Genomic DNA, 57,671 nt, shown 5'->3' with positions numbered 1-57,671 from the left:
GCCACATCGAAACCTCTGAATCGCTTTTGCTGGGCGGGCTGGGTGGCAACATGCGGGTGGGCAACTTCGGGGTGCTCAACGCGGCCTTGGCGCAGAGCCAGTTCGAGGGCGAGAAGGGCCATCAGGTCGCCCTCGGCTACCAGTACAACAGCCAGCGCATCGGCTTCAGCTACCAACGCCTGCAGCGCTATGGCGACTATGCCGACCTGTCACGGGTCGACAGCCCGGACATGCAGCTGAGCCAACGCAGCGAGCAGGTCACCGTCAGCCTCAACCTCAACGAATACGGCAGCCTCGGCGCCGGCTATTTCGATGTCCGGGCCGGGGACGGTTCGCGCACCCGGCTGATCAACCTCAGCTGGAGCAAGTCGCTATGGGGCAACACCAGCATCTACCTGTCGGGCAACCGCGAGGTTGGTGACAGCCAGTGGGCCGTGCAGGCGCAACTGGTGATTCCGTTCGACTTCAATGGCACCTTGGCCATGAGTGTGGAGCGCAGCAAGGAAGGCGAAGATCTGCAGCGGGTCAATTACAGCCGTGCGGTGCCGGTGGGCGGTGGTGTCGGCTACAACCTGGGTTACGCCACCGGTGGCAACCGCGATGCCTACCGCCAGGCCGATGCCACCTGGCGCCTGCAGTCGGTGCAGTTGCAGGCCGGTGTGTATGGCAGCAGTGGCGAGATGACCCGTTGGGCTGATGCCAGCGGCTCACTGGTATGGATGGACGCCGGGGTGTTCGCCGCCAACCGCATCGACGACGCCTTCGTAGTAGTCAGCACCAATGGCTATGCCGATGTGCCGGTGCGCTACGAAAACCAGCAGATCGGCCGCACCGACAGCAATGGCCATCTGCTGGTGCCGTACAGCAGCGGCTACTACCGAGGCAAGTATGAAATCGACCCGATGGACCTGCCGCCCGACATCCTGGCGCCGGAAGTGGAGCAACGCGTGGCGGTCCGTCGGGGCAGTGGTTACTTGCTGGAGTTCCCGATCAAACGTGTGCTGGCGGCGAGCATTGAACTGGTGGATAGCAACCAGCAGGTGATCAAACTCGGCAGCCGCGTGACCCATGGGGAAAGTGGCAGCCAGGCCGTGGTTGGCTGGGATGGGTTGGTCTACCTGGAGAACCTGTCGCCGCACAACCGCCTGCAAGTTGTGCTGGAGGGGGGCGGGCATTGCCAGGTTGAATTCGACCTGCCTGAAAGTGCAGGGTCGATCCCCTTGATTGGCCCATTGGTGTGCCGATGAAGGCCTGGCAACGAAGGTTATGGGCCAGCGCGCTGCTGCTGCCGGCAGGCGTGGCATGGGGCAAATGCACGTCAGTGCCAACCGTGCCCGCGACATTTGGCACCATCAGTTCGACCCTGGTGCGCAGCACGGTACAGACCGCCTTCAGCAGCAATTCGGGGTTGCAGTGCAACGGCTCGGTGCTCAGCGTGCTCGGCAGCGGCGATACCTTCAAAGCGACCATTCTTCCGGCCACAGGTGGCTTGGTCGGCCCCACAGGCGACGTCATTCCCTACACGTTGTATGCCGACAGCAGCACCAACTACCCGATCACCCGGGGCGTGGCCTTCGATTTCGCCCGCAACGGCATTCTCGACCTGCTCGGGTTGCTCAATGGTACGCCCAAGGCGGTACCGATCTACATGCGGACTCAGATCGGCAGTAACGTTGCGGCGGGGCTTTATCAGGAAACGCTGAGCGTCGGCTGGGCCTGGAACTATTGCGACGGCATCGGCATTGGCGGCTTGTGCATTGGGCGCGACAACAGTTCCGGCACCCAGCCGCTCACGGTCAGCCTGACGGTGAGCAACGACTGCCAGATCACCACGCCCGCCATCAGTTTCGGCAGTGCACCCGTGGTATCGGGGTTTGCCACGGTGAACCAGGGCGTAAGCCTGACATGCACCAAGGGTACCAGCTACACGGTGGGGCTGGATGACGGGCAGAACGTGTCTGGCGGGCGGCGCAGGATGAAATCTGCAGCCAACAACTACCTGGCCTACGATATTTTCAAGAGCGCCAGCGCGGTGCGCTGGGGCTCGGTCACCGGTGCCCGGCGTTCGAGCAGTGACGCCGACATCAACCCGGGGGCTGGCACCGGCACGGGCAGCCAGGTGTTCAACTACAACGCCAAGGTGTACACCGACCAGGCCACACCGCCGGCGGCCACCTATACCGACAATGTGACGCTGGATGTGCAGTTTTAGCGGTCGGCCCTTGCGATCAACGCAGGTCGTCAACCATTTTCAGCAACGTCTCCAGCACAGCCCCGGCCAATGCCTTCGACCGCGCCCCCGACCACCCGGCAACCGGATCGGGCGCATCGTCATGGTCCTTGAACGGCATCTCCAGCGTCAGTGACAGGCAGTCATGGGCCATCCCTACGGCATTGCACGCCAGCGTGGTATTGGCCTGCCCAGGCTCATCGCGCGTGTAGCCATGCACGGTCTGGAAGTCCGGCGTCACGCTGCACAGCGTGCTACGGAACTGTTCCTCCAGCTTCGCCAGGCGTGGCGTGTAACCGGGGTTGCCTTCACACGCTGCGGTGAACACGTGGGGGATTTCTTCATCCCCATGCACATCGATGAATGCATCCACGCCGTACTGCTTCATCTGCGCCTGGGCAAAGAATACCTCGGGGCTGAGTTCGACGCTGGCGTCCTGCCAGGCGCGGTTGAGGTCCTTGCCTTTGAAATTGGTGCGCAGATGCCCGAGGAAGGCACCGTCCGGGTTCATGTTGGGGATCAGGTACAGGTCGGCTTTTTCCAGGAGTTGCCGCACCTTGTCATCGTTTGCTTGCAGGCGGTCGATCACGCCCTCCATGAACCACTCGGCCATGTGTTCGCCCGGGTGCTGTTGGGCGATCAGCCACAGCTTGCGTTTGCCGGGTGCGCCGTTGCCGGCACGCAGCAAGGGGATGTCACGGCCCTGCACGCTGCGGCCGCTGGCCAGCAGCTCGACCCCCGGAATTTGCCGTGCGCGTTCGATCAGTTGGTTGTGGCGGGCGCGAGGGTAAGGTTGGAAGTAGGCGAACCAGACCTGTTCGTGCTCAGCGTTCAGCTCGAACGACAAGGCCTTGCCATCGAACTGGCTGGGTACGCGGAACCAGGCCTGCTGGTCGTAGGAGGCCACCGCGTTGTAGCCGGCCCAGGCCTGCTTGTACGAGGATTCGGAGGCGTTATCCAGGCTGAAGCGATGGACCTGCCCCGGTGTCAGCCCGCTGACCTTGAAGTGAAACCACTGGAAGTGGCCGCTGTGGGTGTCCGGGCGGATGGCCAGGTGCACCTGGGCAGGGTTGCTGGCATCCAGTACCTGGATGTTGCCGGAATCAAAATCGCAGTCGATCTGCAGGGGGGACAGCGTCACGGTCATCGCCGGGCTCCTTGACGGGCTTTGTTGTGGGGTTACTGTACACCGGTTGCGTGCTGGAGTGATGCACATAGCCTGTTGCTGCGGGTGCCAAGCCAACGCTGGCCCGCCGCGATGGCGGCGGCGCCGACGATGGGAACCAGAACCCTGGGGCTGCTCGGCGGGCGTAGTGGGTCAGGCCAAGGTGGCGTTGTCGATCACGAAGCGGTACTTCACATCGCCTTTGAGCATCCGCTCATAACTTTCATTGATCTGATCGGCCCGGATCAGCTCGATGTCGGCAACGATCCCATGCTCGGCGCAGAAGTCGAGCATCTCCTGGGTTTCGGCGATACCGCCGATCATCGACCCGGCAATCGCTCGGCGCTTCATGATCAGGTTGAATACGTTCGGTGATGGATGCGCCGTAGCAGGCGCCCCCACCAGGCCCAGCGTGCCATCGCGCTTGAGCAGCACCAGGAATGCATCCAACTCATGCGGCGCCGCGACAGTGTTGAGGATGAAGTCGAATGACAGGCGGTGCGCTGCCATTGCGTTGGCGTCGCGCGACACCACCACTTCATCGGCGCCCAACGCCAGCGCCGCTTCACGCTTGGACTCGGACGTGGTGAAGGCCACCACATGCGCGCCCATGGCATGGGCCAGCTTGATGCCCATGTGCCCCAAGCCACCGATGCCAACCACGCCGACCTTCTTGCCCGGCCCAGCGCCCCAGTGGCGCAGCGGGGAATACGTGGTGATACCGGCGCACAGCAGTGGCGCCACGGCCGCCAGTTGCGCTTGCGGATGGCGTACGCGCAGCACATAGCGCGCATGCACGACAATCTGTTGCGAGTAGCCGCCCAGGGTCCAGCCGGGTTCGTCGGGCGTGGCGAAGTTGTAGGTACCGATCATGCCGTTGCAGTAGTTTTCCAGGCCCGCGTCACAGTCGGCGCAGTGTTTGCAACTGTCGACGATGCAGCCGACACCGACCAGGTCGCCGGCCTTGAAGCCTTTGACATGCTCACCCACGGCAGTCACCCGGCCGACGATTTCGTGGCCCGGTACGCAGGGGAAGCGGGTGCCCTCCCACTCGGAGCGCACCTGGTGCAGGTCGGAGTGACAGATGCCGCAATAGTCGATGGCGATTTGCACATCGTCAGCGCCTGGCGCGCGACGGGTGATGCGGATCGGTTCGAGGGGCTGGTCGCTGGCGTGGGCGCCATAGGCGATGACGTGCATGGGGAGATCCTCGGGTGAAGAGTCGGAACAAGCAGCATGTCCGACCCTCTCCGGGCAGGGGTAACTCGATTCAGCCGACGGATTGCCTGATTCTGTTGCCAGCGTCAGCGCGATGGCGCGCTGAAAAACGCCATCAGCATGGCTCGCCTTCTGCGCCTTCCCTGGCCATCCACTTCAACAGCGTTGCGATGGGCACGCGGCGGTGCACTTCGTGCCGCTGCTGCGCAGCTGCCTCGCCAGAGCGTTCGCGATAGCGGCTGATGATCAGGTCCCGGCCATCCTCGGAGACCCGGGCCTCCAGTTCGTGTAGCAACTGTTGCCGGGCGTTGCTCTCCAGGCGCCTGAACAGCACCACGGGTGGTTGCGCATCACGCATCGGCTGGCACCCCCTGGCAGCGCGCTGGGTGGTCAGCTTTGCCCTCGGCCACCCGCTCGGCACGCTGCTGGGCAGTGTAGTCGCGCACGGCCTGATAGTAGTCTGGCTGAGTGCGCAGCCTGTCGGTCAGCGGCAGCACGTCGGCGCGGCCATCCACCAGCCCACCTGCCGTTGCCGCGTTGCCCAGGGTGTCGACCGTGTCGCTGTTGTCGCCAAACGGCGCGACTGCAATGCCCAGCACCCTGCCGGTTGCATCGCGCAGGTTGTGCGTGCCGAGCAACGGCAGTTCGACGATCGGGCCATCGGCAATGTTCCACACACCGAAGGTCTGGCCAAAGTCCGAGGTGTGTCGGGCCAGCCCCATCTTCCCGGACACATCGACCAGGCCTGCCACGCCCAGGGTCGTGTTGAAGGTGAAGCGTGCAAGGCTGGTCAATGCCCGCTCGCCATTGCCTTGCAGCAGGTCGTTGAGAAAGACCTTGGGCTCGCCGAAGTTGGCGACGAAGTTGTGCACGCCCTGCTGGGTGAAATCAGGCAATGCGCTATAGCCACGGGCGATGGGTGCCAGCAGGTAGTCATCGACACTTCGGTTGAAGGCGAACACGGCGCGGTTGGCGGGTTCGGCGGGGTCGCTGAGTTGATAGGCCACAGGCCCGCAGGCACTGGCAGGCGGCCGCTGACTGCAGCCCGCGGCGGCGAGCAGTGACAGGGCGAGTAGGGCATTGCGGGCTGAGAACCAGGCATGGGGGAGGGTGGGCATGGGCGCATTCCTGACAAGAACTGGCGCCGATGGTGTGGCCGATTGATTGCCTGGGAATGTCCGGATTGCTTCGCGGTTGTCACTTTGTTTCCAGGTTGAAATATATGACGGCAGCTGCGCGATGGCCGTACAGTAAGCCTTTACTGTCCCTGTTCGCGGTGCCCTGGTGTGAGCCATTTGCTGATTGTCGACGATGATGTCGAAGTACTCGACCTGCTGCAGAAGTTTCTCCGTCAGCATGGTTACGAAGTCGATGTGGCCAGTGATGGCAAAGGCCTTTGGCAGGCGCTCGAACGGCGGGTGCCAGACCTGGTCATTCTTGATGTGATGCTGCCGGGCGATAGCGGCCTGGTGCTGTGCCAGCGCTTGCGTGCCGAATACAAGATGGCGGTGATCATGCTCACCGCCATGGGCGAGCTGAGCGACCGTGTGGTCGGGCTGGAGCTGGGCGCGGACGACTACCTGACCAAGCCGTTCGCTGCCCGTGAGCTGTTGGCCAGGGTGCGGGCGGTGCTGCGCCGGGCAGGCGAAAGTGCGAGCAGCCCACCCGCTGACGTGCGTACGGTACTTGAGTTCTCGGGCTGGCAACTGGAGGTACTGCGCCGTGAGTTGCGCTCGCCAGAGGGCGTGCTGATCCCCTTGTCCACGGGCGAATTCGAACTGCTGCTGGTGTTTGCCGAGCACCCCAGGCGCGTGCTCAGCCGCCAGCAATTGCTGGACCTGGCGCGGGGTGAAGCGCACGAAGCCTATGATCGAAGCATCGATGTGCAGGTGAGCCGGCTGCGGCGCAAGCTTGAGCGCGATGACGACTGCGAGCCGCTGATCCGCACCTTGCGCAACGTCGGCTACCTGTTCAGCGCCGGCGTGAACAAACGATGAGCCCGCTTGCCTGGGTGCGCAAGGCGCTGCCGCGGCCGCGGGTCACCATCGCCCGCTGGATTGCACTCACCACCCTGGCTGCCATGCTTAGCCTGCTGCTGCTCAAGTGGCTGTTCAGTGTGCTGCTCAGTGTGTGGGCGCAACCGCCGTTGCTGGAAAGCGGCCTGATCGACAAGGTTGCCTCGGTCGCCCGCATGATCGACGCCGCGCCTGCGGCGCAGCGGCCGGCCCTGGCCAGCGCAGCGGGTGATGCGGCCTACAGCGTGCAATGGCTGCGGCGGCATGCCGACGCTGGGTTGCCGACCCTGGCCGATAGCGAATTTCGCGAAGGCGCGCCGACCTTGCGTGCGCTGTTGAAGCGCCCGGATGCGCAGATCGAGGTCTTCGGACCGCAGGATCTTCCCGCGCAGGCGCAGCAGCGTGGGTATGCCTTGCTGATCGAACTGTCGGACAAGTCGTGGCTGCTGTATCGCGCGAGCGACCGCAGCTGGGGGCTGGATGAACTGCCGCGCAACCTGATCATTCTGGCGTTGATGATTGCCTCCAGCCTGGCCTTGGCGCTGCTTGCCACGCGTTACCTCGCCCAGCCTCTGGAGCGTTTCGCCGAAGGGGCGCGGCGCTTTGGCAAGGACTTCAACGCGCCACCGATACCGGTAGTCGGCCCTTACGACTTGCGCCAGGCCATCCTTGCCTTCAACGCCACGCAGGCCCAGCTCAAGCACTTTCTCGACGACCGCACGCAAATGCTCGCCGCCATCTCCCATGACCTGCGCGCCCCGCTGACCCGCATGCGCCTGCGCGCCGAGTTCATCGAGGACAGTGAACTGCAGGCCAAGTTGTTCAAGGACGTGGACGAGATGCAGGCGATGGTCGACGCCGCACTGCAGTTCTTCCGTGACGATGCGCGGCTGGAGCCGAGCACGGCGTTCGACCTGGGTGAATTGCTGTCAACGGTGGTGGATGACTTCAGGGATGCAGGCATGGACATCCGCCTCAGCGGCCCGCGCCGCTGCGTCTATACGGGCCGGCCCATCGGCATCAAACGGGTGGTGGTGAACCTGATCGACAACGCAGTGAAGTACGGCTGTGAGCCGACCGTGCAGCTGCACGTTGCTGACGAGCACCTCGTCATTGCGGTGCTTGACCGAGGGCCGGGCATTGCTGAGCCGCTCCAGGCGCGCGTTTTTGAGCCGTTCTACCGCATCGAAGGCTCGCGCAACAAGGACACCGGCGGGGTGGGCCTTGGCTTGCCGGCGGCGCGCGCCATCGTGCTGGAGCAGGGCGGCAGCGTGACCCTGAGCAACCGCCAGGGTGGCGGGCTCGAGGTCAGGGTCACACTGCCTGTCGGTTGACCGGGCCGCCGTGCTCAGAGCCCCAGGTCACTGAGGCCAGGGTGATCGTCCGGGCGCCGGCCCAGGGGCCAGTGGAACTTGCGATCCGCTTCGGCTATGGGTTGCTCATTGATACTCGAATGGCGGTTGTGCATCAGGCCATCGTCGGCGAACTCCCAGTTCTCGTTACCATACGCGCGGAACCATTGGCCGCTGTCATCGTGGTACTCGTAGGCGTAACGCACGGCAATGCGGTTGCCGGTGAAGGCCCACAGCTCCTTGATCAGGCGATACTCCAGCTCATGGTTCCACTTGCGTGTCAGAAAGGCCTGCACCTCGGCCCGGCCACGGGGGAACTCGACGCGGTTACGCCACACCGTATCGGGCGTGTAGGCGAGGGCCACCTTGGCCGCGTCGCGGCTGTTCCAGCCGTCTTCGGCGAGGCGGACTTTTTCGATGGCGGTTTCGCGGGTGAAGGGGGGCAGCGGTGGGCGGGGCATCGTAGGCACTCCTGAGGTGATTTGCACCTCTTCAGAGTAGTCACCGAGTCTGGTGAGGGGAATGGGGGCGTTTGACACTTCATAGTTGCGGGCTGCGGAACAATGCGCTGTACGAGGTAATATCGAGTTCTGGCACCGTAGCGCAACCCAGGTTCAGCCGGCTCAGTCCCAGTGCGGCGCCAGGCCGTCGGGGCTGACTTCGCGGCCATTGCGCTCGAGGGTGGCAATGCGCGCCATGTCGTCGGTATCCAGGTGCAGGTCACGGGCGAGCAGGTTGCTGGCCAGGTTTTCGCGCTTGGTGGAGGACGGGATTACCGCATAACCCAGTTGCAGGGCCCAGGCCAGCGCGACCTGCGCGACGGTGGCTTTGTGCTTGGCGGCGATTTCGGCCAGCAGCGGGTCCTTCAGGACCTTGCCATAGGCCAGGGTCATGTAGGAGGTGACGGTGATGCCCTGTTCCTTGAGGAAAGCGCTCAGCGCGCTGTTTTGCAGATAAGGGCTGAGCTCGATCTGGTTGGTGGCGATTTCGCCCTTGCCCACCACTTCGATGGCCTGGCGGGCCAGGTCGATGTTGAAGTTGGACACACCGATCTGGCGGGTCAGGCCCAGCGCCTTGGCCTCAGCCAGTGCAGTCATGTATTCGGGCAGCTCGATGCCATTGCCCGGTGCGGGCCAGTGGATCAGCAACAAGTCGACATAGTCGGTGCGCAGTTTGGCCAGGCTTTCGCGCAGGCTGGGGATCAGTTTGTCGGCTGCATAGTTGTCGACCCAGATCTTGGTGGTGATGAACAGCTCGCTGCGCGCCACGCCGCTTTCGGCAATGGCCTGGCCCACGTCGGCTTCGTTCTTGTAGATCTGTGCGGTGTCGATGGCGCGGTAGCCCAGTTGCAGTGCCGAGCTGACCGAGTCGATGACGGCTTGGCCGGTAAGGCGGAAGGTGCCCAGGCCGAAAGAGGGAATGCTCATGGAGGTGCTCCTGTTGAGTGAGACTGTTCGAGTGGGCAGCAGTGTGCGGGGTTCAGGTGAAATGATTAAGGCGGGTCTGGGCGAAGGTCATTTGACTTGTAGTCACGAATGGCGGGGGTGACCGTGATCAAGTCGCGGGCAATCCATCGATTGCCGCCCTGGTTGACTTAAGTAGTGCGGCTGCCCGGCGCACCGCTGTTTAGCTGCGGGCTGAACCTCCAACCGGAAAATGCCGCCCATGACCACGCCATCGCAGCAACCCAATCTCACCGACACCCTCATCGCCAGCCTATTACCCACCTGGCTCAGCACGGCCTCACTCGATCAGCTGGACAAGTTGCGGACAAGCCTGCAGCACCAACAGCGCACCCAGCACAGGCTGGCGACGCTGTTTTCCCGCGTTACCCCGTTGGATACCTTCGCCGAGGCGTTGCTTGACCAGGCATTGAGCGAGCGACAGGTGCCTGGGCTTGATGTGCGGCAGGTGAAGTTGCGGCGCACCACCATCCTTCCTGGTTCGTCTACCGTACCTGGCGGGTTGGGCCAGTCGCAGACCGAGGTCAGCGAGGTGACGTTGCTGGTTGCTGCGCTGCACAACTTCGCCGAACAGGAAGCCGCGCCCGCAGGCTCGCTGCAGACCCAGGTGATTGTTGACGCTGAAGGCACGGTGCAGGCGCTTGACCCGCAAACCTACGTTGCGCTATGCCGAAGCGTGGATGTCGGGGGGCAGTACCAGGGGCATCTTGAATCCATACTGCTGGCGCCGGGCGTGCCGGGTACGCAGGTAGCCGCATTGCTCGAAGAAAGCGCCCGCGCCAACCTGGAGGCCGACGTGCGCCTGGCGGCAGCCAAAGGTGAAATCGATGAGCGCACGTACTTGCAATGCCTGCCGGTCATTGCGGAAGTTGCCGTGGTGGCGTCCGACCCAACCCGTTTGCTGCCCTTCGAGCTGCGCCTGCTGGGCAAGTTGATGCGCGGGATGGTGGCGTTCGAAGCGCGCCAGGAGGGGCTGCCGAGCGCACCGCTCGAGGGGGTGGTGCTGTGGGTGCCGTATGATGTTCATGGTGCGTTGCAACGTTATGATTGCTGGGATGACCTGTGGCAGGCCCTGGGCCAAAGGTGCCGGCAGGATGGCTATCCTGCCTTCATTCAGCGCTTCGTCAGCGAGCGCGACCGGTGCGCCTTCAGCCAGACACTGCAACGTTTGTTGCAGACCCATACCAACAGCCAGACAGTCCAGCTCGATGGCCGCAGCCAGGCGATCGAAGGGCAGCTGTTTCAGCATGTACGCCAGGTGCGTATCGATACGCTGCTTGACGATGTGTGCGTGCTGGCCACACCCACTGCCAAGGCCAACCAGGCAGAGCGCGAGCGGCGCATGGGCGACTATGCCAGTGCAGGTCTTGACCTGTTGGGGCTGGCCAGCCTGTTCGTCCCCGTGCTTGGCCTGCCGTTGTTGGGTATCGCTGCGGTGCAGGCCAGCCATGAGGTTTATGAAGGGTATGCCGACTGGCAGCTAAAGGACCGGGAAGGCGCGCTGAATCACCTGTGGGGCGTTGCTGAAAACCTGGCCGCAGGGGTGGCATTGGCGTCGATCGGTTTGGTAGCAGGGCGCCTGATCGAACGGTCTGCCTACGTGGACGCATTGATGCCGGTGTTGACCGAAAACCATGGGTTGCGCCTGATCGATGCAGCTCTGCCAGGCTACGCGCTGCCAGATGGAGGGCTGGCCGTTGGCGAGCGGGCCGAGGTGGTGGGACAGATGCGCTTGCGTACCCACCTGGCGACCTACCAGGTGGTCGAGGATGCTAAAGGGGCGGGCTTGCGCATCCGCCACCCCAGCAGGGCGCAGGCCTACTCGCCGTTGCTCGACGGCAATGGCGAGGGCGGTTGGCGCCATCAGTTGGAAACCCCACAGTATTGGCAGGGTTCTACGCAACTGATGCAACGCTTGAACAGTGCCTGGGCGGCGCTCGAGCCACTGACTGCCGAGCATGTCATGCGCATTACAGGCTTCGATGAAGCGCGTCTGCGCCGCTTGCACCTTGAGCATGCGCCAGCGCCTGCACGGTTGCAGGATGCTGTGCAGCGCTACCAGTTGCATGCACAGCATCCCGCGTTGCACGGTGACGCTTTCGAGCTGCACCTGAGTGGGCTGCAGGCCCCTGCAGAACCCGCCGAGCGGGTGTTGAGGCGCGACTTCCCCGGCCTGACGCCGCGTGGCGCGCGGGAGATCACCCAGCGTGCGGGGCCCGAAGTGATCGAAGCCATGAACAGCAGCCAACGCGTGCCGCTTGCCTTGGCCACCGAAGCACGCTGGCTGTTGCGTGATTGCCGATTGGATCGTGCCTGCGCAGGGTTCTATCAGGCGGCAGCGGTGAATGCTGACACCGAGCGGTTGGCGCTGGGCCTGATCGCAGAGGCGGCACCGTGGCCGCAAACCGTGCGGGTCGAGCTGCGCAGCGAGCGCCTGGACGGTGATCTGCTCGCCCAGTCCGGTGCACAGGATGCCAGCCAGGTGAGGTACATCGTCAGGCGTGGCCAGGGTTACCAGGCTCTGCATGAATCGGGGGCGCCACTGCCGTCGGCGAGCGAAAATGACAGCCTGTGCCAGGCGCTATGGTGGCACCTCGATGAGGCGCAGAAGCAGGTGCTTGGCGAGGGTGTAGCTACGGCTGAGCAGCTTGGCCATACCTTGGCCATTCGCGCTGGCGAACCACGGGAGCGCGCGGCAACGTTGCTTGGCATGGCGCCGGCAGAGGGGGCTGTACGCCCGCCAGTGCGCCTTGGCGATGGTCGACTGGGCTACCCGCTGAGTGGTGGCGATGCCTCGCGCCCACTGCGCGGTCAGGTATTCACCACGGCAGACCTGCGTGCCCGCCAGTCCATTCGCACTGGGCTGCACCAGTTGTTCACGCACCGCTCGGCAAGGGATGTGATGTGGTTGGCGATGCAACTGGAGCAGAGGCCGGGCCGCACGGTCTGGACAGCGTTCAGTGACCTGGCCAGGCAGGTCGAGCGGCTAGACCTCAGCCTGCGTGGTTGGCGGGGGCAAGCCACGCCGGAAAATTACCATCGCCGCCAGCGCGTCGGGCAACTGATTCGTGAGGCGTGGGAGCCTGATTTCTATGGACCCGGCGGTGTGGAGGAGTTGGTAGTACGCAATGAGCCAGTCGAGGGCCTGCCCCTGCTGCCAGCTGATATCCAGTTCGGGAACCTGCACCGACTGTGCTTGAGCAATCTCAGGTTGACCTCGCTGGAGGATGATTTCCTTGGCCGTTTCACCCAGTTGCGGAGCCTGCGATTGAGTGGCAACAAACTGACTGCGGTGCCTGGCTTGAGCGGCCTGCGCCGTTTGATCAGCCTGGACCTGCAGCACAACCGCTTGACCACCGTCGATGGGGTTCAGCCTATGTCGTCGCTGACGCAACTGATCTTGAATGACAACGAGGTCAGTGAGGTGCCTGGGTTGGCAACGCTAACCAGACTCACCCGTCTGGATCTGCGGCGCAACCGGCTGACTGCGCTTGAGGGTGTGGAGGGCCTGACGCTGCTGACTCAGTTGGACCTGAGTGACAACCTGTTGTCTGGCCTTCCCGATCAGATTCACAGGTTGATCCGGCTACAGTATCTGAACCTGAGCAATAACCGGTTCACGTCGTTGCCAGCGGGTGTCGAGCGCATGGTCGGGTTGACCAAGTTGAACCTTGCCGGCAATCGCCTTGACCAACTGCCGGAGGCGTTAGGCGGGCTGAGCCGGTTGTTGCAGCTGCACGTGGCCGAGAACAGGCTAGTGAATGTCCCGGCGGCCATTGGTAACCTGACCAGCCTTGAAATCCTCAATTTGCGCGGCAACCAGCTCACCGCGATACCCGAGGGCCTGGAACGGCTGAGACAGCTGACCGAACTGTACCTGGGCGATAACCAGATCGTCATCGATGTCTCAGGCGGCCAACGCCTGGAAGCGTTCAGCGCGCTGCGAACCTTCAGCTTGAATGGCAACCCGATCGGCATGATCCCGCCACTGCGTAACCTCGACCACCTGGCCCATCTGTCGCTGCGCTCGACAGGCCTGAGGGAATTTCCATTGGCTTTTCTGGAGCATCATCCGCAGCTGTATGTGGACCTTGCCGATAATCTGATCGTCGAATTGAGCGAGCGGGCCTTGATCTGGATTCGCCAGCACCCGAACCGGCTCAACATCAACAACAATCCCCTTGATGAGCACGTGCTGGCACGTTGGCGTGCCGCGCGGGTGCAGTTCGACACGCTAAGCCAGCGCGGTTGATTCAGGGGCTGCCGCTGCCAGTGGGGCGGTTTGCAATAGTTACCGCCAGCCCCCCGCTTGGCAGTGGTGCAATCGCAGCTCTCGCCATAAGGAGCCTGTGATGCAGACCCCGCCATTTCCCGAAGCGTCAACGGATGCCTTGATTGCCAGTCGCTTGCCTGCCTGGCTGACCGAGGCCCCGCTCGATACCCTTTACGCGTTACACGAAAGCCAGCGCCGTCAACAGCAGGTACAGCAGCTACTGCACGACCTGCTGGCGCAGATCGCACCGCTGGACGTCTTCGCCGCCCCATTGCTGGAACACGCACTGCAAGCGCAGCATCAGCTGACGCTCGATGTGCGTCAGGCCAGATTGCGACGCAGAACCTTGCAGCGCTTCCCCTCGCACATTGCGCACGTGCCAGATGGGGTCAAAGAACAGGTTTATGAACACAGCTTGCTGCAATCGGCCTTGCATAACTTCACCGAGGGCGAAACATTCGCCAGCGCAATCATGCAGGGGACCGCGGTGCTGGATGCAACCGGGCAGCCTTGTTCGCTTGCTCCCAAGGCATTCTTCAGGCTGTGCCGCTCGCTCGACCTCGGTGGCCAGTACCAGTCGTACCTCCAGGCGCACCTGACACCAGCAGGGGAGGCCGGTCGTCAACTCGAAGCACTGATCGAGGAGGGCTTGCGTGCAAACCTGGAGGCGGCGTTGCGGTTATCGCTGGTCAACGGGGAAATTGCGCAGCACGCTTATGAACATTGTGCTGCGCTGGTTGCGCTGTTTTCATCCGAGGCGTTTTCGGCTTCAGGGCTGCGGCCCATGCAACTGCGGGTATTCGGTCAGCGGGTACGCGGTGCGGTGGCGTTTGAAATCACTCATCAGGAGGCCACTGGTGAGGTATTCGAGGGGATATTGTGCTGGATCCCCGATGACCCTCAAGGCCCCTTGACCTGGTACCCGTCCTGGGATGTCTTGTACTTGACCCTGGGCAAGCAGTTTCGCTTGCCTGGGTACGTCGAGTTCTTTCAGCGGTTCATCGGTGCACGTGACCTGCAAGCCTACGTGCGCGCCCTGGATAACGCGCTGAAAGCCACCGACCGGGATGTGCCGGTCGAGCTTGACGGGCGTCATGAAGCAATCGAGCTGCCGCTGTTCGAGCATTTGCGCACGCAGCAGATCGACACCCTGCTGGACAACGCCAAGGTGCACGGCGTGCCCACTGCAGAAGTGGATGCGCAGGTACGCGACAGGCGCCTGCATTTCTACCTGAGTTTTGCCCTTGATGCGTTGGGCCTGGCAAGTTTCGCGCTGCCCGTGCTGGCTTTGCCGCTGCTGGGCATCACTGCGCTGCAGGTGGCGGATGAGGTCTACGAGGGTTATGCCGATTGGCAACTGGGGGATCGCCAGGGCGCTCTGGAACATGTGTATGCGGTTGCAGAAACCGTGGCCATGACCGCTGTGAATGCTGGTGCAGGCGCAGCATCGCACCGGCTGGCGCGTAACGTACGGGTCGAAACGTTGGTGCCGGTGCATGCGGTTGATGGCACGGTGAAGTTGTGCGACCTCGACTTGCCAGGGTATGCCGTTCAACACCAAGGCACCGTCGGCACGGTGGTCACGGTGCAAGGCGCAGAAGTGGTGCGTACCCCCCTGGCCAGCCATGTGACCTCAGCAGACGGCGAAACCCAGCAGCGCCGTATCCGGCACCCCACGCGCAGCAATGCCTACGCACCGTTGCTTGAAGGCAACGATGCCGGTGGCTGGCAGCATGAACTTGAGACCCCACATGAATGGCACGGCAGTGTTCAGCTGTTCAAGGACCTCGCTGCAGATTGGGCGAACCTCGACGAGCAGGCCATACATAGCGTGATGCGGGCCACAGGGCTCAATGAAGACCTGTTGCGCCGATTGCATGTGGAACACGCCTCGCCCCCGGCCCGCGTGTTGGATGCGCTGCAGCGGCAACAGTTGCACACGCAGTTGCCAGGGCTGCAAGGCGAGGGCTTCGAGCTGCAGTTGCTGGCGCAGCAGCCCTGGCCGTCCGAGGCCGAAACCCTGCTGCGTCGGGATTTCCCCGGGTTGTCGGTGCTGGGCGCGCGGGAGATCATCGCACACGCTGGTGAAGACCTGGTCGAGCAGTTGCAGGCGCACCAGCGTGTACCGCTGGCCTTGGCCGAGCACGCGCGCTGGTACTTGCGCGATACGCGCCTGGACCGCGCTTGCGCGGGGCTGCTGCAAGCCGCAGCGATCAATCGTGATACCGAGCAACTGGCGCTGGGCCTGATCGCTGAACGTGCTCCTTGGCGCGGCGTGCGCATCGAGGTGCGCGGCGATACGCACTTGGGCGCACGGTCTGCCTGGGCCGGTGCGCAAGAAGCTAGTGAAGTCCGTAGCGTAGTCAGAACTGCCCATGGCTATCAGGCGTTGGATGCGCACGGTGTCCCGCTGCCATCGGCAACGGCCGAAGACTCTTTGTTCCAGGCCCTGTTGCTGCAACTTGACCCTTGGCAGAAGCGGGCGTTGGGTAACGCTGGCGACTCACCTGAGGCGCTGGCTGAGGCGCTGTCGCTGTGGGCCGGTGAGCAGCGCGATCATGCCGCAGCGCTGTTGGGCATGGCGCCGATCGGACGTGGTTTCAGGCCGCCGGTACGGCTCGGCGATGGTCGCCTGGGCTACCCGCTGAGCGGGCGTGGCGAGAGCAGCGATCGTGCGTTGCGGCGCGGTATCCAACGGCTGTTCCCCGACATTGACTCAAGTACGATGGCACGCTTCGCGCAAGACGCCCGCGCGCTTGGGCTGACCCCTTGGAACTACTACCTGCGCCTGTGTGAAGAGCTGCGTGCCCTGGATCAGGCATTGGGCCTGTGGCGGCGACAATCGTCCGGGCCGATCCAGTTGCTCAGGCGGGTGCGTATGGCACGGCGGATTCGTCATGCCTGGCAGCGACGCGTGCACGATGTTGAAGGGAATCCAGCACTGACGTTGGAAGGCACGCGCCTGGGCACCCTGCCGGAACTGCCAGAAACGGTGCGTTTTGATCATGTGACCACGCTTACCCTGCGTAGCCTGGATCTGACAAGTGTCGACTCGGCTTTTCTCGCCCGCTTTCCCAATGTGCATCGTCTGGATTTGTCGTCTAACCGGTTGGCATCGATACCCGAAACTGCTGCATTGACGCAGCTTCGGCAGATTGATCTGCGCGACAACCTCATCGTTGACATCAGCGAAGCGCAGGCGAACGCGCTGCGCGCCAACCCCGAACGGGTGCATTTGCTGGGTAATCCGCTATCAGCAGTAGCACGTGAGCGGCTGGCGCTGGGGGCGCCTGCAGTACCACTCGAGCAGGGCGCAGGAGGCAGTGAGCGCTGGTTCGAAGGGGTGAGCGAGCACGAAGCGGCACTGCATCGCAGCCAGTGGCGGGCGCTAGAGCATGAGGCTGGCAGCGGCGGGTTCTTCGCATTTCTCGATGCGTTGCGGGCTAGCGAGAAGTTTGCGCTTGAACCCGCAGAGATGCGGCGTCGGGTAGGCGAGTTGATAAACGCCATGTACCACCATGCTCACATTCGACAGGCAATTTTCCTGCAAGCGGCTGTGCCTCGCAGCAGCGTCGACCTTGATGCCCTCATCATCAGGTTGCAGGTTGCATTGCGTACCGATGGGGTGCACGGCCGGCGTATCGAGCGTGAGCTGCGTAGCCTTGGGCGTGAGCTGTTCAGGCTCGATCAGGTGAACCGCTTTGCTGCACGTCATATGGACGGCCTGCGTCTGCGCGCCGTGTCATTCAACCCCAGTGAGATCTACCTGGCATTTCGGGCACAGCTCGCAGAGCAGTTGGGCATTTATGGCCAGCCGACGTACTTGAGTTTCAGGCACGTCGAGCATGTGACGCCAGATGATCTTGTCGGGGCCGAAGCCGCTGTGTATGAGGCCGAGACGGCCGAGGCGCTCAGCCAGTTCCTGGCGCAGCAGGCGTTCTGGGAAGATCACGTTCGGGTTGCTTACGACGATCAGTTTGCTGTCATCCGTCAGGCCTACGTTGAACGACAAGCCGCACTTGCCGCAGACCAAGGCCACGATCAGGGGGCGCCAGAAGCGTTGGCGCGCATCACCGAACAGCGCCGGGAGGAGGAGCAGGCACTGACGCTGACACTGGCCCGCGGCAGTTACTGGACATGGTATCGGCTCCACCCTCCCCAGGGGCCTGGCACCCGGGCGTTTGCGCACCTGTCGAGGCGGCTTGAAACAAGCCTGGCGCTATGGCGCGGGTTGCCGGGCGAGCCAGAGCATACAGCGCGGTCCCATGTCGCGGATGTACTGCGCACGATCTGGCAGTCGAATTATCGCGAAGAAGGGCCGTCCCTGGGTACAACCCGCACGGGAATGACCATCAGTTCTTTGCCAGTGCTGCCCGGCGGCATCATGTTCGACCGGCTACGAGCCTTGTCTCTGGGCAATCATCAGCTTTCGACCATCGAGGCTGATTTCCTGCGTCATTTCCCCAATCTGGAGGTCTTGCAGCTGTCTGGCAACCGACTGACCGAGCTTGGCGGGCTGGAACACCTGCCGCAGTTGCGCAGCTTGGACCTTGGCGGAAATCTGCTTGAGACGGTGACAGGGTTGCAGCACGTGACCCACCTGACCGATCTGGACCTCAGTGGCAACCACCTGGAGCAACTGCCGGCCGGAGTCGAGCAGTTGGCCCAACTGGCCAGCCTGGACCTTTCGTTCAATCGGCTCAACGTACTCGATGAGCGCATCGGGCAGTTGGCAAGCCTTGAGAACCTGCAGTTGAGCGGTAACCTGCTGAGCAGTGTGCCCAGCAGCCTTGGCAACCTTGCCCAACTGAATATTCTCAACCTTGGCGCGAACCGCTTTGCCACTGTCCCGGAGCATTTGAATCATCTGGGCAGGCTGACCCAGCTGTACCTGCACGACAATGTGATAACCCTCGATGCAGCAAGCCAGTTGCGCCTGGAGTGGTTCTCCCGGTTGGAAGTCCTGGACTTTGATGGAAACCCGTTGGGTGTGGCCCCTCAGTTGCGCTACAACGTTCACCTGCAGTACGTGTCGTTGCGTGCAACGGGCTTGCGCAGTGTTCCGCTGGCGTTGATGCAGCGCTACCCGGACCTGGTCGTGGACCTGCGTGGTAACCGCATTGCGACGCTTGGCGAGGACGCGTTGAACTGGATCGAAGCCCACCCGGAAACGATCAATCTCGAACAGAATCAGCTGAACGAAGAAGTCATGGAGCGAATACGCGAGGCGCTGGCACGGGTGCAGGCCGAATGGGCCAGGGCGCTAGAGCAGCAGCAAGCCACTGCGAGCAGGAAACCCCGGGGCCGTAGAGGCTGAAAAGCGGTGTTGCGTGGGTTGCAGTAGAAGAAAGGGTACGGCCCGCCGGGTGGTGGGCCGTACTTGCAGCGGTCAGCGGCGGCGGAACAGCGGCAGCGGTTGATCGGTGGCGCCCTGATAGGTCACCGAGAAGTCTTTCAGACCTTCCAGTGCATCTTCCGGGTCCTTGTCGGCACGGATGGCAAACGCATCGAAACCGCAACGGGCCATGAAGAACAGCTGGTCGCGCAGAACGTCGCCGATGGCGCGCAGCTCGCCTTTGAACTGGTAGCGGTCACGCAGCAGGCGCGCGTTGGAGTAGTTGCGCCCATCAGTGAAGGCCGGGAAGTTCAGGGCGATGACCTGGAAGTGCTGCACGTCCTCGCCGATCTCTTCCGCTTCCTCGTCGCTGTCCAGCCACACGCCCAGGCCGCCGTCGCGGGCCTTGAGCACGTGGGCATGGTCACGCCACAGTTGCAGCGGGACGATGTAATCGTCGCAGTTGCTCAGCTCGTCGAGGGTGGTTTCCTTGGGCAGCAGGTGCCAGGTTTCGTCGACGATCTGGTTGTTCTTAATGATTCGCTGCATAGACGCGTTCCTTGAAGGGGTCGATGCCGATACGCTGGTAGGTGTCGATGAAGCGCTCTTCCTCGGTACGTTGTTCGACGTACACGGCGATCAGCTTTTCAATCACGTCGGCCATGGCGTCCTGGGCGAAGGATGGGCCGAGGATCTTGCCCAGGCTCGCGTCACGCGCAGCGTTGCCGCCCAGGGACACCTGGTAGAACTCCTCGCCTTTCTTGTCCACGCCGAGGATGCCGATGTGGCCCACGTGGTGGTGGCCGCAGGCGTTCATGCAGCCAGAGATGTTGAGGTCGATCTCGCCGATGTCGAACAGGTAGTCCAGGTCGTCGAAACGGCGCTGGATGGATTCGGCGATCGGGATCGACTTGGCGTTGGCCAGCGAGCAGTAGTCACCCCCCGGGCAGCAGATGATGTCGGTCAACAGGCCGATGTTCGGCGTGGCGAAGCCACCTTCACGCAGCTCCTGCCACAGGGCGTGCAGCTGGCGCTGCTCGACGTCGGCGAGGATGATGTTCTGCTCGTGCGAGGTGCGCAGGAAGCCAAAGCTGTAGCGCTCGGCGAGGTCCGCCACGGCGTCCAGCTGCTTGTCGGTCAGGTCGCCAGGGGCAACGCCGGTGGGCTTCAGCGACAAGGTCACGGCCACGTAGCCAGGGCGCTTGTGGGCGCGGGTGTTGCGCGAGCGCCAGCGAGCGAAACCTGGGTATTCGGCGTCCTGGGCACTGTAATCGACGTTGTCGAGGGCCAGGTAGTCCGGGTCGACGAAGTGGCGCGACACGCGCTGGACTTCATCTTCGGTCAGGGTGCTGCTGCCGCCACGCAGGTGGACCATTTCGGCCTCGACCTTCTCGGCGAACACTTCAGGCGTCAGCGCCTTGACCAGAATCTTGATCCGCGCCTTGTACTTGTTGTCACGGCGACCGTAACGGTTGTACACGCGCAGGATGGCGTCCAGGTAGCTGATCAGGTCCTGCCAGGGCAGGAACTCGTTGATGAACGAGCCGACCACCGGGGTACGGCCCAGGCCGCCGCCCACCAGCACGCGGAAGCCAAGCTCGCCGGCTTCGTTGCGCACCGGCTCCAGGCCGATATCGTGCACTTCGATGGCAGCGCGGTCTTCCTTCGAGCCGTTGATGGCAATCTTGAACTTGCGCGGCAGGTAGGCGAATTCCGGGTGGAAGGTGGTCCACTGACGGACGATCTCGCACCACGGGCGCGGGTCGATCAGCTCATCTGCGGCGACACCGGCGAACTGGTCGGTGGTGGTGTTGCGCAGGCAGTTGCCGCTGGTCTGGATCGCGTGCATCTGCACGGTGGCCAGCTCGGCAAGGATGTCCGGGATGTCTTCCAGCGCCGGCCAGTTGTACTGCACGTTCTGGCGGGTGGAAATGTGGGCGTAGCCCTTGTCGTAGTCGCGAGCGATCTTGGCCAGTGTGCGGACCTGGCGGGCGTTCAGCTGGCCATAAGGCACGGCGACGCGCAGCATCGGCGCGAAACGTTGGATATACAGGCCGTTCTGCAGGCGCAGAGGGCGGAATTCTTCTTCGCTCAGCTCACCGGCCAGGTAGCGGCGGGTCTGATCACGGAACTGCTTGACGCGGTCCTCGATGATCCGCTGATCGTACTCGTCGTATACGTACATAAAAGTCCTGTCTCAGGCTGCATGCAGCTATTCGCGCGCACGGCCGCGCACTCCGGTTCGGAGCTGGGAAACGATATCAGAGTGTGTTTATGCGCTAAAGTGATGTTTTTGCATATGAAAAGAACCAAACGAACTAAGTGAGACTGACTGGCATTTGTTCGTCAACGCGGGTCGTAGGTTTATACTCGCGGGTTTGTTGCAAGGGGTGTAACCGCATGCTCAAGGCGCTCTGCCAAAGCTTGTGCCTGAGCCTGCCGTTGGCAGCCAATGCGCAGGCTGCTTCAGTCGTGTTCCTTAACCCGGGCCTTTCGAACGAGACATTCTGGGTTGGCTATTCGCGCTTCATGCAGGCGGCGGCCGACGACCTGGGCCTGACGCTGCGGGTGGAATACAGCGAACGCAGCGCCGAACGTGCGCTGAACCAGGCACGGGCGCTGCTCAAAGGCCCGCAGCGCCCGGACTACCTGGTGCTGGTCAACGAGCAGTACGTGGCGCCGGAAATCATCCGGCTGTCCCAGGGCACCGGGGTCAAGCTGTTTCTGGTCAATAACGGCCTGACCGCCAGCCAGGCGCAGAGCATCGAGGCCCAGCCCGAGAAGTATGCCCAGGTACTGGGCACGTTGATCACCAACGACGAGCAAGCCGGTTACCAGATGCTGCACGAGATGGTCGCCCTGCTGCCGCCGAGCAACGAGCCGGTGGACCTCGTGGCGTTTGCCGGGGTCAAGACCACCCCCGCCTCGCAGCTGCGTGAAGCGGGCATGCGCCGCGCCTTGGCCGACTTCCCCCAGGTGCGCTTGCGCCAGGTGGTGTATGGCGGCTGGAACCGGCAGCGTGCATTCGAGCAGGCGCAACTGCTGTTGCAGCGCTACCCGGGCACACGCCTGGTGTGGTCGGCCAACGACGAGATGGCCTTCGGCGCCATGCAGGCGTTCGAGGCTGCCGGGCGAATACCGGGGCGGGATGCGGTATTCAGCGCCGTCAACAGCTCGCCGCAAGCGCTGCGTGCGCGCATCGACGGGCGTCTGGGCGTGCTCATGGGCGGGCATTTCACCTTGGGTGGTTGGGCCATGGTCATGCTCAATGACGATGCGCAGGGGCTGCCGATCAATCGGGACGGGCGGCGTGAGCACAGTGTGCCGGTGCTGCAGTCGATTGACCCGGACAAGGCCCGACGCTGGCTCAAGCTGCTCGGACGTGACGACTACGGCGTCGACTTTCGACGCTACAGCGCTGAAGGCCGTCCATCCGATTTTCAGTATCCCTTCCTGACTTCCCCTGTGGACTATTGATCTGCCTGGCGCGACTAACGAAAAACCCTGCTTGAGGGAAGGGCATTGCTCGTCTTTACTGCTTTGGGTGAAGTGCATTCCCATAACCACTACAAGAGGCAATGCAATGGGAAACTCAACCAAGGTCCGCAAAGCTGACAGCAGTGTCGATGCCTGGGCGATTCTGTGCTTGATCGTGCTGGTGGTCGTTACCGCCGTGTATTGGGTCAGCCACCAGTAGACTTCCCTTCAGACCGTGATGCAGCCTGAGCGCCTGCGGGGTGGATGCCTGCAGGCGTTTTCATTCAGGCTGAACGTCAGCGTGCCGTCAGGTGCATGGCCAGCTGCACCAACCCGATCAGCAGCAGAATGAACAGCAGGGTGAACACCGTGCCCATGGCAATGAAGTGGCTGGCCTTGCCGTGGGTGAAGTCGCGCGCGCGGTTCTTGCCGCTTTGCACGCCGAAGGCGGCGGCGAGGATGCTGTGCAGCATTTGCCAGAAGGTGGGGGGCTTGCCTTGGCTTGAGTCGTCCATGGTGGCTCCTGGGTTTCGGAGGCAATCAGGGACAGTGTAGGCAATGCCAGGGTAGTTGGCTTTGCTGGCCCTTTCGCGGTTAAACCCGCGAAAGGGCCAGCAGAGTCTTAGTTGTCGTACCCGAGGTTAGGTGCCAACCAACGCTCGCTCACGCTCACTTCCTGGCCCTTGCGCGCGCTGTAGCGCTCGATCTGGTCCTTGTCTACCTTGCCCACGGCAAAGTACTGCGCCTGCGGGTGGGCAAAATACCAGCCACTGACCGCCGCCGCCGGGAACATCGCGAAGTGTTCGGTCAGGAACACGCCGCTTGCGCCGGTCTCGCCAATGGCCGTGCCATCGAGCAGGCGGAACAAGGTTTCTTTCTCGGTGTGGTCCGGGCAGGCCGGGTAGCCTGGGGCAGGGCGGATGCCGCTGTACTGCTCCTTGATCAACGCCTCGTTGTCCAGGTGTTCGTCACGGGCGTAACCCCAGTGCTCTTTGCGCACCTGTTCGTGCAGCCACTCGGCGCAGGCTTCGGCCAGGCGGTCGGCCAAGGCCTTGACCATGATCGAGCTGTAGTCGTCGCCCTTGTCCTGATACGCCTTGGCCACTTCCTCGGCGCCGATACCGGCGGTGGTGATGAAGCCGCCGACGTAGTCGGTGACACCGCTGCCCTTCGGCGCGACGAAGTCGGCCAACGACCAGTTCGGCTTGCCGTCGGGCTTGATGGTCTGCTGGCGTAGGTGGTGCAGGGTCGCCAGCGGCTGGCCGTCGTCGCCATACACCTCGATATCGTCATCGGCGACCTGATTGGCCGGCCAGAAGCCGAACACTGCGCGGGCACTGATCAGCTTCTCGTCGATCAGCTTGTCGAGCATCTCGCGGGCATCTTTGTACAGCGCTGTGGCCGCTTCGCCGACCACTTCGTCGGTGAGGATGCGCGGGAACTTGCCGGCCAGGTCCCAGGAGATGAAGAAGGGGGTCCAGTCGATGTACTCGGCCAGGGTCCGCAGGTCGATGTCCTGCAGCACCTTGACGCCGGTGAAGGAGGGCACTGCGGGCTGGTAGCCGGCCCAGTCGTATTGCGGCTTGGCGGCAATCGCCTTGGCGTAGCTCAGGCGCTCGGTACGGGCACTGCGGTTGGCCGTGCGCTCGCGGACATCGACGTAGTCCAGGCGGGTCTTTTCGACGAAGCCGGGTTTGAGCTCCTTGGACAGCAACTGGGTTGCTACGCCGACGGCGCGCGAAGCGTCGGTGACGTAGATCACCGCGTCGTTGCTGTACTTGGGCTCGATCTTCACGGCCGTGTGCGCCTTGGACGTGGTTGCACCACCGATCATCAGCGGCAGGTTGAAGCCCTGGCGCTGCATTTCGCGGGCAACGTGGACCATCTCGTCCAGCGACGGGGTAATCAGGCCGGACAGGCCGATGATGTCGCATTTCTCGTCGCGTGCGGTTTGCAGAATCTTCTCTGCCGGCACCATCACGCCGAGGTCGACGATGTCGTAACCGTTACAGCCCAGGACCACGCCGACGATGTTCTTGCCGATGTCGTGCACGTCGCCCTTGACCGTGGCCATCAAGATTTTGCCCTTGGCCTCGGGCTTGTCGCCTTTTTCGGCCTCGATGAACGGGATCAGGTGGGCTACGGCCTGCTTCATCACGCGTGCCGACTTGACCACCTGGGGCAGGAACATCTTGCCGGCACCGAACAGGTCGCCGACCACGTTCATGCCGCTCATCAGCGGGCCTTCGATGACCTCGATGGGCCGCGCGCATTGCTGGCGGCATTCTTCGGTGTCTTCGACGATGTGCGCAGTGATGCCTTTGACCAGGGCGTGTTCCAGGCGCTTGCCGACCGGCAGTGAGCGCCAGGCCTCGTTCTCGACTTCCTTGGTGGCGCCGCCGCCTTTGTAGTCGTCGGCAATGGCCAGCAGTGCATCGGTGCCTTCCGGGGTGCGGTTGAGCACCACGTCCTCGACCTTGTTGCGCAGGTCGGCCGGGATCTCGTCGTAGATCTCCAACTGGCCGGCGTTGACGATACCCATGGTCAGGCCGTTGCGGATGGCGTGGAACAGGAACACCGAGTGGATCGCTTCACGCACCGGGTTGTTGCCGCGGAACGAGAACGACACGTTGGACACCCCGCCCGAGCTCAGCGCGTGCGGCAGGTGGTCACGGATGTAGGCGCAGGCTTCGATGAAGTCGACGGCATAGTTGTTGTGCTCTTCGATGCCGGTGGCGACGGCGAAGATGTTCGGGTCGAAGATGATGTCTTCCGGCGGGAAGCCCACTTCGTTGACCAGGATGTCGTAGCTGCGCTTGCAGATTTCTTTCTTGCGCGCGGCGGTGTCGGCCTGGCCGACCTCGTCGAAGGCCATCACCACCACGGCGGCGCCGTAGCGTTTGCACAGGCGGGCGTGGTGCTTGAACTGCTCGACGCCTTCTTTCATGGAGATCGAGTTGACGATGCCCTTGCCCTGGATGCACTTCAGGCCCGCCTCGATCACTTCCCATTTGGAGGAGTCGATCATGATCGGTACCCGGGAGATGTCCGGCTCACCCGCGATCATGTTGAGGAAGCGGACCATGGCGGCCTGGGAGTCGAGCATCCCTTCGTCCATGTTGATGTCGATCACCTGGGCGCCGGCCTCGACCTGCTGCAGGGCCACTTCCAGGGCTTCGGTGTAGTTCTCTTCACGAATCAGCCGGGCGAACTTGGCCGAGCCGGTGATGTTGGTGCGCTCGCCAACGTTGACGAACAGCGACTGACGATCGATGGTGAACGGTTCCAGGCCCGACAGGCGGCAGGCCTTGGCGATTTCCGGGATCTCGCGGGGTTTGTACTTGGCCACGGCTTCGGCGATGGCCTGGATGTGGCCCGGGGTGGTGCCGCAGCAGCCGCCGATGATGTTGAGGAAGCCGCTGGCGGCGAACTCCTCGACCACTGCGGCCATCTCGGCCGGGGTTTCGTCGTACTCGCCGAAGGCGTTGGGCAGGCCGGCGTTGGGGTGCGCCGAGACATGGGTGTCGGCCTTGGTCGACAACTCTTCCAGGTACGGGCGCAGGTCCTTGGCGCCCAGGGCGCAGTTCAGGCCCACGGAAATCGGCTTGGCATGGCGCACCGAGTTCCAGAAGGCTTCGGTGGTCTGCCCGGACAAGGTCCGGCCGGAGGCGTCGGTGATGGTGCCGGAGATCATGATCGGCAATTCGACCTGGTCATCCTCGAACACCTGCTGCACGGCGAAGATCGCCGCCTTTGCGTTGAGGGTGTCGAAAATGGTTTCGATCAGGATCAGGTCGGCACCGCCCTCGATCAGGCCGCGGGTGGCCTCGACGTAGTTTTCCACCAGTTCGTCGAAGGTGACGTTGCGGTAGCTGGGGTCGTTGACGTCCGGGGAAATCGAGCAGGTGCGGCTGGTCGGGCCAAGCACGCCGGCGACGAAGCGCGGTTTGTCCGGCGTCTCCAGGGTCTTGGCATCGGCGACCTGGCGGGCGATGCGCGCGCCTTCGACGTTCAGCTCGTAGACCAGCGACTCCATGCCGTAGTCGGCCTGGGAAATCTGCGTGGCGTTGAAGGTGTTGGTTTCGAGAATATCGGCGCCAGCATCCAGGTAGGCTTTTTCGATGGCGGCGATGACATCGGGGCGGCTGAGCAGCAACAGATCGTTGTTACCCTTTACATCGCTTGGCCAATCGACAAAGCGCGTGCCACGATAGTCGTGTTCCTCGAGGCGATAACTTTGGATCATAGTACCCATGCCGCCGTCGAGGATCAGGATGCGCTCTTTGAGTGCGTGCTGGAGTGCTTGGAGACGAGCGCTGCGGTCGGACATAGGAACTACCTGGTCGGGCGATATCAGAAGGTGCCGAATCATAACAAAGCTGCGCGGTTTTTAGGCGCATCGCCCATTTGCATGAATTTTGCTCATGTTGGCGCATAAGCACCCAGGCGCGACCAGGCAATCGTGATGGCTTTCAGGAACCAGGACTTTTCGCACATGCTGCATCGTATTCTTGCCGGCGTCTTCGCCTTGCTCATCAGCGGCGTGGCGTTCGGGCAAGCCCCCCAGTCGAGTCCGGCCATTTCCTACACCCAGGACATTCAGCCGATCTTCACCGAGAAATGCGTGGCCTGCCACGCTTGTAACGACGCGGCCTGCCAGCTCAAGCTGGAAAGCCCCGAAGGGGCCGTGCGCGGGGCCACCAAGGTACCGGTGTACCAGGGCGACCGAAGCAAGGCGGTGCCCACCACGCGGCTGTTCTACGACGCCCACAGCGAGGGCGAGTGGCGCAAGAAGGGCTTCTACTCGGTGCTCGACAGCCAGGGCAGCCAGGCGGCGCTGATGGCGCGCATGCTCGAACTTGGGCACAAGACACCGCTCACGCCCAATGCCAAGTTGCCCGAGGACATCGTCCTGGGGATCAGCCGCAACAACATGTGCCCGTTGCCCCATGAGTTCGACGCCTACGCCGGCGCGCACCCCAGGGAAGGCATGCCGCTGGCGGTCACCGGCCTGACCGACCAGGAGTACAGTACGCTGCAACGCTGGCTGGCCACGGGGGCGCCGGTAGAGTACCAGCCGGTCCAGCCGAGCCCGGCCGAGGCCAGGCAGATTGCCGACTGGGAAGAGCTGCTCAACCGCCCGGGCTCCACCGAAGCCCTGGTCGGGCGCTGGCTGTACGAGCACCTGTTCCTTGCGCACATCTACTTCGTTGGCGGGGAGCAGGGCCACTTCTTCCAGTGGGTGCGTTCGCGCACGCCCAGCGGCCAGCCGGTCGACCTGATCGCTACCCGTCGCCCCAATGATCCGCCGGGCACCGACTTCTATTACCGGCTGATTCCGGTGCAAGGCGTGATCGTGCACAAGACGCACATCACCTACCCAATGGGTCCACAAAAGCTCAAGCGGGTGAAGCAACTGTTTTACGCCGGTGACTGGCACGCTGCGGCGCTGCCCGGCTATGGCCCGCGTCATCGGGCCAACCCGTTCGAGACCTTCGAGGCGATCCCGGCGGTGGCGCGCTACCAGTTCATGCTGGACAACGCCGAGTACTTCGTGCGCACCTTCATCCGCGGCCCGGTGTGCCGTGGGCAGATTGCGACCGACGTGATTCGCGACAACTTCTGGGCGCTGTTCCAGGAGCCGGCCCATGATCGCTACATCACCGATGCCCAGTACCGCGGCGCCGCCACCCCGTTGCTGGCCATGCCGGGGCAGATCGATGACGTGGGCAGTGTGCTGAGCCTCTGGCACGCCTACCGCGACAAGCGCAACGAGTACGAAAAACTGCGCCGCGAAGCCTATGCCGAAATGCCGGCGCCGGGCTGGTCGACGTTGTGGGCGGGTAACGACAATGCGCTGCTGAGCATTTTCCGCCACTTCGACAGCGCCTCGGTGAGCAAAGGCCTGGTCGGCGATGTGCCGCTCACGGTGTGGCTGTTCGACTACCCGTTGCTGGAGCGCACCTATTACCAGTTGGCGGTCAACTTCGATGTGTTCGGCAACGTCTCGCACCAGTTGCAGACACGCCTGTACTTCGACCTGATCCGCAACGGCGCCGAGGTCAATTTCTTGCGCCTGATGCCGGCCGATCAGCGCGGTGCGATCCTCAGCGACTGGTACCAGACCAGCGGCAAAGTGAAGATGTGGCTCGACTATGAAGACATCGACACCGATACCCCGAGCGGCATCAAGCTCGACCCTGGCAACCCCAAGCGCGACTTCGGCCTCAAGCTGTTGCAGCGCACCGGCAGCCTGAATGCGGCGCCCGACCCGATCAACCGGTGCCAGGGCGCCTACTGCTCACGGCCGCAAATGAGCGAAGAGTTCCGCAATGCCGAGCAGTCGCTCAGCCGCCTGGTGTCGCGCCCGGCGGCGGGGCTCAAGGTCATCAACCAGCTGCCTGAGGCAAGCATGCTGCGCATCGAAGGGCAGGGCGGTCAGCGCCAGGTGTACAGCCTGCTGCGCAACCGTGCGCACAGCAACGTCGCCTTCCTGCTGGGCGAGGCTTCCCGCTATCAGCCAGGGCTGGACACACTGACCTTGTACCCGGGCGTACTCAGCAGCTACCCGAATTTCATCTTCAACATACCGACCCAGGATGTGCCGGAATTTGTCGAAGACATGGAGTATGCGCGTGATGACCCGAGAAAGTTCGAGCGCATCGTCATGCGCTGGGGCGTGCGCCGTAGCCATCCGCAGTTCTGGCAGTACTTCCATGACCTGAACAGCTACATCAAGGAGACCCAACCGGTGGAAGCGGGTGTGCTGGACATGAACCGCTACGAGAACCTCTGATCGGTTGGCCTGACCTTTCCGGGGTAGCTGCGGTCGGAAACGGTAGGTGGTCCTGATCGACTGCAGGGGGGGCTGCTGGGCAGCCCTTCTCGGGTAAGGCCCCCTCTGCGCTCGGTCACTGGCCTCAATGCACCGGCAATTGCAGGGTATTCCATGCTGTATTCGCTTCAGGCACTGCGGGCGTTCGCCGCCTGGGTGGTGGTTTGCCACCATTTCATGCAGATTTTCTTCGACTTCCACGCCAGTGGCCCGATCGGCCAACTGCTTACCGACCGGGGCGCCGTGGGCGTCGATATCTTCTTCGTCATCAGTGGGCTGGTGATCTACCTGTCGACCCGTGACAAAACCATCGAACCGCGTCAGTTCCTGCTCAACCGGGTGCTGCGCATCGTGCCGGCGTACTGGTTCTACAGCTTGCTCATGGCGGGCCTGCTGCTGGCGGCCAGCCGCTGGATGCCGCACCAGCAGTTCGACTGGCAGCACCTGTTGCTGTCGTTGCTGTTCGTGCCAGCGGAAAACCCTGGGGGGTACGGGCTCTACCCGACCTTGAACGTGGGCTGGACGCTGAATTTCGAGATGTTCTTCTACCTGCTGTTCGGCCTGGCGTTCCTGGTGCGCCAGCGCCATCACCTGTGGCTGGTGAGCGCGGCGCTGTTGCTGGTCAGTGAAGTGCTGGGCCGGCTGGGCGTGCTCAGCCATTTCTACAACAACGACATCATCTATGAATTCCTGCTCGGTATCGGCCTGGGTGTGCTGTATCGTCGGGGCCTGATTCGCGAGGGCGTGTGGATGCCGCTGGCGTTGCTCGGGGTGGCGGGGTACGCCCTCTATCACCTGGACGCTTCCCAGCGTCTGTTGCACTGGGGCGTGCCCAGTGCCTTGGTGGTGCTGGCCTTCATTGCCCTGGAACCTTGCTTCAAGGGTAACCAGGTGCTCAAGGCACTGGGCGACTGCTCGTATTCGGTGTACCTGATCCACGTGCTGGTGCTGTATGCCGGCTGGTTTGCCAGCCAGCGGCTGCACTTGAACCCGTATCTGGTGTTTGCCCTGTGCGTGCCGTCCATTGGACTAATGTCGTGGTTCAGCTACCAGTGGCTGGAGCGTGGCTTGTACCGGCGAATGCAGGCCTGGCTGGCGGCCCCACGGGGGCAGGCCCCGGCTTACGTGCTTTCCCGAGTCAAATACTAGGACTTTGTGCCGGGGCCAGGTTGGCGTACACTTGGCCGCAAGTCTGTGAGGAACTTACATGAGCGCTATAACCATTACCGACGCCGCCCATGATTACCTGGCCGATCTGCTCTCCAAGCAGAATACGCCCGGCATCGGCATTCGCATTTTCATCACCCAGCCAGGCACCCAGTACGCAGAGACGTGCATTGCCTACTGCAAGCCGGGCGAAGAGAAGCCCGACGACACCGCCGTGGGTCTGAAGAGCTTCACCGCTTACCTCGATGCGGTCAGCGTGCCCTTCCTTGAAGACGCGCTGGTCGACTACGCCACCGACCGCATGGGCGGCCAGCTGACCATCAAGGCGCCAAACGCCAAGGTGCCGATGGTCAACGAGGACAGCCCGATCAACGAGCGTATCAACTACTACCTGCAGACCGAGATCAACCCCGGTCTGGCCAGCCATGGCGGCCAGGTGAGCCTGGTGGACGTGGTCGACGACGGCATTGCCGTGCTGCAGTTCGGCGGCGGTTGCCAAGGCTGCGGCCAGGCTGACGTGACGTTGAAGGAAGGCATCGAGCGCACCCTGCTCGAGCGCATTCCCGAGCTCAAAGGTGTGCGTGACGTGACTGACCACACCCAGAAGGAAAACGCGTACTACTGACGAGTACGCGCCCTTAGCAACAAACTGTTACGGATTCAACCCCTGCGACAACAGGCCGCAGCCCGTATTCAAAGGGCTGCAGGCCAACACCGCCTTCATCGGGTAGAAGCACTTGGGGTGTCATGTAAGAATGCCCCGGTTTTTCGACCGGCCCCTCCCTGGGTCGGCACCTTTCCTGTGAAGGATGGCCTGTAAAGGATGGTTCCATGAATGATCTGTATACCCGGCGCGCGGTTGTCGCTGGGATGGGCGTTCTCGGGCTTGGCCTGCTGGCCGGCTGCAGCCCGGCCCGGGGTCTCGAGTTCAAGTACGGCAAGAACATGAGCAACGAAATCCTTGGGCGCAAGTTCAACCTCAAGGACCCCCAAGGCAACCCGCGTACCCTGTCGAGCTTCTACGGCAGCATGCCGATGATCTTCTTCGGCTTCACCCAGTGCCCGGCGGTCTGCCCGACCACGCTGGCGCGCGCGGCGCAAATCAGGCAAATGCTCAAGGGCCGTGACCGTGACCTGTTCCAGGTGGTGTTCATCACCCTGGACCCGGAGCGCGACACCCCCGAAGTGCTCGATGCCTACGTCAAGGCGTTCGACCCGTCGTTCACCGCCCTGACCGGTACCCCTGAGGAAATCGCCGAGGTGGCCAAGGAATTCAAGGTGTTCTACGAGAAGGTCCCGGCCGGTGACACCTACACCATCTCTCATTCGTCCACCAGCTACGTCTACGACACACGTGGCACTCTGCGCCTGAGCCTGGGCCATTCCCTGAACGCCAAGGAATGCGCCGAAGACCTGGTCACCCTGATGGAGATTTGCTAATGGCTGTTTCACTGCAACCGTTCAAGCGCGGCCTGGCCGCCATCGCCCTGCTGGGCCTTGCCCTGCCAGCGTTGGCCGAGACCACCGTGAGTGATGCCTGGGTCCGTGCCAGCGTGCCGCACCAGCAGTCCACCGGTGCCTTCATGACCTTGACTGCCAGCAGCGACAGCAAGCTGGTAGGGGTCGAGTCGCCAGTGGCCAAGACCGTGCAGGTGCATGAAATGACCATGAACGGTGATGTGATGGGCATGCGTGAGGTCAAGGCAGTCGAGTTGCCGGCTGGCAAGGCGGTTACCCTGGACCCGAATGGCTTGCACGTCATGCTGATGGGCTTGAAGCAGCAGGTGAAGGAGGGTGAACAGGTACCTCTGACCCTGTTCATCGAAGACACCAAGGGTGGCAAGCAAACGCTGCAGGTGCAGGCGCCGGTGCGCCCGCTCAACGCCGAGGCTGGCGGTGGGCATGACCACATGCACATGAATCACTGAAATACCGGGGGCCGCATAGCGGCCCCAGTTCATTCAGCTGCGAAAGCGTGGCAGCGGCCTGTCCAGGGTCAGCGAGGTCAAGGTCTTGCGTACCTGGGCTTCGTCGGCCTCCAGGGCCTTGAGGCTCGCGCGAATCTTGCCGGCGACGGGCACATCGCCCTGCCGGTCGATCCAGTCGGCGATCTCCTTGCAAGCACTGCTCAGGCAGGCCTGACGCTGGTTCATCAGCGATATGAGGGTGGTGAGCTCTCTTTCGGACATGGCAGGATCCTCCAATTCAGCCCTGTCAGTGTAGCAGTGCCTGACCCGTTTGCCCGGCCAGTTCCGCGGCCTGCCTAGCTGTGCAGGCAGGCCTGTCGATAGGCCCCCGGCGTCACGCCATAGGCCTGCTTGAACTGCCGGCTCAGGTGGCTTTGGTCAGCGAAGCCCAGGCTGAATGCCACCTCGGACGCCGCCAGGCCGCTTTTCAAGAATTCCCGGGCTCGGGCCAGGCGCCGTTGCTTGAGCCAGGCATGCGGCGGCAAACCGGTGGCCTGGCGAAACACCCGGGCGAAGTGGAAGGGCGACAGGTTGACCGCAGCCGCCAGGGCTTCAAGCGAGGGCGGGGCGGCCAGTTGGCTCTCCAGCAATTCGCGCGCACGCGCCACCGCCAGGGGCTCGAGGCCGGGTGCTGATGGCTCGGCGCACTGCCCGTGGCGTTGCACCAAGGCCAGCACGGCATGGCGCCAGGCGGTCTGCTGCTCCAGCGCACTGGCAGCCGATTCGGACAGCTGGTGCAACTGGCTGAAGGCCAGCGCCAGGGCCGGGTCCTGGATCACACTGTCCTTGAAGCTGGGCCTGCCGTGCCGGCCGAGCTCCAGCTCCTCCAGCACGCCGGTGACCCGTTCATGTTCCGGGTAGAAGCCGCGATAGCGCCAACCGGCTTCATGGGCAGTGGCGCCGGTGTGCAGCTCGTCGGGGTTGATCAGCACCATGCTGCCGACCGGGGCCAGGTGCTCGCTGCCACGATGCCAGAAGCGCTGGGCGCCGGACTCGATCACGGTGAACACATAGCCTTCGTGCACGTGCGGGGCGAAGCGTTGCTGAAAGTACCGCGCGTGCAGCATCTCGACGTCGCCCAGCGCCGGCGCCTGCCACAGGTGTGTCTGTTCACGCAGGGGCGTGGTCATGCCAGCCAGCTGCGCAGGAGGAAGAAGATCAACATGCTCACCAGCATGCTCAGCAACACGCTGCGGGTCAACAGCACCAGGGCGACGGCCACCACTGAGCCCAGCAGATACGGGTTGAGCAGGCTCAGGTTCAGGTGATAGTCAGGCATGAAGATGATCGGCCCGCAGATGGCGGTGAGCATGCCCGGCACCGCAAACCCGAGAAACTGCCGGGCGTTGGAGCTTAGGCGCAAAGGCAGGCGCGGTTCGAGAAACGCATAGCGGTTGAGGAACACGATGGCGCCCATGGCGAATATCAGTAACCAGGTCATGCACGGCCTCCAAAGCACTTCTGGCAAACGAAACCGGCGCTCATGCCGAGCAGGCCTGCCGCCACCAAGGCGGTTTCCCAGTGCCAGGCACTGAACAGCACCGAGCAGAACAGCGAAACGGCCACACACACTACCGTTGCGAGGTTGCGCACCAGGGGCGCGATCAGGGCGACGAAGGTGGCGACAATGGAAAAGTCCAGGCCCAACTGGTCGAGGTGCGGAATGTTCTGGCCAAGCACGATGCCGGCCAGGGTGAACAGGTTCCAGGCGACATAGAAGGTCAGGCCCACGCCCAGCGCGTACCAGCGGTTGAACTGTTGCTGGTCGTAATGGCTGGTCATGGCAAAGAATTCGTCGGTCAGCAAAAAGCCCAGGCCCAACCGCCAGCGCAGTGGCTGGTTCGACAGCACGGGGCGCATGGACAGGCCGTACAGCAGGTGCTGCGAGGTCAGCAGCAAGGTGGTGAGCAGGATCGACGCCAGGTTGGCGCCGCCCTTGAGCATGCCAATCGCCACCAGTTGCGCGGCACCGGCAAAGACGATAGCCGACAGGCCTTGGCCTTCCCAGGCACTGAGGTTGGCTTCAATGGCCATGGACCCGGCCAAAAGGCCCCAGGGGGCCACGGCCAGGGACAGCGGGAGGATGGCGATGGCGCCACGCAGAAAGGCTTGGCGGGCAATGTGTGGGCTGTGGGGCATGGTGGCTGCAACGCGTGTACTCGGTTGCGCAGCATGCCAGAGTGGTAATAGGGATGGCTTGAACGATCTTGCTGGTTTGGGCCCTGTTCGGGCTCAAGGGCGTTAGCGATGGCTGGCCAATCCGTGTTGCGCTGTCACGCACCCGTTGATGTCCACGGCCTTCTGCAGCAAGGTCTGACGCTGTTGCGAGTCCAGGTCTGCCAGCAGCCGGTACACCTCGGCCTGGTAGTCGCGCTGACGCCCCCACTGCATTTCCAGGCCCTGCGGCTGGCTGCGGCTACAGGCCAGTCGCGTGGCAGGTTGCGGGTAGTAGGGGGCGTACTGGGTGGCCATGCTCGGGATCGCCTCCAGTGCAGCGCGATACTCCACGCTGGCGTTGTAGGGCGGGCACCAGGTGGCGATGGCCGGTGCCGGAGCCGCGAAGCCTTGCTTGAGGCTGGCTACCAGCAAAGGGCAGGCCGCGTCGGGGATCTGCCCGGCGGGCAAATAGGTCATGTAGTAGAGCGCCAGCCGGTACTGCGCCACCGGGTGGCCCAGCGCCACTGACTTTTTCAGCAGTGCCACCGCGGTAGGCAACGTGTGGGCAAGGGCCTGGCCCTGACGGGTGAGTTCCGGGTCGCTGCCCAGGGCAGTGCGCAGTGAACTGGCGCTGTCATCTTGGCTGTCGGCCTGTTCCAGCAGCGGCAGGGCCTGGCGGTAGAGCAGGTCGGCATGAGGGTCGATGCGCACGTCAAGCGCTTGCGCAGCCAACGGCATCAGGGCGATCAACAGCGGGGGCAGGATGACCGCGCGACTCACAGGCATGCCTCGTGAAAAGCGCAGTCACGGCAGGCGGCCAGTTGTTGATGGACGGCTTCGATGTTCATGACAGGTACAGGTGCGCCTCAGGCGGATCGGAACGACGACGTATTCTAGCCACCCAAGGGCCCTCGCCGAAAGACCAGCAGGCAACTGTCAGACGAGCTTGATGGGTGTGACCTTGCGCTGAGCGTGTTTTTCCTGGGCCAGGCCCAGCTTGGCGGTAATGACCTTGGCCAGGGCATTGTTGCCCAGGTCGTTGAGGTGCAGGCGGTCGACGAACAGGTCGGCGCCGAATACCGGCGAGCTGCTGAGCATGCTGTTCATGTCGTAACAGGGTACCGGGTCGGCCTGGCTTTTGATGCGGCGAAAGAAGGCCATGTGCAACTGGCTGTCAAAGACCCCGTCGAGCAGGCGGTCGAAGTTGGCCGGCTGTTGCTCCAGCGCCGTCAGCATGGCCTGCTCACCCTCAGGCAGGGTTTCGCGGCACCAGGGCAGCAGTGGCTGGAGTATGAAGGTGAGGGTGGCATGGCTGTCTGCCAGCAGACGCTCCCATTGGCGCAAGGTGCGGCCGATGGTGTCGGCCGCGCGGGCCAGTCGCTTTTCAGGGGGCGATAATGGCCTGGCGACAGGCGCTACGGGCGGGCGCGTGGTCAAGGCTTGGCCAAGCCGTCGCCAGAGCGATTGCGGGCGCGGGGCCACAGCAGGCGGCATGCCGTCGCTGTAGCTGTTCAGCGTGTCGCGCAGGGCCGTGGCGTGAAGCGGGTCGTGGGGGCTGGCGAGGACTTCGCCAAGGGCTTCATGGGCCAGTGTATTGAGGCCGCTGAGCACCACCACATGGCCCAATTGGCCGAGCCGATGCTGGTGGGTGAGGAACATCAGCAGCTCCTGGCCGGCATTGAGCCCGCAGCCGGCCAGGTTCAGCCAGACTTCACCGGTCAGCATCGACAAATGTGAAGCCACCGTATGTTCGTCGCAGCTGGCGCCGATACCCAAGGCGGTAGAGCCCCCCACCAGCAAGTTGATGCGCGGCGCCGCGCCGCGCTCGGCCGCCGAGAAACGCTTGCCCGCACAATGGCTGTAGCGCAGGCCAAGGGCATCGGTGTTGATAGTGCCGGAGCGATAACCGCGCTCGTGCACTTGTAGGGTGTGTGGCGCACGGTGGTTGCCTAGTAACAGAAAGCGCTGGTAGTCCTGTTGCAGCGGCGAAGGAGGGCCCGGGACAGGCGTGCTGGTGTCGGTCGATCTCATGGGCACTCCTTCGCGTTGTTGCTGGCTCAGGCCGCCAGTTCCTTGAGGTTGTAAAGCAGGCCGCCCGCTGCGATCAGCAACAGGGCGACGCCCGAAGCCAGGCTGATCAGGCGGTTGCTGCGTTGCGAGGCGATCTTGCCGATGGCGAAGATGTACAGGCTGAGCACGGCGAAATCGATGGCCACCCACAGCAGCGACAGCACCACCATGCTCTTGCCGAACGACTCGGTGATCTGGATGAACTGGGGGAAAAAGGCGATGAAGAAGATGATGTCCTTGGGGTTGGAGATGCCCACCATGAAGCCTTGCAGCAGGCCGCCGCGCCCAGGCCCTTGTGTCTCGTTCGCCGCGTCCGACGCCGGCGCCTGCAGGGCTTCCTTGAGGGTGCACACGGCGATGTAGCCGATGAACAGGCAGCCCATCAGGCTCATGCCGCTGAGCCAGGCCTTGTCGATGGCCGCGCTGGTCAGGATGATCCAGGCTGCCGCGCCTATCAGTACCAGGGACGCCCAGTTGGTACCCACGGCGGTGAACATGGCCTTGCGCGAGCCGGAGGCGGCAGCGGTGTTGACGATCAGTGCTACCACCGGGCCAGGGGTGGCGATCAGCAGCAGGACGGTCAGTGCATAGGTGGCGGTCAGTGCGGTATTCACGGTCAATTCTCGATCAGTGTGTCGGCGGGTACATGGGCGTGGAACGGGCAGCGTGACGGGTTGAGCGAACCTGCCTCCTGCAGTTGGTACTGCTTCCACTCGTAGTTGTCGGCATCGCCGAATGCGCCAAGGGTGTCGGGCATGACGCCGTCGTTATAGTGGGCCACGCGCTCGCGGATGCGGGCACGAATACGCTTGCCACTTTCAGTGCTGGCGTTGGCCACTTCGTCGAAGTTCTCCCGGGGGTTGATGACGAAGGTGATGTGCGGGCCCAGGTTGCGGCTTTTCATCTGCCGGTGGCCCGGGAAGTTCATGTTGATGAACAGCGGCATGCCGGCGTAGCAGAACGACCAGCCGTTATCGTCCGGGTCGGAGGGTATGGCCTGCGGCCAGGGATGTGGGTCGCGGGCATGGACCCCACGCAGCACCTTCCAGGCCAAGGCCTGTTGCTCGGCAAGGGTGTAGTCGCCAGGGGTTTCGAGAAACACCACCAGTGGGCTGCCGATGCGCTGCTTGAGCGGAATCGGTGCGATGGTGCGCACATAGTCGGCCAGGCCCTGAGCGATGTCATCGGCCAGCTGCTCGGCGCGGGCGAAGAGGATGTGGCAGGTTTCGCTGGCGACCGCCTTGCGCCCGAACAGGCACGGAAAGTCGGGGCTGGCGAGAATGCCGCGAAAATGCTGTATGGTTTTGTACGTCCAATGCTGCGTGTTCCGGACATGTTCAGTGGCCAGCTCTAGCGCATCCAGGCGATAGCAGTTTCCATAACCCGTAAACATGATTTCCCCAGGTTTCCAATTAAGTAACGTTCCAGGCATATGCAGGCAGAATCTTGGTTATCTTTATTATTTACATGCATTTTCTGAGACGGACTTAACGTTGTAAAACGCGTGGAACTATGACCTACTATTAGTCTTACTCATGCTTCGGACGTCGCCATGTCGGAACGGATTCAGGCTCTGCACGCCTTGCGTGCTTTCGAGGTGGCCTCTCGTTATGGCTCCTTTACCCGTGCGGCGGAGGAGCTGGCACTGACCCAAGGGGCAGTCAGCCACCACATCAAGACCCTCGAGGCCATGTTCGGCTGCGACCTGTTCGAGCGCCGTGGCCCGAAACTGAGCCTGACCGAGCACGGTCGCCTGTTGTCCCAGGAGCTCAAGGTCGGCTTCAAGATCATCGAGAATGCCTGCGCGTTGCTGCGCCAGGACCGCTACGGCCTGCGCCTCAAGGCCCCGTCCACGCTTACCATGCGCTGGCTGCTCAGGGCACTGGACGGGTTCAAGAAGAACGACGACAGCTGCAGCGTGCAACTGTCGAGCGTGTGGATGGACATCGACAGCGTGGATTTCTATTCCGAACCCTACGACTGCGCCATCCTGCTGGCCAACGGGCGTTTCCCCGCCGACGTCGAGAGCTTCAAACTGTTCGATGAATGGCTGATCCCGGTCTGCCACCCCGACTACATGGCACAACCGCAGCCCGACCTGGGCGACCTGCGCCAATGCGAGTTCCTTCACCCGTCCCCAGACCGGCGCGATTGGCGGCGTTGGCTGGCGCGCATGGATGCGCTGGACATCAGCATCGACCAGGGGCAGGTGTTCGACACCCTCGACCAGGGCATCTCGGCGGCTCAGCAAGGGTTGGGCATCTCGGTGGTGGACCTGGTGCTGGCCACGACCGATCTTTCGGCAGGGCGCCTGGTCACACCGTTCAAGTACGCGGTAGCCACGGGCGACGGCTATTACATGACCTGGCTCAAATCCAGCCCCAAGGCCCGGCAGATGCACAAGCTGCGTGATTTCCTGTTCGGCCAGGTACCGCCGCTGGCCTACAAGGACATCAACTACTTGTATGGCTGAGGGCCGCCAGGCAATACCCGTTCGAGCATGAAGTCGATGAACACTCGCAGCTTGGGCGGCACGTGGCGCCCCGACGGCCACAGCAGGTAGAAGCTGCCACGCCGTTCCATGAAACTCTCGAGCACGCTCACCAGTGTGCCTGCGGCCAATTCGCGGCGCACGCTGAAGTCTGGCAGGCAGGTGATGCCGCGGTGGTTTAGGGCAAAGCAGATGCGCGTCTCGACGTGGTTGCACACCATCGAAATGGGGATGTCATAGCCCTGGTCGGGGTGCTCCTGGCGCAGCGGCCAGACCTCCAGCTTGCCGTTGCTGGGGAAGCGGTAGTGTAGGCAGGTGTGTGTGCTCAAGTCACGCGGGTGGCTGGGCGTGCCGCGCTCGCGCAAGTATTCGGGTGATGCCACCAGGCGGTGCTGGAAGTGGCCGAGGAATTTGGCATTGAGGCGTGAGTCCAGCGGCTGGCCACCACGCATGACCACATCGAAACCCTCTCCGACGATATCCACCATGCGGTCGGTGAACTCCAGGTCCAGCTCAACCTGGGGGTACAGCGCCATGAACTCGGCCAACGCCGGCATCACCAGCCCGGTGACCTGGGGCAGGCTCACGCGCAGGCGGCCGCGCGGGGTTTCGCTGGCCTGGGACAGCGCCTGCTCGGTCGCTTCGATTTCCGCCAGGATGCGCCGGCTGCGCTCCAGAAACAGCGTGCCTTCGGCGGTCAGGGTGATGCTGCGCGTGCTGCGATGGAACAGGCGCACACCCAGGCGACTTTCCAGCCGTGCCACGCGCTTGCCCACGGCCGAGGCAGTGATGCCCAGTGACTGACCGGCAGCGACGAAGCTGCGGGTTTCGGCAACTCGGTTGAAGACCACGAAGCCGCTGAGGCTGTCCATGACGTGTTCCTGATTGCGGACATTGATGTCCGGGGTGAGCGGCATTGTAACCGTCTTTTTCCGTAATGCCGCCGCCGTGCACACTGTCGCCCTCGATTTCCACTTCAAGGCACCCTGCAATGTCCCAGATATCTTGCGCACCGCCATTGGTTGAGCGCGCCGAGCGCCTGCCCCTGAGTGGCCTGCTGGCGCTGGCTATGACCGGCTTTATCGCCATCCTCAGCGAAACCCTGCCTGCCGGTTTGCTGGACCAGATCGCCGGTGGCATGCACATCAGCCAGGCCATGGCCGGGCAATGGGTTACGGCCTACGCACTCGGATCGTTGTTGACTGCCATTCCCTTGGTGACCCTGACGCAGGGCTGGTATCGCCGTCGCGCTTTGCTGCTGGCGATCGGCGGCTTTGTGCTGTTCAACGGCTTGACGGTGTTGTCGTCGTCCAACGCTCTTACCCTGGTGCTGCGCTTTTTCACCGGTGCCGCTGCCGGCTTGGCCTGGGGGCTGATCGCCGGCCATGCCCGGCGCATGGTACCGGTGGCCTTGCAGGGGCGGGCGATGGCCGTGGCCATGCTTGGGCAGCCGATAGCGTTGTCCCTGGGGTTGCCTATTGGTACCTGGCTTGGGGCAATGCTGGGGTGGCGTGCGACCTTCGTCGTGGTCACCCTGGTGGCGCTGTTGCTGGTGGTCTGGGTATTGCGCGCGGTTCCGGATTACCCGGGGCAGGCCGCCGGCAAGCGCCCTGCGGCGTTGCAGGTGTTGCGCACACCGGGCGTGGCGCTGGTGCTGCTGGTGATCCTGACCTGGGTCCTGGGCCACAACATCCTCTATACCTACATCGTGCCGCTGTTGGCGGCGGCGGGGATGGCCGCCGAGATTGGCCAGGTGTTGATGGTGTTCGGCCTATCGGCGCTGGCGGGCATCGGGCTGGTCGGGTTGTTGGTCGATCGGCATCTGCGCAAGCTGGTACTGCTGAGCCTCGCCGGGTTTGCCGTGGCCACGCTGGTGCTGGGGCAGGCGTCTTCGTGGGCGATGTACCTGAGCATTGCGCTGTGGGGCGTGACGTACGGCGGCGCGCCAACGCTGTTGCAGACGGCCTGTGCGGATGCGGCGGGCGAGGGCGGTGATGTGGCGCAGTCGATGCTGGTGACGGTGTGGAACAGTGCGATTGCGTTGGGGGGGATTATTGGCGGTTTGCTGCTGACCGGGGCCGGTGTCGCGTGGTTTGCGCCAGTGGCGTTGCTGTTGATCGGCTTGGCGTGGCTGCTGGCGTGGGCAGGGCGGCGTAGCGGGTTCGTCGCCGGCTCCCGCTGAAAACAGCGCTGAGTTGCCCCGGCAAGACATGCAAAGCCACAGGCTGCCCTGCAAAGGGTAGAATCGTCACTTCAGGCACAACAGACAACCAGAGGTCGACGCGGTGGATTTGCAGCAGGGCTTTGTCCTGACCCGGCATTGGCATGACACACCCGAAGGCACGTGCGTGGAGTTCTGGCTGGCTACCGACCAGGGGCCGCGGCAATTGCGCCTGGCGCCGCAGGTGTCGGTGGCGTTCCTCCCCCAGGCGCAAGCCGAGCATGCTCGCGTGCTGCTGGCCAACGAGCCGGGCGTCGAGCTCAAACCCTTGCAACTGCGTGACTTCGATCAGCGCCCGGTGCTGGGCCTTTACTGCCGCCAGCATCGCCAGTTGATGCAGGTGGAGCAACGCCTTCGCAACGCCGGCGTTGAGGTGTACGAGGCGGACATCCGCCCACCCGAGCGCTATCTCATGGAGCGCTTCATTACCGCCCCCGTGCAGTTTACCGGCCAACCCGACGGCCACGGCGTGCTCTGCGATGCCCAGCTCAAGCCCCTGCCGGACTATCGCCCGCCACTGCGCCTGGTGTCGCTGGATATCGAAACCAGCCAGCGCGGTGAGCTCTACAGTATTGCCCTCGAAGGCTGCGGCCAGCGCCAGGTGTACATGCTTGGCCCGGCAAACGGCGACAGCAGCGCCGTGGACTTCGACCTGCATTACTGCGACGACCCTGCCGCGCTGCTCGCGTGCCTCAACCAATGGATGGCCCGGCACGATCCGGATGCGATCATCGGCTGGAACCTGGTGCAGTTCGACCTGCGCCTGTTGCACGAACACGCCAAGCAATTGCAGGTGCCTTTGGCCCTGGGGCGCAACGGCGCGCCCATGACCCTGCGCGCTCACGCCAGCGGTGGTCACGTATTCGCCGATGCCCCCGGGCGGCTGCTGATCGACGGTATCGAAGCCTTGCGTTCGGCCACCTGGAGCTTCCCTTCGTTCAGCCTGGAAAACGTGGCGCAAACGCTGCTGGGCGAGGGCAAGGCCATCAGCACGCCTTATCAGCGCATGGACGAAATCAACCGCATGTTCGCCGAGGACAAACCGTCGCTGGCACGCTACAACCTCAAGGACTGCGAACTGGTCACGCGCATCTTCGCCCATACCCGCCTACTCGAATTCCTGCTTGAGCGTGCCAGCGTCACGGGGTTGGCCGTGGACCGAAGCGGTGGCTCGGTGGCGGCGTTCTGCCATTTGTACATGCCTCAGATGCACCGCCTGGGCTTTGTCGCGCCCAACCTCGGCAGCCGCCCCGACGAGGCCAGCCCCGGTGGCTTCGTGATGGACTCACGCCCTGGTCTCTACGATTCGGTGCTGGTGCTGGACTACAAAAGCCTGTACCCCTCGATCATCCGCACCTTTCTGATCGACCCGGTCGGCCTGGCCGAAGGCCTGCGCCAGCCCGATGACCAGCACTCGGTGGCCGGCTTTCGCGGCGCTCGCTTCTCCCGTAGCCGGCACTGCCTGCCAGCCATCGTCGAGCGTGTGTGGCAGGGCAGGGAGGCGGCCAAGCGCGCGGGTAACGCGCCGCTGTCGCAGGCACTGAAAATCATCATGAATGCCTTCTACGGTGTACTGGGTTCCAGCGGCTGCCGCTTCTTTGACCCGCGCCTGGCGTCGTCGATCACCCTGCGCGGCCACCAGATCATGCGCCAGACCCGTGAATTGATCGAAGCGCGTGGTTTTGATGTGATCTACGGCGATACCGACTCCACCTTCGTCTGGCTCAAGGGCGCCCATGACGAAGACGCCGCCGCGCGCATCGGCCGTGAGTTGGTGGCAGAAGTGAACCTGTGGTGGCGCCAGCACCTGCACGATTCGATGGGGCTGGACAGCGCCCTGGAGTTGCAGTTCGAAACCCATTACCGACGCTTCCTGATGCCCACCATTCGCGGCACCGAAGAGGGCAGCAAAAAGCGTTACGCCGGCCTGGTACAGCGCGCCGACGGCAGTGAACAGATGGTGTACAAGGGCCTGGAGTCGGTGCGCACCGACTGGTCGCCGCTGGCGCGGGAGTTCCAGCAGGCGCTGTACGGGCGTATCTTCCGCGGCCAACCGTACCGCGACTACGTGCGCCAGTACGTGCAACAGACCCTGGCCGGTGAACTGGATGAGCTGATGGTCTACCGCAAGCGCTTGCGCCGCCCGCTGGCCGACTACCAGCGAAACGTACCGCCGCACGTGCGTGCGGCGCGCCTGGCCGACGCGTACAACAGCCGCCTCGGCCGTCCACGGCAGTACCAGAACGGTGGCTGGATCAGCTACCTGATCACCACTGCCGGCCCTGAACCCTTGGAGAACCTGCAGGCGCCCATCGACTACGAGCACTACCTGAGCCGCCAACTGCAGCCGGTGGCCGATGCCATCCTGCCCTTTGTCGGTGATGATTTCGCGGCGTTGACGGGCAGCCAGTTAGCGTTGTTCTAAGTGCGGGCATTAGCTATCTAACGCCTCGACCAACCTCTTCTGCCTAGGCTGGCCTCTTCACTGAACAGGAGGCTTTGAGCATGGGCACTACCGTGGGCAATGATGTTGAGTCAGGCTTGCCGCATCTGGACACGCTGCAGCGCGACAGCGAGGCGTTTCAGGATGACATCATCGGCCAGCGCTTGCCCCGCTGGCTGCGCCAGGCGCCGGTTGAGCAGCTGCCCGAGATCAGTCGCGCACTGGCCAAGAGCCTTGAGTGCCGTCAGCAAGTGGGCGCGCTGCTGGCGCGCATCGACGGGATCGATCATTTCGTCGAATCAGCGCTGCAGAACGCGCTCACCGAGCGCTATGGCGTCACGGGCAATCCACGCCGGCTGACGTTTCTCGAAGGGCGCCGTGAGCCGGTAATCAACGCTCAACCCGTTGGGGCCCACCTCACCGAGGTGGTGTACGAAGAAAAACCATTGCTCGAGGTGGTACTGCGTAACTTCACTGCCGAACAGGCCAGCACGGGCGGCCAGCCTGTCGGCAACCGGCTGCTGGTACCGCGTGCAGGCACCCACAACCTCCCCACCGCCATCGCCTTTGCCGCATTGTGCCGCGAGCTGGACCTGGGCGAGGGCTATCAGCGTCATCTGGATGCCATCCTCAAGCCCGACGAGAACCCAAAACGCATCGAGTCGCTGCTGGTCGATGCAATCCGCTATGCCATGTTGGTGGACGGGTACAAGGCCAGGCAAGAAGAGGTGCTCGATGCCAGCGACCTGAAACTGTTGGTGAGCATGTGCCTTGAGGGCAAGCTGTTGCGCCTGGCAGGTGACCTGGTGGTGGCCAGGCAACTGAGGCTGCTCGGGTGCGCCATTGAGCAGGTCGTGGTGCTCGAAGTGATCGATCAAGGGCCCCTGTTCAACACTACTCGGCGGTTGTTGATGCATGTGCCGGGTGACCCGGTGGCGGCCTGGAGTGCATTCGACAGCCTCGATGACCTTAACCGCGCGCTGGGCCATCGCCTGCGCCTCAAGACGTATCAACGGTTCTTCAGCCGTTTCGTGCTCAGGCGCGACAGCCAGGCATTTTTCGCCAGGGTAGTGCCGGCTTTTGACGACCTTCCAGACTGGGCCAGTTTTGACCTTAAACCGTATTTGCAGGCGTATCCGTCACCGCTGTTCAACAGCCTGGCGCAGGCGCGCATCCGCCAGATCAAGGAGGACGCAGCGATGATCGCGGTGCTGGTGGCTCGGCTTGATCGCGAGCTTCAGCGTGCCCATGACGAACGGCTGGCCGCAGAAGGGTGGGCGCTGCTCAACCTGGCGTCGTTCTTTGTACCGGGCTTGGGGCTGGTCATGCTCGCGGTGACCGTATGGGAGTTGCTGGGCGAGGTCTACCACGCTATCGAGGCCCTGCATGACGGTGACACCCAACAGGCACTTGATCACCTGACCCACGTCGCCACCGACCTTGCAATTGTCGCGGCCACGGCGGCGGGCGTCTCGCTGACCAAGCGGCTGTGGGCACGTTCGGCGGTGGTCGATGCGATGGTGCCTGCGCGGCTTGAAGACGGTAGCACCAAGCTCTGGCAGCAGGACCTGGCAGCGTATCGCAGCATCGCGCCGAGCAGTGCGGCGGCCCAGGACGCCTTGGGTATTCGGCGCTACGGTGGCCAGGCCTGGGTCGAAATGGACGGGCATCACTACCCTGTGGTCGAGCCGGCTGGCGATGGCCAATGGCAACTTCGCCCACGCGGTGGCAACGGGCCTGCGCTACGCCACAACGGCGCTGGCGCCTGGCGGGTATGGACCGAGCAGCCCGCGCAATGGGACGACACCTACCGCATGTTCCGCCGTCTTGGCGCACCGCTGGACAGCATGAGTGACGAGCAGATCGACCAGGTGCTGGGCTTTCATGAACTCAACGCCGATCACCTGCGGGCGCTGCATATTTACGGGCGTGCGCCGGAGCCTGGGATGCTCGACAGCGCCGAGCGCTCCAGGCTTGACTGGCGGATCCGCCAGGTGGTCAGCCATTTGCGCGCGGGTGAGCAGGTTGAGGATTTCGCCGTGCTCCAGCATGCCCGGCGCCTGCAAGGTGCCTCCGGTGCGTCAGACCAGGCGTTGGCCGAACTGGCATGGGCCCAGCGCAGGCACTTGCTGGGGCAGTTGTATGAGGCCGTGCAGCCCCGCGACACGCCCGGTTCTGTCTTGCTGCGCAAGGTGTTTCCGGGGCTGCATTCGCGTGCCGCACGAGCGCTGCTGGCGGCAGCCAACGGGGATGATCGGCGGCGGTTGATGCAAAGCGGTCGCGTGCCATTGAACCTGGCCGAAGCGGCCAGGCGCAGTGTCTCGGACATCCGCAGGGTTCGAGTGCTTGAAGCGTTGACCCTGGATACCCCACAGAACGCCGACCTGGCACGAGTGGTACTGGGGTTGCTCAAGTACCTGCCTGGCGCTGGCCAAGGTGTACGCTGGCGTCTTTTCGAAGGCCAGCGCGGTGGGCCACTGCTGTCATCGGTTGAGGAGGGCACCCACGGTTTCGATCTCTTGCACCAGCGTGGCGCCTTCCAATTGCTCGATTCGCAAGGCGTACCGCACGGTCAGGCCGGTGAGTTGTTCGAGGTGATGACTGCTGCCTATGCACCGCATCAGCGCGCGGCCATGCAGGTGAACGAGCCTTTCGCCCATAACCTGAGGGTCACGCTGGCGCGTGAGGCCATGCGACGGCACGCTGAAGTCGAAGGCCTGCTGGGTGTACCGCGCCTGGGCTTTTTCCGGCCACCGCAGCGATTGGCTGATGGCCGTTTGGGCTACCCCTTGGGCGGCAGCAACTCGGGTGGCCCTGGACGGCCCGAGCGGGCGCTGGGGGCGGCGGTGCGTGACCTGTTTCCGTCGTTCAGTGATGAGCAGGTGGCGGCATGGACCGACAATGTGCGGCGCTCGGGTCGACAGCTGGATGCGGTACTGGCCGCGCTGCGCACAGAGTACAGGGCGCTGCGCAACAGCCTGGACGCATGGGTTAGGGAGGCCGTAGGTGAAACCAGGGAGGACCGGGCCTGCTTGCGCGACACGCTGATCGATTGTTGGCAGCGCACCACCGACGCCGGGCAAGCCCACCTCAACACCGACCACAACTATCGCATGGTCTTGTACAACATGAACCCTGAAGGGCTGCCGGAAATACCGGCCCAGGTCAGCTTCGCTCATGTTTCCGATCTGTCCCTGCTGCGCTTGGAACTTCGAGACGTTCCTGCGAGTTTCCTGCTCGCCTTCTCGCGCCTGAGCATGCTGGACCTGGGCGGGAACCTCCTGACTCAATTGCCGCAGCCCTTGTTGCAGCTACCGTACTTGCGTCAGCTTACCCTGACCAACAACCGAATCGTGTTGAGCACCAGCCAGGCGGCTACCTTGGCAAGCGCCACAAACTTGGAGTACATCGACCTGTCCCACAACCCATTGGGGCGCACCTTTACCCTGAGTGGGTTGACTACGCTGCGCTGGTTGAACTTGCGCAACACTGGCCTGACGCATTTTCCCCATGGTATGGCCAGCCGTTCAAACCTGGTTCTCATGGATATGCGTGAAAACCGCATTACCCAGATCCCCCACTGGTTCTATCAGCTGCCGCCCGGGGTTCGGCGGCGCACCAGGTTGGCCGGCAATCCGCTGGAAGGCGACGAGCTGGTGCGTCTGCAGGCTTCGTTCATGGCACCTCTCGTGCCGCTGGACGAGGCCTTGCTGCGAGAACAGTTTGTCCGTAGCCGGGAGGTTTGGGGGGATGCTGTCGGTCCGCAGCACCGTGGCCTGCTGATCGCTGCATGGGAGGCGGTGGATGTAGGCGAGCCTGCAGAGCGTTTCTTTCGCGTGCTGCAGCAGTTGCTGCAGTCTGCGGATTTTCACATCAATCCCCAGGCACTCGCGCAGCGGGTACTGGCTGTGCTGCAGGCGATGTCCAAGGAGCCAGCTCTGCGTCAGGCATTGTTGGACATCGCCAACGACGAGTGGGGTTGTCAGGATGGCGCTACCTGGTGCCTCAGCAACCTTGAGTTGAATGTGCTGGTGTGGCAAGCCCGTGCGGATGCGCAAGGTAATACGGAGCATGCCTTGCTGGCGTTGGGTCGGCGTTTGTGGCGTCTGGATGAAGTCGACCGCCTTGCCGTGCGCGACATTCTTGATCGCGGTGGCAACCCGGATGAAAGCGAGGTGGGGCTCGCCTATCGCCTTGGATTGCGTGATCGTCTGGGCTTGCCCATTCAAGTGGGAGACATGAGTTTTCGGCCACTGGCAGGGGTGACTGAGGCGCACCTTGCACGGGTCGAAGCGCAAGTGCTTGAGGCCGAGACGCAAGAGCAGGTCGCCCGTTCGCTGGTGGACCGAACCTTCTGGCAGGCGCACCTGGAACGCACTCACCCGGAACGTTTCGCGCAAGTCGACAGGCCGTTCCGGCGCCGGCTCGACAGCGTACTCGATGATGAGGCGCTGACCGACGGGACCAGACAGGCACAGTCCGATGCCATACTTGGCGAACAGCGCGCAGCACGGCGGGGGCTGATGCTCGACATGACGCTGGCGGCACTCGAAGCCGGGCCCACGGATGCGGGTATCGATGTGTAATGGCCCCGACTGGCAGGGCACAGCCGTGTCTGCAGCGGCTTTGGACTATGCTCAGTGACAGGGCGGCGTGTTCGGTAAAGGCCGTCATCCTGTTCTGACGCATGGCTGGAAATTGCCCGTTACTTTTCCCTGACACACCGGGTGTTTGAAGTGGTTTAGGCTCCAGGTCGGATTTTTCTCCGTGATCTGCAGTCATTGGTTTATCGAGATATTAAGGAGATGTGTATGCTCGTTCGGTCACTGACCCTCGCCACCTTGCTCGCCGTCACCAGCCCACTGTTCGCCGCAGACAGCGACGCGCCTTTGGCCAAGGAGTTGGGCAAGGCACGGCCTTTGGTGATCATCGCCCCCAGTACAGCCGACCCGACACTGCGCGGGTTGAATAAAGCACTGGAAGACCCTGCCATTCAGGCGGCCTTCAAGGAGCGCAGCCTGGTGCTGTACAGCGTGGCCAAAATGGTGGGCAAGCGCGAGGACAAGAACCTCGAGCAGCAGACCACCATGGCCCTGATCCGCGAGCTCAAGCTCGGCGCGAGCGCGGGTACCAAGGTGATCCTGGTGGGCAAGGACGGTGAACGGCACATGCTCAAGGATGACGCGACCGGCGAGCCGATCGACCCGCAGGCCATCCTCAAGGCGGTCGATGAACTGCCGGCGAGCGAGAAGGCCGTGACGGCGCCGGAGCCTGTCGCGGCAGCGCCTGAAGCCAAGGGCAAGGACAGCAAACCGGCCAAACCGGTCAAGCCGGCCAAGCCAGCTGCACCGCCCAAACCGCTGGAGGACTGATCGCCTTCGCCCGCTCCCTGGCCGCAGGGGCGGGCGCTCTGTATCGCACTGTATCCTGCACGGCTGCAGACCCATTTCTGTACAAAATTCGGACATCGGCGATACATCCCCGACACACCCACGCGGCCTAATGGCTCCACACCCCAACCACACTGGAGCAACACCATGACTCATGCACGGAACACCCTCGGCCTGCTCGGCGCCGCACTGCTCGGCAGCATGGCCTTTGGCAGCAGCGCGTTCGCTCTCGAGCCCCTGTCCCAGGGTTATCAACTGGCTTCGGCTAAGGTTGCCGGCGAGGGCAAATGTGGCGAAGGCAAGTGCGGGGGCAGCAACAAGGCCAGCCAAGGTGAAGGCAAATGCGGTGGCGACAAGAAGGCCAGCGAGGGCGAAGGTAAATGCGGTGAAGGTAAATGTGGCGCCGCTGGCAAGGCGGGTGATGCCAAGGTGACCGGTAAGTCCTGACTTCAATCTTTGAAATGCCACAACGCCCCGCCTGCTGGTCAGGTGGGGCGTTGTGCATGTTGCGGAGACTTATCGATGACTACCTCTCGCTTGTTTACAGGCCTTGGCCTGCGCCGTGGCCTGATGCCCGAGTTGTTGACCCTTGAAGAGGGCGCAGTGGACTTTCTCGAATGTGCGCCGGAAAACTGGATCGCTGTCGGCGGTGCCTATGGCCGAGGCTTGGCGCAACTGACCGAACGCTTTGCCCTGGCCTGCCATGGCCTGTCCCTGTCCCTTGGCGGCAGCCTGCCGCTTGATCGAAGCTTTCTGGACCAGACCCGTGACTTCCTCGATCGCTACCAGGTACGCCTGTACAGCGAACACTTGAGTTACTGCAGCGATGACGGCCACCTTTATGACCTGTTGCCGATGCCTTTCACCGAAGAGGCGGTACATCACGTTGCCGCCAGGATCCGACAGGCCCAGGACCACCTGCAGCGGCGCATCGCCGTGGAAAACATCAGCTACTACGCAGCGCCTTACCAGGCGATGAGCGAGTTGGATTTCATCCGTGCGGTGCTCGACGAGGCTGATTGCGACCTGCTGCTGGACGTCAACAACGTGTTCGTCAACGCGTGCAACCATGCTTACGATGCGCAGGCGTTCCTTCAGGGGTTGCCACAGGCGAGGGTCATCGGCATGCATGTGGCGGGTCACTACGATGAGGCCCCCGACCTCAAGGTCGATACCCACGGAGCACCGGTAAAAGAAGATGTGTGGTCGTTGTTCGCGATGGCCTGCAAGTGTTTCGGTGCCAAGCCGACGGTGCTTGAGCGTGACTTCAATTACCCGCCATTGGTCGAACTGCTCGACGAGCTCGCCCGCATGCGTGCTGTGCAGCAGGAGGTGGCGCATGCGCGAAGTGTTGCGTGAACAGCAGTACACACTGGCGCGGCATTTGCGCGATCCGGCCCGGCATGCCCCACCGCCTGGCATCGAAGCGCGCCGCTTGAAGGTTTACCGTGAACTGTTCTATGACACCATCGAGGGTCTGTTGGCCGGCAGCTTCCCGGTGATGCGGCAAACCCTGGGCGAGCCGCACTGGCATGCCCGGGTGCGTGATTTTTATGCCAACTACCGCAGCCAGACACCTTTGTTCACCGAAATCGCCGAGACGTTCATCGACTACCTCCAGGGTGTCGAGCTCGATGCTCCGTGGCAGCTGGAGCTCGCCCACTACGAGTGGGTCGAAGCCCAGCTGTACCTGAGCGATGCCCAGGACCCGGCGCATGATCCGCAGGGGGACCTGCTGCAGGGCGAGCCGCTGCTGTCGTGCATGGCCAGGGTGTTGGCTTACCGTTGGCCTGTCGAGCATATCGGCCCTGGCTATCAGCCGCAGGCGGCGCCTGAGGCGCCCACGTTGCTGCTGGTCTACCGAGATGTCGGGTTGCAGGTGCGCTTCGCCCGTCTGGCGCCCATGGCCTATCGCTTGCTGGCCGAGGTGGGGGGCACGGGGCGGGAGCGCCTGCAAGCACTGGCAGCGGACCAGGGGCAGGGCTTGGCACTGCTGGAAAGCTTGCGCGCGCAAGGGGTTGTTATCGGTACGGTTGTCGGGGCAGGCTGAGGCAGGCAGGGGATAGGGTTGGGGTTACCAACCTATCCTGAATAATCATTTCATTGCTATTCAGCCTCTGGCCGCGAGCCGTGCCCGGAGCCAATGGTCAAGGCTCAGACGGCCGGCGCCCTGGAGCAGCAGTGGCAGCAATGCCACCAAGTAGATCACTGGCAACTTGAAGTTGCCAAAGCCCTGGTCGGTGATCGCATACCCCTGTGCCAGCTCCCCAAGGCCCGACCACTGTGCCGGCCAGTGCACCGCCGCGATGGCCACCACAGTAACGACCATGAGCCCGGCCGAGGCCAGCCGCGTACCCAGGCCAAGCAGCAGAAGCACAGGCAGCACTAATTCGGCCCACATCGAGAGTTGCCAGTTCAGTTCTGCCGGCAGTGCGCTGAAGGGAAACGGCAAGTTCGACTGCAGGTGACCGAACCAGTTGTAGCCGGTGAATTTCTCCCAGCCAGACTCGAAGAACTCCCAGGCCAGAAACAGCCGCAGGGGCAGGTCGGCGCTCCAGCTGCCGATACGGTCGATACGGGTGAACGCGTGGGTGATTGCCGTCATGCTTAGCGGTTTCATCGCTGTAACTCCTGGTGTGCCATTGTGTGGCCAGGAGTGTGTAGCGGTGGCGTATCGGCAGTGTGTCGGTGGATGCGTCAGTGTGTATCGGACTGTAGCTATCGGTTGTGTAAGCCACGAGTAGGGCCCGAACTCACCGCAGCTCGATTTCTGCACACAGTCCGCCGCCTTGGCGATTGCTCAGGGTCAAGCGCCCGCCCATGGCCTGGGTCAATTGCTGAGCAATCGCCAACCCCAGCCCTGTGCCCCCGGTACTGCGGTTGCGCGAGCTTTCTACCCGGTAAAAGGGCTTGAGCACCTCATTGAGCTCATCGTCCGGGATACCGGGGCCGTCATCGAGTACCCGAATTCGGGTGCAGCCCTGTTCACGGCTGATCTCCAGTTGTGCTTTGCCAGCGAACTTGAGGGCATTGTCCACCAGGTTGACCAGCACCCTGCGCAGTGCATGCGGGCGGGTTTCCAACAGGCCATCGGCGTTGCCGTGGCGTTCGACCTGGGCGCCGCTGTCCTGGTAATCGAACACCAGGCTGTCGAGGAACGCGCCGAGGTTGATCCGGCACGGGGCCTCGGTGTTGATGTCCATGCTGCGGGCATACGCCACACCTTCGCGTACCAGGTGCTCCATGGCACTCAGGTCATGCCACAGCTTGTCTTTCTCGACCCCCTCGTCCATCACTTCGACGCGCAGCTTCATGCGGGTGATGGGGGTTTGCAGGTCGTGGGAAATCGCTGCCAGCAGCTGCATGCGCTCCTTGAGGTAGGCCGCGATGCGCGCTTGCAAGGCATTGAAGGCGACGGCGGCGTACTTCACTTCGCGTGGGCCGCTTTCGTCCAGTTGTACACCGGGCTTGTCCGGGTCGAGGTTGTCCACCGCCTGCGACAGGCGGGTGAGCGGGCCGATGGCCAGGCGCACTGCCAGCCAGGTGCACAGCAACAGCAAGGCCAGCTGGATCAGCAGCACCACAGGCAGCCAGCGGGCCACCGGTACGCTTGCCGGGGTGACGTCGAGGGTCAGGGGTGCGCCGTCGGCCAGGGTCAAGTGCACCTGAAAGTGCGCATTCGGGCCAGGGATCTCCTGGAACGTAAGGCGATAGTCGTCGCCGATGGCCTTGACGATCGACTCGGCGGCCATGGGCGGGTCGCTGGTCGGCATCGCCTGGCCTTGCAGGCCCTGGTCAAGGTGGTAGCGGTAGGTGCGCCGTTCCAGGCGTGGCAGCCAGGCAGCGCGTTCGGCTGCGGGCAGGCGGTCGAGGATGGCCACCGACGTGGCGACGTCCTGCTCCAGGTTGCTGAGCATCATCGAACGGCTGCTGATGTAGCGTTCATAGGCTTGCAGGCCGAACGAAAGCCCATAGGCCAGCACCAGGCCCGTGAAGAAGATCAGCGCCAGGCGCGAGGCCAGGGTACGTGGCCATTTCATGAGGGCGACTCGAGCAGTTGCACCGGCAGTGAGAACACATAGCCCTCGCTGCGCACGGTCTTGATGCAGGCAGGTTCGCGGGCGTCGTCCCCCAGGCGCTGGCGCAGGCGGCTGACCAGCAGGTCTATGGAGCGGTCGAAGATGTCCGCCTCGCGGCCCTGGGTCAGGTTGAGCAGTTGTTCGCGGCTGAGTACCCGCTGCGGGTGGTCGAGGAATACCCGCAACAGCCGATACTCGGCGCCGCTCAGGGCCACCAGGGTATCTTCGCTGTCGAGCAGGTGGCGTGCGGTGGTGTCCAGGCGCCACGGGCCGAAGGCAAGCAGGCGGCTGCTTTCACTGATGGTCAGGTTGGGCGGCAGCATGCGCGTGCGGCGCAGCACGGCATTGATGCGGGCCAGCAGTTCGCGTGCGGAGAACGGTTTGGTCAGGTAGTCGTCGGCGCCCATCTCCAGGCCGATGATGCGGTCGGTTTCATCGTTGCGCGCAGTCAGCATCAGCACCGGCGTGTTGCGGTGCTTGCTGGCGCGCAGTTCACGGCACAGCAACAAGCCATCGTCGCCGGGCATCATGATGTCGAGGACGATCAGGTCTACGCTGTTGGCTTCGAGAAAGGCGCGCATCTGCCGGCCATCGGCGACGATGCTGGTGCGCAGGCCGTTCTTCTTCAGGTAGTTGCCGACCAGTTCGCGGATCTCGCGGTCGTCGTCGACGATCAGGATGTGATCGACGTGTTCCATGCGCAGCGTACCTGTGTGGAAGGGTGTGGGCGCAGTGTACCGAGCGTTATCGGGCTTGCCTGCGGGGCTTTGTATTGCAGTGTATCTGCTGCGGGTACAGATACAGGAGGAAGCAGATCACAGGCTCAGGTGACACATACGGGATACCTGGCGGACGTGTAATGGCTCTCGACCGGGGAGCAATCCTCCCCACCCCCAGCGTTCCACAGGAGAGTTGCCATGAACCTCAAATCCATTGCCAGCGCCAGCCTGCTTGCCGTGCTCAGCTTCGGCGCCTTGACCGCCCAGGCCGCCATGGCGCCGATGAACGATGCCAGTGTCATGCAGTACCGTTACGGTGATCACCTGGATGTGAAGAAAGTCTTGTCGGTGCAGGATGATCAAAGCAACACCTGCGGCCTGGTCAACACCCGCATGGACTATCTCGACTCCAAAGGGCAGCAGCAGAGCGTGGAATACCGCTCCTACGCCACCGGCGGCTGCCATGAGAATTGATCGGCGCCTGGCGCTGAAGGTGGGCGGCCTGGCGCTGGCGCTGACAAGCCTGGGCCTGGCCGGTTACCTGAATGCAGGCGACAGTTACGGCGCCATGCCTTCGCTGGTGGGCGCCAGCCAGTGGCTGAACTCCCCGCCACTGGATGCGCCGGCACTCAAAGGCAAGGTGGTGCTGGTGGACTTCTGGACCTGGGACTGCATCAACTGCCAGCGCAGCCTGCCGCATGTGAATGACTGGGCACGGCGCTACGCCGACCAGGGCCTGGTCGTGGTGGGCGTGCATACGCCTGAATACGATTACGAGCATGATGTTGCAACCTTGCGCGACAAGGTGGCCATGCTGGGGATCGCTTACCCCGTGGCAGTGGACAACGACCATCAGGTGTGGAATGCATGGGGCAACCAGTTCTGGCCGGCGCATTATTTTGTCGACCGCAAAGGGCAGGTACGCCATGTGCATTTTGGCGAGGGGGACTATGGCGCGCAGGAACAGGTGATACAGGCATTGCTGGATGAAAAGGCTTGATCGGCCTGTGCCGGCACTTTCGCGGGGCAAACCCGCGAAAGTGCCGATGCCGGTTCAGCTAAAACTGGCAAAGTGGGCCTGCATCCGCCCCGCATCGGCCTCGCGCCCGCTGAACAGTTCGAACGCCTTGACCGCCTGGAACACCGCCATGTTGCTGCCGTCCAGCGTACGGCAGCCCAGCGCTCGCGCTGCCCGCAACAGTTCGGTTTCCAGCGGGAAGTAGATGATCTCCGCCACCCATAAACGTGCGTGCAGCAGCGCCACCGGCAACGGCGTCCCCGGCAGCTTGGCCATGCCCACTGGCGTGGTATTGACCAACCCGTCTGCCTCGGCCACTGCCGCGCTCAAGTCTGTACCGACCACTGCTCGGCCTTCGCCGAAGTGCGCGTTGAGGTTGTCGACCAGTGCTTGCGCCCGCGCAGTGTCCACCTCGAACAGCACCAGCTGTTCCACGCCGCCACCCAACAGGGCATGGGCCACCGCTGAACCGGCGCCACCAGCTCCCATCTGCACCACCTGCCGGCGTGCCACATCTGGCAAGCCGCGGCGCATGCCTTCGGCAAAACCCAGGCAGTCGGTATTGTGGCCAACCCGCTTGCCGTCCTTGAGCACCACGGTGTTCACCGCGCCGATCCCGCGCGCTTCATCCGACAGGTCGTCGAGCAGCGGCAGAATCGCCTGCTTGAACGGGTAGGTGATGTTGAGCCCGGTGAACCCGGTGTGCTGTGCGGCATCGAGCAGGCCGGGCAGGGCGCTGTCGTCCAACTGCAACTGATCGGCATCGATCAGGCGATAGAGGTAGCGCAGCGCCTGAGCGTCGCCTTCGTGCTCGTGCAGCGCCGGGGTGCGTGACAGCTGGATGCCACGGCCGATCAGGCCGGCGAGGATGGCTTGTTTGCTCATGCTGCCTGCTCCCGCAGCATGTCTGCGAAATGGCTCAGGGCCAGGCGGTAGCCATGGCTGCCTAGGCCGCAGATCACGCCAACGGCAATCGACGAGACGAACGACAGGTGGCGGAAGGGTTCGCGTTTGTGCACGTTCGACAGGTGCACCTCGATGACCGGCAGTTCACTGGCAACCAGGGCGTCGCGGATGGCCACCGAGGTGTGGGTCCAGGCGCCGGGGTTGATCAGGATACCGGCGCAGCGGCCACGGGCCGCGTGGATCCAGTCGATCAGTTCGCCCTCGTGGTTGGTCTGGCGAAATTCGATATCCAGGCCCAGGTTGTGGGCGCTGTCGGCGCAGCCCTGGGCGAGGTCGGCGAGGGTTTCGCGACCATACTGGGTAGGCTCGCGGGTGCCCAGCATGTTCAGGTTAGGGCCGTTCAGCACAAGAATAAGGGGCTTCATGACAGGCATCGCTTTGTTGTTTTTGGTTGCGCTTATATTTGTACCATCTGGTTAGTTTCGTCAATTGCATGGAGCCGCTGCGGCCGGATAGTGGGCGATAACCGGACGTTTTGCGCCATGGCCGGCATTCTTTGGATGACAGAATTGTAATGTTGCCGCCACCACCCCGATAAGCACGCCACCCTACAGTCCCTCGCCAACGCTCGCCGACGAGGACCTGTTTCGTGCCCCGCACCCATGCCATCCCCCGCAAGATCGCCTTGCTCAGCCTGCTATTGGCGGCCATCGGCAGTGCCCAGGCCAGTGCCGGCCTGAGCCTGCCTGAAGCGCTGGCCGCCGCTTTTGCGCAAAACCCGGAACTCGCCGCCGCCGGCCGTGAAGTGGGTGTCGCCGAGGGCGAGCGGCGCCAGGCGGGTTTGCTGCCCAACCCGGAGCTGTCCTGGGAGGCCGAGGACACTCGCCGCGATACCCGCACTACGACCATCACCCTGAGCCAGCCATTTGAACTGGGTGGCAAGCGCGGGGCGCGCGTCGCCGTGGCCACCACCGGGCAGGCCATCGCCCAGCTTGAGCTGGAGCGACAGCGCAATGGCTTGCGCGCCGATGTGGTACAGGCCTTTCACACGGCGCTGCGTGCGCAAACGGCGCTGGAACTCGCGCAGCAGTCGCAGGCGCTGACCGAGCGTGGGCTGCGGGTGGTGCAAGGGCGTGTTACGGCCGGCCAGGCTTCGCCGGTGGAGGCTACGCGCGCCCAGGTTCAACTGGCCCAGGCACAGTCTGAGGTAGGCCGCGCCGCTTCGCAGCGCAGCGTGGCCTACCAGGCCTTGGCGCGGCTGACAGGTAGCCCGCTTGCGACCTTCGACCACCTGCAGGCCGCCAAGCTGTCGCCGGGTGCCGCGCCCACGGCCGAGGCCCTGCTCGACAAGGTCGAGCAAACCGCCGAGTGGCGCCTGGCAGCGGCGCAGGTCGAACGCGGCGAAGCGTCGCTGGGTTCGGAAAAAGCCCAACGCATCCCCGACCTCACCGTCAGCCTTGGCAGCCAGTACAGCCGCGAGGACAGGGAGCGGGTCAATGTGGTCGGGCTGTCCATGCCCCTGCCGTTGTTCGACCGCAACCAGGGCAACGTGCTGGTGGCCGCGCGCCGGGCCGACCAGGCACGTGACCTGCGCAATGCTGTCGAGCTGCGCTTGCGCAGTGAAACCCGCAGCGCCCTCAGCCAGTGGGCCACGGCCATGCAGGAGGTGCAGGCCTACGA

The 57,671-nt window shown here is 63.3% G+C and carries 46 protein-coding genes and 1 pseudogene (2 of these 47 running past the window's edge); 23 read left to right on the top strand and 24 right to left on the bottom strand.

Translation table 11 applies throughout. The features are described 5' to 3' along the window. Window positions 1-1,247 carry the 3' portion of a fimbria/pilus outer membrane usher protein gene (locus tag PC358_RS09165; protein ID WP_033700160.1) on the top strand. It extends 1,051 nt beyond the left edge of the window, so only the last 1,247 of its 2,298 coding nucleotides appear in the window; its start codon lies beyond the left edge, outside the window; the stop codon is at window positions 1,245-1,247. Then, a complete protein-coding gene (locus PC358_RS09160; RefSeq protein ID WP_033699038.1) occupies window positions 1,244-2,212 on the top strand; it encodes a Csu type fimbrial protein in 969 nt (322 codons plus the stop codon). The genes PC358_RS09165 and PC358_RS09160 overlap by 4 nt, the downstream gene beginning before the upstream one ends. A 16-nt stretch (window positions 2,213-2,228) precedes the next feature. Here PC358_RS09160 and PC358_RS09155 read toward each other — a convergent pair whose 3' ends face one another. The 4 genes from PC358_RS09155 to PC358_RS09140 all read right to left on the bottom strand — a co-directional run bounded on the left by PC358_RS09155 (window position 2,229) and on the right by PC358_RS09140 (window position 5,731). Further along, a complete protein-coding gene (locus PC358_RS09155) occupies window positions 2,229-3,377 on the bottom strand; it encodes a M14 family metallopeptidase (protein ID WP_033699037.1) in 1,149 nt (382 codons plus the stop codon). 171 nt (window positions 3,378-3,548) lie between these two features. After that, window positions 3,549-4,595, bottom strand: a complete 1,047-nt coding sequence (locus PC358_RS09150) for an NAD(P)-dependent alcohol dehydrogenase (protein ID WP_033699036.1) — start codon at window positions 4,593-4,595, stop codon at window positions 3,549-3,551. Window positions 4,596-4,728: 133 nt separating this feature from the next. Beyond that, window positions 4,729-4,971 (bottom strand): hypothetical protein, encoded by a 243-nt coding sequence (locus tag PC358_RS09145; protein WP_033699033.1) that lies wholly within the window; start codon window positions 4,969-4,971, stop codon window positions 4,729-4,731. Beyond that, window positions 4,964-5,731: an MlaA family lipoprotein gene (locus tag PC358_RS09140; RefSeq protein ID WP_033699031.1), complete on the bottom strand. Its 768-nt coding sequence runs from the start codon at window positions 5,729-5,731 to the stop codon at window positions 4,964-4,966. The genes PC358_RS09145 and PC358_RS09140 overlap by 8 nt, the downstream gene beginning before the upstream one ends. Window positions 5,732-5,899: 168 nt before the next feature. Between PC358_RS09140 and PC358_RS09135 the strand changes: the two genes are divergently transcribed. Then, window positions 5,900-6,610 (top strand): response regulator, encoded by a 711-nt coding sequence (locus tag PC358_RS09135; protein ID WP_033699030.1) that lies wholly within the window; start codon window positions 5,900-5,902, stop codon window positions 6,608-6,610. Continuing rightward, complete coding sequence (locus PC358_RS09130; protein WP_033699028.1) at window positions 6,607-7,962, top strand: sensor histidine kinase; 1,356 nt, start codon at window positions 6,607-6,609, stop codon at window positions 7,960-7,962. Before PC358_RS09135 ends, PC358_RS09130 begins: the two co-directional genes overlap by 4 nt. 14 nt (window positions 7,963-7,976) lie before the next feature. On the opposite strand, the gene PC358_RS09125 is transcribed toward PC358_RS09130, so the two are convergent. Next, window positions 7,977-8,441, bottom strand: coding sequence for a nuclear transport factor 2 family protein (locus tag PC358_RS09125; RefSeq protein ID WP_033699026.1), 465 nt, complete (start codon window positions 8,439-8,441; stop codon window positions 7,977-7,979). A gap of 162 nt (window positions 8,442-8,603) precedes the next feature. Then, the gene (gene dkgB / locus PC358_RS09120) at window positions 8,604-9,407 is read right to left on the bottom strand and encodes a 2,5-didehydrogluconate reductase DkgB (RefSeq protein ID WP_033699024.1); all 804 of its coding nucleotides are present in this window, start codon (window positions 9,405-9,407) and stop codon (window positions 8,604-8,606) included. Window positions 9,408-9,645: 238 nt separating this feature from the next. On the opposite strand from dkgB, the gene PC358_RS26645 reads away from it, so the two are divergent. Both PC358_RS26645 and PC358_RS09110 read left to right on the top strand, forming a co-directional pair. Beyond that, window positions 9,646-13,695, top strand: a complete 4,050-nt coding sequence (locus PC358_RS26645; RefSeq protein ID WP_050506082.1) for a leucine-rich repeat domain-containing protein — start codon at window positions 9,646-9,648, stop codon at window positions 13,693-13,695. A gap of 100 nt (window positions 13,696-13,795) precedes the next feature. Next, window positions 13,796-19,033 carry an NEL-type E3 ubiquitin ligase domain-containing protein gene (locus tag PC358_RS09110; protein WP_033699022.1) on the top strand — a complete coding sequence of 1,746 codons (5,238 nt, stop codon included), beginning with the start codon at window positions 13,796-13,798 and terminating at the stop codon, window positions 19,031-19,033. A gap of 72 nt (window positions 19,034-19,105) precedes the next feature. Here PC358_RS09110 and PC358_RS09105 read toward each other — a convergent pair whose 3' ends face one another. After that, window positions 19,106-19,600 carry a DUF934 domain-containing protein gene (locus PC358_RS09105; protein WP_033699021.1) on the bottom strand — a complete coding sequence of 165 codons (495 nt, stop codon included), beginning with the start codon at window positions 19,598-19,600 and terminating at the stop codon, window positions 19,106-19,108. Further along, a complete protein-coding gene (locus tag PC358_RS09100; protein ID WP_033699019.1) occupies window positions 19,584-21,236 on the bottom strand; it encodes a nitrite/sulfite reductase in 1,653 nt (550 codons plus the stop codon). Before PC358_RS09100 ends, PC358_RS09105 begins: the two co-directional genes overlap by 17 nt. A gap of 215 nt (window positions 21,237-21,451) precedes the next feature. On the opposite strand from PC358_RS09100, the gene PC358_RS09095 reads away from it, so the two are divergent. Next, complete coding sequence (locus tag PC358_RS09095; protein WP_033699017.1) at window positions 21,452-22,528, top strand: ABC transporter substrate-binding protein; 1,077 nt, start codon at window positions 21,452-21,454, stop codon at window positions 22,526-22,528. 296 nt (window positions 22,529-22,824) lie between these two features. Here PC358_RS09095 and PC358_RS09090 read toward each other — a convergent pair whose 3' ends face one another. Beyond that, window positions 22,825-23,043 carry a DUF2970 domain-containing protein gene (locus tag PC358_RS09090; protein WP_033699015.1) on the bottom strand — a complete coding sequence of 73 codons (219 nt, stop codon included), beginning with the start codon at window positions 23,041-23,043 and terminating at the stop codon, window positions 22,825-22,827. A 107-nt stretch (window positions 23,044-23,150) separates the two neighbouring features. Then, window positions 23,151-26,858, bottom strand: coding sequence for a methionine synthase (gene metH, locus PC358_RS09085; RefSeq protein WP_033699013.1), 3,708 nt, complete (start codon window positions 26,856-26,858; stop codon window positions 23,151-23,153). A 165-nt stretch (window positions 26,859-27,023) separates the two neighbouring features. Between metH and PC358_RS09080 the strand changes: the two genes are divergently transcribed. The 5 genes from PC358_RS09080 to PC358_RS09060 all read left to right on the top strand — a co-directional run bounded on the left by PC358_RS09080 (window position 27,024) and on the right by PC358_RS09060 (window position 32,458). Next, window positions 27,024-29,324, top strand: a complete 2,301-nt coding sequence (locus tag PC358_RS09080; RefSeq protein WP_033700157.1) for a fatty acid cis/trans isomerase — start codon at window positions 27,024-27,026, stop codon at window positions 29,322-29,324. Between the two features lie 153 nt (window positions 29,325-29,477). Next, on the top strand, window positions 29,478-30,512 hold the full coding sequence (locus PC358_RS09075) for an acyltransferase family protein (RefSeq protein WP_033699011.1): 1,035 nt from the start codon (window positions 29,478-29,480) through the stop codon (window positions 30,510-30,512). Window positions 30,513-30,570: 58 nt separating this feature from the next. After that, complete coding sequence (nfuA, locus tag PC358_RS09070) at window positions 30,571-31,155, top strand: Fe-S biogenesis protein NfuA (protein WP_012271640.1); 585 nt, start codon at window positions 30,571-30,573, stop codon at window positions 31,153-31,155. Window positions 31,156-31,361: 206 nt separating this feature from the next. After that, window positions 31,362-31,970 (top strand): SCO family protein, encoded by a 609-nt coding sequence (locus PC358_RS09065; RefSeq protein WP_033699010.1) that lies wholly within the window; start codon window positions 31,362-31,364, stop codon window positions 31,968-31,970. After that, window positions 31,970-32,458 carry a copper chaperone PCu(A)C gene (locus PC358_RS09060; protein ID WP_033699009.1) on the top strand — a complete coding sequence of 163 codons (489 nt, stop codon included), beginning with the start codon at window positions 31,970-31,972 and terminating at the stop codon, window positions 32,456-32,458. Before PC358_RS09065 ends, PC358_RS09060 begins: the two co-directional genes overlap by 1 nt. Before the next feature lie 33 nt (window positions 32,459-32,491). Here PC358_RS09060 and PC358_RS09055 read toward each other — a convergent pair whose 3' ends face one another. The 8 genes from PC358_RS09055 to PC358_RS09020 form a co-directional block, all read right to left on the bottom strand. Then, window positions 32,492-32,719 carry a hypothetical protein gene (locus tag PC358_RS09055; protein ID WP_033699008.1) on the bottom strand — a complete coding sequence of 76 codons (228 nt, stop codon included), beginning with the start codon at window positions 32,717-32,719 and terminating at the stop codon, window positions 32,492-32,494. Between the two features lie 74 nt (window positions 32,720-32,793). Beyond that, window positions 32,794-33,627 (bottom strand): AraC family transcriptional regulator, encoded by an 834-nt coding sequence (locus PC358_RS09050; protein ID WP_033699007.1) that lies wholly within the window; start codon window positions 33,625-33,627, stop codon window positions 32,794-32,796. Continuing rightward, the gene (locus PC358_RS09045; RefSeq protein ID WP_033699005.1) at window positions 33,624-33,938 is read right to left on the bottom strand and encodes an AzlD domain-containing protein; all 315 of its coding nucleotides are present in this window, start codon (window positions 33,936-33,938) and stop codon (window positions 33,624-33,626) included. The genes PC358_RS09050 and PC358_RS09045 overlap by 4 nt, the downstream gene beginning before the upstream one ends. Then, on the bottom strand, window positions 33,935-34,636 hold the full coding sequence (locus tag PC358_RS09040) for an AzlC family ABC transporter permease (RefSeq protein WP_033699003.1): 702 nt from the start codon (window positions 34,634-34,636) through the stop codon (window positions 33,935-33,937). The genes PC358_RS09045 and PC358_RS09040 overlap by 4 nt, the downstream gene beginning before the upstream one ends. A gap of 102 nt (window positions 34,637-34,738) precedes the next feature. Continuing rightward, complete coding sequence (locus PC358_RS09035) at window positions 34,739-35,440, bottom strand: hypothetical protein (protein ID WP_033699001.1); 702 nt, start codon at window positions 35,438-35,440, stop codon at window positions 34,739-34,741. Window positions 35,441-35,590: 150 nt separating this feature from the next. Then, window positions 35,591-36,685, bottom strand: a complete 1,095-nt coding sequence (locus PC358_RS09030; protein ID WP_033698999.1) for a hypothetical protein — start codon at window positions 36,683-36,685, stop codon at window positions 35,591-35,593. Window positions 36,686-36,711: 26 nt separating this feature from the next. Beyond that, window positions 36,712-37,338, bottom strand: coding sequence for a LysE family translocator (locus PC358_RS09025; RefSeq protein WP_033698997.1), 627 nt, complete (start codon window positions 37,336-37,338; stop codon window positions 36,712-36,714). 2 nt (window positions 37,339-37,340) lie between these two features. Then, window positions 37,341-38,117: a YqcI/YcgG family protein gene (locus PC358_RS09020; protein ID WP_033698995.1), complete on the bottom strand. Its 777-nt coding sequence runs from the start codon at window positions 38,115-38,117 to the stop codon at window positions 37,341-37,343. A gap of 159 nt (window positions 38,118-38,276) precedes the next feature. Here PC358_RS09020 and PC358_RS09015 point away from each other — a divergent pair, with 159 nt between their 5' ends. After that, complete coding sequence (locus PC358_RS09015) at window positions 38,277-39,197, top strand: LysR substrate-binding domain-containing protein (protein WP_033698993.1); 921 nt, start codon at window positions 38,277-38,279, stop codon at window positions 39,195-39,197. Here PC358_RS09015 and PC358_RS09010 read toward each other — a convergent pair. Continuing rightward, window positions 39,182-40,087, bottom strand: a complete 906-nt coding sequence (locus PC358_RS09010) for a LysR family transcriptional regulator (protein ID WP_033700155.1) — start codon at window positions 40,085-40,087, stop codon at window positions 39,182-39,184. The genes PC358_RS09015 and PC358_RS09010 overlap by 16 nt on opposite strands. 119 nt (window positions 40,088-40,206) lie before the next feature. Between PC358_RS09010 and PC358_RS09005 the strand changes: the two genes are divergently transcribed. From PC358_RS09005 to PC358_RS08975, 7 genes and pseudogenes are all read left to right on the top strand, one after another. Continuing rightward, complete coding sequence (locus tag PC358_RS09005; protein ID WP_033698991.1) at window positions 40,207-41,397, top strand: MFS transporter; 1,191 nt, start codon at window positions 40,207-40,209, stop codon at window positions 41,395-41,397. A gap of 103 nt (window positions 41,398-41,500) precedes the next feature. Continuing rightward, window positions 41,501-43,861: a DNA polymerase II gene (locus tag PC358_RS09000; protein WP_033698989.1), complete on the top strand. Its 2,361-nt coding sequence runs from the start codon at window positions 41,501-41,503 to the stop codon at window positions 43,859-43,861. Between the two features lie 80 nt (window positions 43,862-43,941). After that, window positions 43,942-48,465, top strand: a complete 4,524-nt coding sequence (locus tag PC358_RS08995) for an NEL-type E3 ubiquitin ligase domain-containing protein (protein WP_033698987.1) — start codon at window positions 43,942-43,944, stop codon at window positions 48,463-48,465. 225 nt (window positions 48,466-48,690) lie between these two features. Continuing rightward, window positions 48,691-49,251 (top strand): DUF4174 domain-containing protein, encoded by a 561-nt coding sequence (locus tag PC358_RS08990; RefSeq protein ID WP_033698985.1) that lies wholly within the window; start codon window positions 48,691-48,693, stop codon window positions 49,249-49,251. A gap of 165 nt (window positions 49,252-49,416) precedes the next feature. Further along, window positions 49,417-49,686 (top strand): annotated as a pseudogene (locus PC358_RS08985) (HvfA family oxazolone/thioamide-modified RiPP metallophore); the annotation flags it as partial. Window positions 49,687-49,791: 105 nt separating this feature from the next. Continuing rightward, the gene (locus PC358_RS08980) at window positions 49,792-50,628 is read left to right on the top strand and encodes an HvfB family MNIO-type RiPP peptide maturase (RefSeq protein WP_033698983.1); all 837 of its coding nucleotides are present in this window, start codon (window positions 49,792-49,794) and stop codon (window positions 50,626-50,628) included. Continuing rightward, window positions 50,609-51,319 carry an HvfC family RiPP maturation protein gene (locus PC358_RS08975; protein ID WP_033698980.1) on the top strand — a complete coding sequence of 237 codons (711 nt, stop codon included), beginning with the start codon at window positions 50,609-50,611 and terminating at the stop codon, window positions 51,317-51,319. The genes PC358_RS08980 and PC358_RS08975 overlap by 20 nt, the downstream gene beginning before the upstream one ends. 60 nt (window positions 51,320-51,379) lie before the next feature. On the opposite strand, the gene PC358_RS08970 is transcribed toward PC358_RS08975, so the two are convergent. From PC358_RS08970 to PC358_RS08960, 3 genes are all read right to left on the bottom strand, one after another. Further along, entirely contained in the window at window positions 51,380-51,874 is a 495-nt protein-coding gene (locus PC358_RS08970) for an HvfX family Cu-binding RiPP maturation protein (protein ID WP_033700153.1), read from the bottom strand. Between the two features lie 148 nt (window positions 51,875-52,022). Then, window positions 52,023-53,309 (bottom strand): sensor histidine kinase, encoded by a 1,287-nt coding sequence (locus tag PC358_RS08965; protein ID WP_033698978.1) that lies wholly within the window; start codon window positions 53,307-53,309, stop codon window positions 52,023-52,025. Next, entirely contained in the window at window positions 53,306-54,046 is a 741-nt protein-coding gene (locus PC358_RS08960) for a response regulator (RefSeq protein WP_033698977.1), read from the bottom strand. Before PC358_RS08960 ends, PC358_RS08965 begins: the two co-directional genes overlap by 4 nt. A gap of 219 nt (window positions 54,047-54,265) precedes the next feature. On the opposite strand from PC358_RS08960, the gene PC358_RS08955 reads away from it, so the two are divergent. Further along, window positions 54,266-54,541, top strand: a complete 276-nt coding sequence (locus PC358_RS08955; protein WP_033698976.1) for a DUF2790 domain-containing protein — start codon at window positions 54,266-54,268, stop codon at window positions 54,539-54,541. Further along, the gene (locus PC358_RS08950; protein WP_033698975.1) at window positions 54,531-55,067 is read left to right on the top strand and encodes a thioredoxin family protein; all 537 of its coding nucleotides are present in this window, start codon (window positions 54,531-54,533) and stop codon (window positions 55,065-55,067) included. Before PC358_RS08955 ends, PC358_RS08950 begins: the two co-directional genes overlap by 11 nt. Window positions 55,068-55,121: 54 nt before the next feature. On the opposite strand, the gene PC358_RS08945 is transcribed toward PC358_RS08950, so the two are convergent. Together PC358_RS08945 and aroQ are read right to left on the bottom strand one after the other, a co-directional pair. After that, complete coding sequence (locus tag PC358_RS08945; protein WP_033698974.1) at window positions 55,122-55,970, bottom strand: shikimate dehydrogenase; 849 nt, start codon at window positions 55,968-55,970, stop codon at window positions 55,122-55,124. Then, window positions 55,967-56,416, bottom strand: a complete 450-nt coding sequence (gene aroQ, locus PC358_RS08940; RefSeq protein ID WP_033698972.1) for a type II 3-dehydroquinate dehydratase — start codon at window positions 56,414-56,416, stop codon at window positions 55,967-55,969. Before aroQ ends, PC358_RS08945 begins: the two co-directional genes overlap by 4 nt. A 224-nt stretch (window positions 56,417-56,640) precedes the next feature. Here aroQ and PC358_RS08935 point away from each other — a divergent pair, with 224 nt between their 5' ends. Further along, window positions 56,641-57,671, top strand: the 5' portion of a protein-coding gene (locus PC358_RS08935) for a TolC family protein (protein ID WP_033698970.1). 205 nt of this gene lie beyond the right edge of the window; the window shows 1,031 of its 1,236 coding nt (coding positions 1-1,031); it begins with the start codon at window positions 56,641-56,643; its stop codon lies off the right edge, out of view.

Source organism: Pseudomonas capeferrum, from assembly GCF_000731675.1.
In the GTDB taxonomy this organism is placed as follows: Bacteria; Pseudomonadota; Gammaproteobacteria; order Pseudomonadales; family Pseudomonadaceae; genus Aquipseudomonas; species Aquipseudomonas capeferrum.
The sequence above is the reverse complement of the archived record's forward strand: the minus strand, read 5'-3'. Positions and strand labels throughout refer to the sequence as shown.

Bases quoted from the DNA above. Each gene is read 5' to 3' on its own strand.
- PC358_RS09160 (WP_033699038.1), top strand. From the start codon at position 1,244: ATGAAGGCCTGGCAACGAAGGTTATGGGCCAGCGCGCTGCTGCTGCCG.
- PC358_RS09155 (WP_033699037.1), bottom strand. From the start codon at position 3,377: ATGACCGTGACGCTGTCCCCCCTGCAGATCGACTGCGATTTTGATTCC.
- PC358_RS09150 (WP_033699036.1), bottom strand. From the start codon at position 4,595: ATGCACGTCATCGCCTATGGCGCCCACGCCAGCGACCAGCCCCTCGAA.
- PC358_RS09145 (WP_033699033.1), bottom strand. From the start codon at position 4,971: ATGCGTGATGCGCAACCACCCGTGGTGCTGTTCAGGCGCCTGGAGAGC.
- PC358_RS09140 (WP_033699031.1), bottom strand. From the start codon at position 5,731: ATGCCCACCCTCCCCCATGCCTGGTTCTCAGCCCGCAATGCCCTACTC.
- PC358_RS09130 (WP_033699028.1), top strand. From the start codon at position 6,607: ATGAGCCCGCTTGCCTGGGTGCGCAAGGCGCTGCCGCGGCCGCGGGTC.
- PC358_RS09125 (WP_033699026.1), bottom strand. From the start codon at position 8,441: ATGCCCCGCCCACCGCTGCCCCCCTTCACCCGCGAAACCGCCATCGAA.
- dkgB (WP_033699024.1), bottom strand. From the start codon at position 9,407: ATGAGCATTCCCTCTTTCGGCCTGGGCACCTTCCGCCTTACCGGCCAA.
- PC358_RS26645 (WP_050506082.1), top strand. From the start codon at position 9,646: ATGACCACGCCATCGCAGCAACCCAATCTCACCGACACCCTCATCGCC.
- PC358_RS09110 (WP_033699022.1), top strand. From the start codon at position 13,796: ATGCAGACCCCGCCATTTCCCGAAGCGTCAACGGATGCCTTGATTGCC.
- PC358_RS09105 (WP_033699021.1), bottom strand. From the start codon at position 19,600: ATGCAGCGAATCATTAAGAACAACCAGATCGTCGACGAAACCTGGCAC.
- PC358_RS09100 (WP_033699019.1), bottom strand. From the start codon at position 21,236: ATGTACGTATACGACGAGTACGATCAGCGGATCATCGAGGACCGCGTC.
- PC358_RS09095 (WP_033699017.1), top strand. From the start codon at position 21,452: ATGCTCAAGGCGCTCTGCCAAAGCTTGTGCCTGAGCCTGCCGTTGGCA.
- PC358_RS09090 (WP_033699015.1), bottom strand. From the start codon at position 23,043: ATGGACGACTCAAGCCAAGGCAAGCCCCCCACCTTCTGGCAAATGCTG.
- metH (WP_033699013.1), bottom strand. From the start codon at position 26,858: ATGTCCGACCGCAGCGCTCGTCTCCAAGCACTCCAGCACGCACTCAAA.
- PC358_RS09080 (WP_033700157.1), top strand. From the start codon at position 27,024: ATGCTGCATCGTATTCTTGCCGGCGTCTTCGCCTTGCTCATCAGCGGC.
- PC358_RS09075 (WP_033699011.1), top strand. From the start codon at position 29,478: ATGCTGTATTCGCTTCAGGCACTGCGGGCGTTCGCCGCCTGGGTGGTG.
- nfuA (WP_012271640.1), top strand. From the start codon at position 30,571: ATGAGCGCTATAACCATTACCGACGCCGCCCATGATTACCTGGCCGAT.
- PC358_RS09065 (WP_033699010.1), top strand. From the start codon at position 31,362: ATGAATGATCTGTATACCCGGCGCGCGGTTGTCGCTGGGATGGGCGTT.
- PC358_RS09060 (WP_033699009.1), top strand. From the start codon at position 31,970: ATGGCTGTTTCACTGCAACCGTTCAAGCGCGGCCTGGCCGCCATCGCC.
- PC358_RS09055 (WP_033699008.1), bottom strand. From the start codon at position 32,719: ATGTCCGAAAGAGAGCTCACCACCCTCATATCGCTGATGAACCAGCGT.
- PC358_RS09050 (WP_033699007.1), bottom strand. From the start codon at position 33,627: ATGACCACGCCCCTGCGTGAACAGACACACCTGTGGCAGGCGCCGGCG.
- PC358_RS09045 (WP_033699005.1), bottom strand. From the start codon at position 33,938: ATGACCTGGTTACTGATATTCGCCATGGGCGCCATCGTGTTCCTCAAC.
- PC358_RS09040 (WP_033699003.1), bottom strand. From the start codon at position 34,636: ATGCCCCACAGCCCACACATTGCCCGCCAAGCCTTTCTGCGTGGCGCC.
- PC358_RS09035 (WP_033699001.1), bottom strand. From the start codon at position 35,440: ATGCCTGTGAGTCGCGCGGTCATCCTGCCCCCGCTGTTGATCGCCCTG.
- PC358_RS09030 (WP_033698999.1), bottom strand. From the start codon at position 36,685: ATGAGATCGACCGACACCAGCACGCCTGTCCCGGGCCCTCCTTCGCCG.
- PC358_RS09020 (WP_033698995.1), bottom strand. From the start codon at position 38,117: ATGTTTACGGGTTATGGAAACTGCTATCGCCTGGATGCGCTAGAGCTG.
- PC358_RS09015 (WP_033698993.1), top strand. From the start codon at position 38,277: ATGTCGGAACGGATTCAGGCTCTGCACGCCTTGCGTGCTTTCGAGGTG.
- PC358_RS09010 (WP_033700155.1), bottom strand. From the start codon at position 40,087: ATGGACAGCCTCAGCGGCTTCGTGGTCTTCAACCGAGTTGCCGAAACC.
- PC358_RS09005 (WP_033698991.1), top strand. From the start codon at position 40,207: ATGTCCCAGATATCTTGCGCACCGCCATTGGTTGAGCGCGCCGAGCGC.
- PC358_RS08995 (WP_033698987.1), top strand. From the start codon at position 43,942: ATGGGCACTACCGTGGGCAATGATGTTGAGTCAGGCTTGCCGCATCTG.
- PC358_RS08990 (WP_033698985.1), top strand. From the start codon at position 48,691: ATGCTCGTTCGGTCACTGACCCTCGCCACCTTGCTCGCCGTCACCAGC.
- PC358_RS08980 (WP_033698983.1), top strand. From the start codon at position 49,792: ATGACTACCTCTCGCTTGTTTACAGGCCTTGGCCTGCGCCGTGGCCTG.
- PC358_RS08975 (WP_033698980.1), top strand. From the start codon at position 50,609: ATGCGCGAAGTGTTGCGTGAACAGCAGTACACACTGGCGCGGCATTTG.
- PC358_RS08970 (WP_033700153.1), bottom strand. From the start codon at position 51,874: ATGACGGCAATCACCCACGCGTTCACCCGTATCGACCGTATCGGCAGC.
- PC358_RS08965 (WP_033698978.1), bottom strand. From the start codon at position 53,309: ATGAAATGGCCACGTACCCTGGCCTCGCGCCTGGCGCTGATCTTCTTC.
- PC358_RS08960 (WP_033698977.1), bottom strand. From the start codon at position 54,046: ATGGAACACGTCGATCACATCCTGATCGTCGACGACGACCGCGAGATC.
- PC358_RS08955 (WP_033698976.1), top strand. From the start codon at position 54,266: ATGAACCTCAAATCCATTGCCAGCGCCAGCCTGCTTGCCGTGCTCAGC.
- PC358_RS08950 (WP_033698975.1), top strand. From the start codon at position 54,531: ATGAGAATTGATCGGCGCCTGGCGCTGAAGGTGGGCGGCCTGGCGCTG.
- PC358_RS08945 (WP_033698974.1), bottom strand. From the start codon at position 55,970: ATGAGCAAACAAGCCATCCTCGCCGGCCTGATCGGCCGTGGCATCCAG.
- aroQ (WP_033698972.1), bottom strand. From the start codon at position 56,416: ATGAAGCCCCTTATTCTTGTGCTGAACGGCCCTAACCTGAACATGCTG.